This window comes from Marinimicrobium alkaliphilum (assembly GCF_003259155.1).
Lineage (GTDB): Bacteria > Pseudomonadota > Gammaproteobacteria > Pseudomonadales > Cellvibrionaceae > Marinimicrobium_A > Marinimicrobium_A alkaliphilum.
In genome coordinates this window covers 1-57,671 of sequence record NZ_QGMQ01000009.1, presented here as the reverse complement: position 1 = coordinate 57,671, position 57,671 = coordinate 1, and the positions used below count along the sequence as shown (strand labels likewise).

Below are 57,671 nucleotides of genomic sequence, written 5' to 3'. Positions count from 1 at the left end.
GTTTCTATTATTGCGACCTTCACAGTCCTGGCGGTACTCGGTTTTTCGGTAAACCTGCTGACCTTGCTGGCCCTGGTGTTGGCGATCGGGCTGGTGGTGGATGATGCCATTGTGGTGTTGGAAAACATCGTCCGGCATATAGAGGAGAAGGGCAAGCCGCCGTTGTTGGCGGCTTATCGTGGCACTCGGGAGGTGGGCTTTGCGGTGGTTACTACCACGCTGGTACTGATCTCGGTGTTTACGCCCATCGCATTCTTGACTGGCGATGTCGGACGCCTGTTCTCGGAGTTTGCCTTGACCATGGCGGCGGCAGTGGCGTTCTCGTCCCTGATCGCGTTGACCCTGTCGGCGATGTTGGCATCGAAGCTGTTGAGGCCCAAGAAGGAAAAACGCAATTGGTTGGTGACCAAAGTTGATAGTGGCATCGTCTGTCTACGTCACTACTACGCCCGCTCGTTGCATTTCTGTTTACGCCATATCACGGTTGTTGTCGGGATCTTTTTCATCCTTCTTGCAGGCACTCTCTGGTTATCACAACAGTTGCCGTCAGAGTATGCACCGCGGGAGGATCGCGGCTCATTCTTCGTTATCGTCAATGGTCCGGAAGGTGCCAGTTTCTCTTACATGGCCGACTACATGGATGAGATCGAAGACAGATTGATGAAGTACGTAGATCAGGGGGATGTGGCCCGTTTACTCGTGCGTGCTCCGCGTGCCTGGGGCGCGCTTGAGCGTTTTAACAGCGGTATAGTCATCGCCACCCTGACGCCTTGGGCGGAACGTCGCAGCGGGTTTGACATTATGGATGATGTTCGCCGCGACCTGAGTGATCTGCCCGGCGTGACAGCTTTTCCGGTGATGCGTCAGGGCTTTGCCAGTGGCACCGAGAAACCCCTGCAGTTTGTGATTGGTGGTGGCACCTATGAAGAGCTGGCCGAGTGGCGCGATGTCCTGGTGGAGAAGATGGAAGATCATCCGCAACTGTCCGGTATCGATTGGGATTACAAGGAGACCCGTCCACAGTTTGAGGTGCTGATCGACTCAATCAGTGCGGCGGATCTTGGCGTGAGTGTCAGCAATATTGGCCGAACGCTGGAGACTATGCAGGGGTCGCGGCGGGTCACCACCTTTGTGGAGCAGGGTGAGGAGTATGAAGTCATGCTCGAAGGTGAACGCGACTCTCAGCGAACTATCCGGAGTATGGAGAACATCTACGTGCGCTCGGAGCGTACCGGTGAGCTGATTCCGTTGGCAAACCTTGTGGATATTCGTGAGTTTGCCGATGCGGCCACGCTCAATCGCTATAACCGGATTCGGGCCATCACGCTCGAGGCCGAGCTGCAGGACGGCTTGACGTTGGGCGATGCGCTCGACTTTATGCACGAGATGGCGGCTGAGCATTTACCGGAAGGCGTGGTAATCGACTACAAGGGGGAGTCGCGTGACTTTATGGAGTCCGGCGGTTCTATCATGTTCATCTTTATGCTCGGTATCATGATTACCTTCCTGGTGCTTGCGGCCCAGTTTGAGAGTTATGTACATCCGTTTGTCATTATGCTGACGGTGCCATTGGCGATTGCGGGGGGAATGCTCGGTTTGTACCTGACTGGCAATTCGCTCAACCTCTACTCACAGATCGGTCTGGTGATGTTGATCGGTTTGTCGGCTAAAAACGGCATTTTGATCGTCGAGTTTGCCAACCAGCTCCGGGATAAAGGTGTAGAATTCATGGACGCCCTCGAGCAGGCTGCCTCGGCCCGCCTGCGTCCGATTTTGATGACCGGTATCACTACCGCCGCCGGGGCTATTCCTTTGGTGGTGTCCTCGGGGGCTGGCTCTGAGACGCGAGCGGTTATTGGTGTAGTGGTTATTTCGGGGGTCTTGGCGGCAACCCTGTTTACGCTCTTTGTGGTCCCCACCGCCTACGCGCTCTTGGCCCGAAAAACCGGGTCGCCCAACGATGTGAAGCGTAAGCTGGACAGAATCGCTGATGAGTACGACCAAAGCCATCCGGCAAAAGCGAAAGATATGCCGGAATAACTTATGACCTGAAAGGCAGTGGACCTATGAAAATGATAATAAATGGCACAATGGGTGCCTTGTTGGTGTTGCTTGTGTACGGCTGCATGCTCATCCCCGAGCAGGTGGAGCAGGTGGCTTGGCGTATTGATTCACTGGAGACCATTGGTGGCCACCCGGTAACGGTAATCGGCGACCCAAAAGTGGTTCAGACGCGCTACGGTAAAGCGGTGACATTTGACGGTGACGGCGACCGTATTCAGGTGCCGCACAACCCCTTGGGGGATGCTACTGAGTTTACGGTGGAAATTGTCTTCAGGGCCAATGACGTCTATCCGGATAACTGGGAGCCCCGGTTCCTGCATATCCAGGATCCCGAGAACCCTCAGCGGCGTATTACCATCGAGCTGCGCCTCACAGATAGCGGGCAGTGGTATCTCGATGCCTTCATCATGTCCGAGCTGTCAAACTACACCCTGATAGACGCTACGCTGTTGCATCCGACGGAAAAGTGGGCGCATGCAGCGATCACCTTCAAAGATCGAACATTTACCTCTTACGTCAACGGTGTGGAGGAACTCAGCGCAGAGGTTGATTACCTGCCCATTGGCGAACGTGGTATGACGTCCATCGGCGGCCGCATGAATGATGTCCATTGGTTTAATGGTGATATTCTGACGATAAGGGTGACCCATCGGGTGCTGGCCCCGGAGGAGTTTGTGGTGTTCGAGGATCTCTACTAGCCCTTGCCCCCGCTCCCAAGTCTCCATCACCTTGGGCGAATAACGGTAGCTGCCTAGCTACCGTTCTGGGAGGCCGACGGCACTCACTGCGATACTCAGCAGATCGCGCCGGATTCATGGCTGTCAGGTCTTGAGCCGGGACTTCAGGAAGTCGACGATGCCCTTTAGGGGAACGTCACTGGACTCGGCGTCGCGGCGGCCTTTGTACTCGATGGTCTGCTTTTCCAAGCCGCGGTCGCCGACGACGATCCGGTGCGGGATGCCCATCAGCTCGGTGTCAGCAAGCATGACGCCCAGACGCGCTTTGGCCTCGTCCATAAAGAGCACATCGATGCCCGCCTGGCACAGTCGATCGTAGAGGGCTTCGCATTCCTTGGCGACTGCCTCGGACTTGTGCATGTTGATCGGGATCAGCGCCACCTGGAAGGGTGCGATGGCGTTCGGCCAGATTATTCCGTTGTCGTCGTGATTTTGCTCGATAGCGGCGGCGACTACCCGGGTGACGCCAATGCCGTAGCAACCCATGATCATGGGCTGGGTCTTGCCGTTTTCGTCCAGTACTTTGGCGCCCATGGCTTCGGAGTATTTGGTGCCTAACTGAAAAATGTGGCCAACCTCAATCCCGCGCTTGATCTCAAGGGTGCCCTTTCCGTCGGGGCTGCTATCACCGGCCACCACATTGCGGATATCTTCCACTCGCGGCAGGGGCAGATCGCGTTCCCAGTTTACACCGGTAAGGTGATAGCCATCCTTGTTGGCACCGCAGGTAAAGTCGCTCAGATGCGCGGCGGTGCGATCGACAATAACATCAATCTTCAGGCCAACAGGGCCGAGTGAGCCGATGCCAACGCCCAGCTCACTTTTTATACGCTCTTCCGGGGCGAAGGTGAGAGGATTGGCGACGCCGGAGAGTTTCTCCGCCTTGATATCGTTGAGCTCGTGATCGCCGCGCACCACGAGTGCGACCAAGGGCTGTTGCTGGCCTTCCTCGGCTTCCCCGAGAACCACCAGGGTTTTGACGGTCTGGGAGGGATCAAGATTCAGGAAGGCCGCGACCTCGGCGATGGTGTGCTGACCAGGCGTGGCGACCTCAGTCAGAGCCTGCAACGGGGCAAAACGTTCTCCCGCCGGCGCCAGCGCCTCCGCTTTCTCGATGTTGGCGGCGTAATGACTGGCATTGCTGAAGACGATGGCGTCTTCGCCGCTGTCGGCCAGAACGTGAAACTCGTGCGAGTGAGCGCCGCCAATGGAGCCGGTGTCGGCCAGCACCGGACGGTAGTTGAGGCCACAGCGGCTGAAAATATTGCAGTAGGCCCGGTGCATGGCATCGTAGGTCTTTTGCAGCGACGCCTGGTCAACGTGGAATGAGTAGGCGTCTTTCATGATGAACTCCCGTGAGCGCATCACCCCAAAACGTGGACGGATTTCGTCACGGAACTTGGTCTGAATTTGGTAGAAATTGGCGGGTAGCTGTTTGTAGCTGCTGACTTCATTGCGAATCAGGTCAGTGATCACTTCTTCGTGGGTGGGGCCCAGGCAGAAGGCGCGTTCGTGCCGGTCGCTGATACGCAGCAGCTCGGGGCCGTACTGCTGCCAGCGGCCAGACTCCTGCCACAGTTCAGCGGGCTGAACCACCGGCATCAACACCTCTTGAGCGCCGGCATTGTCCATCTCTTCACGCACGATGCGCTCTACTTTGCGCAATACCCGCAGCCCCATGGGAAGCCAGGAGTACAGGCCCGAGGCGAGCTTGCGGATCATGCCCGCGCGCAGCATCAACTGGTGGCTGATAACCTCGGCGTCGGAGGGGGTCTCTTTCAAAGTGGCAATCAAAAATCGGCTGGCACGCATAGTTTTGGCTTCTTAGTCGCTATACTGTAAAAAACGCCTATTCTACGGTGGAACGCAGTGCGGGTACAGCGGTCCACCGGGATAATGTCAACCACAGGATCCACAGGAGTCGAGCTATGTTTGAGCTACATCCGCGTCTGGCCCAGGACAGCGTACTCGTGGGGCGCTTCCCGCTTTCGTTGTTGCTGTTGAGTAAGGATGCCAACTACCCTTGGTGCATCCTGGTCCCTCAGCGGGCCGAGATCTTCGAGATCCATCATCTGGGAGAGGAGGAGCAGTTGCAGCTGATCCGTGAGTCCTGTCGCCTGTCTGAGGTGATGACCAGCGTTTTCGATGCCCACAAGATGAATGTGGCCGCGTTGGGAAATGTGGTGCGTCAGCTGCATGTGCACCATATCGCCCGCTTCAGTGATGATCCGGCTTGGCCTCAGCCAATCTGGGGTGCAGTGCCACAGAAAGCCTACTCCGAGGGCGCGCTGGAGGAGCGGATGGAGCGACTCCAGGCGGCATTGGTGGGAGATGACTTTACCGTTGCCTGAGTCGCGTGCAGCGATACCACCAAAAAGGGCTGCCTGGTGGCAGCCCTTTTTGGAGATCGCGACCTGGAGTGGTTTACTCGGCCATTTCTTTCAATTTCTTCAGCGGGCGGACTTTGACCACAGTGGACGCCGGTTTCGCCTTGAACACGGTCTCTTCGCCGGTGAAAGGGTTGATGCCTTTGCGGGCCTTCTTCGCAGGCTTTTTCACGGTGTTGATTTTCATCAGGCCGGGCATTACAAACTCGCCACAGGCGCGTTTTTTGATGTGGCCTTCGATGATGTCTGACAGCTCGTCCAGTACCGATTGAACCTGTTTTTTGGTCAGCTCGGTGTTTTCGGCGATTTGGCCGACGATCTGGGTCTTGGTATAGCGCTCACGCACCGCGGTGATTTTCTTGGCGGGCTTGGCAGCGGCCGCTTTTTTCGGTGCGGCTTTCTTGGCGGGTGCCTTTTTGGCAGGTGCTTTTCGTGCAGCCATGGTAGTTTCCTTTTCGCTGGTTATTTATGTGTGATTATTGCCGCGTCTGGACGGCAACGCACCTTGTAACCCGGCTAAAAGCCCTATTTTTATAGGCTTAAACGACCCCGGCAAGGCTTGGTGCTATGTATAAAGGATAAAATCGTCAGGTGCAAGTGATTTAACACTCCAATTCGTCTTCTTCATCCACTAGAATTCCCCGTTCGATCAGGGTTTCCACCAGCGTTATCAGTGCCTCAGAACTGGCCAGTGCGGCCAGCTCCCGACCTTCGATGGGACGCATCTGGCAGAGGCGCTCGGCGAGTGCCTCGGTGCAGGCAAACCTTTCACCATCAGCATAAAGCCAGGTCTGAGTGTTCACGGTCCTGCTCGCCAGGCGCGTGGCTGGGTGGGGTTGCCAACGGTCTTCCTGCCAGTGTTCTGCGTCTACGTATTGCTCGGGCTGATCCTGGTCCGGGTATTTGCGCTCGGTCATATAGCGTCCCAGCCAGTCACCGATGCGGTCGTGGCTCAGGTAGTCGAGTAGTTGTGCGCGGATGGTATCAATGGCGCTGGCGGGAATCTCGCCGGGGTGGCGCCCCAGGGTCAGGCCCGGGTCGCCATAGCGTTGGTCTTCGGTCAGATGGCTGGCGATATCCTGAGCCAATTCGCACAAGATGTCGGCATGGCTCGGCGCTCGAAAGCCGATAGAGTAGGTCAGGCAGTCGTCGCCCTGGGCGGTGCCCCAGTGGGCAATGCCCGGGGGCAGGTAAAGCATATCGCCCGGCTCGAGGATCCAGTCGTGCTCGGGCTCGAAGTCCTTGAGGATACGCAACGCCGCGCCTTCGATGCGCGGACTTTGGCTGTCGCAGGATTGTCCCACTTGCCAGCGGCGTTTGCCCTGGCCCTGGAGCAGGAAGACGTCGTAGTAGTCGAAGTGCGGCCCGACGCTACCCTGGTCGGCGGCGTAGCTGACCATGATGTCGTCGAGACGCCAGTTGGGGATAAAGCGGAAGTCGTCGAGCAGGTCGCGCACGTCGGGTACCCATTGGTCGACGGCCTGGACGAGCAGGGTCCAGTGGCTTTTGGGAAGCTGCTGGTAGGTGTTTTCGTCGAAGGGGCCGTGGCGCAGTTCCCAGGGGGTGGTGCCGTGTTCGAGGATGAGACGGGCTTCGGCGTCTTCTTCGAGGGACAGTCCGGCGAGGTCGTTGCCGTCGATGGGGCTCTGGAAGTCGGGGTAGGCCTGGCGGATCAGCAGGGGTTGTTTCTGCCAGTAGTGGGCCAGAAAGTCTTCAACGCTAATATCACCGAGTTTGTTCAGGGGCATCTTTTTCTCGCTTTTGTTTTGAGGTTAGTGCCTGGCTCAAGGTTTCTGTGGTGCCAATGGGTGTACCGGCTCGGGAAGGGGGCGAAGGGTTCTGAAAACGCATGAATACATCCCTGTAGCTCCCTCTCTTCATCCCTGAAGAGAGGGTTTCAGAACCCTTCGCCCCCTTCCCGAGCCTCAGTGCCATCCTGAGAATGTTTGGTTCTTAAGCACATTTCCGTCTTTTTAGGTTTCGCAGCTAGCTTACAAGTAAGTGGTGATATCTGGCATATCCCTTGAAGTGGGTGGGCTTTGCCAGTTCGAGGGGTAGATGCGGATAGGTGGCACTGAGGGCAGTCCAGCCGGGGGCGGGTAGCGGTTTCCGGGACCGTCTGCCGCCTGGATGGCGGCAGTCGAGCCCCCAGGGATGGGTTCACGGCGTGTCCCGGAAACCGCTACCCGCCCCCGGCTGGACTGCCCGGTCTGCCCGATGGCCACCTTAACAGCCACCCTATAGACACCTGAACCGCCAGGCTAGATGGCTTTGGCCTGATCGACCGCGTTGCCGATGTAATTGGCGGGGGTCAGGTCGCGGATGGTCTGCTTGGCGCTCTCGGGGATATCCAGCGTCTCCACAAACTCGGCCAACACCTGTTGGGTGATGTCCTGACCGCGAGTCAGCGCCTTCAGCTTCTCGTAAGGCTCGGGCACGTTGTAGCGGCGCATGATGGTCTGGATCGGCTCGGCCAGCACTTCCCAGGCGTTGTCCAGATCCTGCTGCAGGCGTTTGCGGTTGGTCTCCAGCTTGCCGATGCCCTTGAGGGTGGAGGCGTAGGCGATCAGACTGTAGCCGAAGCCTACGCCCATGTTGCGCAGCACCGTGGAATCGGTCAGGTCGCGCTGCCAACGGGAGATCGGCAGTTTTTGCGCCAGGTGAGTAAAGATGGCATTGCCAATACCCAGGTTGCCCTCGGAGTTTTCAAAGTCGATGGGGTTGACCTTGTGGGGCATGGTGGAAGAGCCCACTTCGCCTTCGACGGTTCTCTGCTTGAAGTAACCCAGCGAGATATAGCCCCAGATGTCCCGGTCGAAGTCGATCAGGATGGTATTGAAGCGGGCGATGGCATCGAACAGCTCGGCGATGTAGTCGTGGGGTTCGATCTGGGTGGTGTAGGGGTTGAAGGTCAGCCCCAGGCTTTCGACAAAATGTTGGGCATTGATCTGCCAGTCCACGTCCGGGTAGGCGGACAGGTGGGCGTTGTAGTTGCCCACGGCGCCGTTGATTTTGCCCAACAGTTCGACGCCTTCGATCTGGCTCAGCTGGCGGCGCAGGCGCGCGACCACGTTGGCCATCTCTTTACCCACGGTGGTGGGCGAGGCGGTCTGGCCGTGGGTGCGCGAGAGCATGGGTTCGCTGGCGTTGGCGTGGGCCAGATGGGTGATGGCGTTGACGATCTCGGTGGCGTCATTGACCAGCACGTCGCGGCCGGCTTTGAGCATCAGGGCGTGGGAGAGGTTGTTGATATCCTCACTGGTGCAGGCAAAGTGCACAAACTCCAGCACGTTCTCCAGCTCCTGGTTGCCGGCAAAGCGCTTCTTCAAAAAGTATTCCACGGCTTTGACGTCGTGGTTGGTGGTGCGCTCGATGGTCTTGATCTGCTCGGCGTCCGCCTCGCTGAAGTCGTCGACAATGGCATCCAGTGCCAGGTTGGTTTCGTCGCTGAACGCCGGGACTTCGAGGATGTCGCGGTGGCGGCTCAGGTGCTGGAGCCAGCGCACTTCAACTTCCACCCGACAGCGGATCAGGCCGTATTCACTGAAAATGCCGCGCAGGGCCAGGGTTTTACTGCCGTAGCGGCCATCGACCGGAGATACGGCATTGAGTGGGGAGAGGGTGGCAAACGGGGTTTCCATGAACAGTCTCTTCTTTCGCAGTCGGGAGTGAATGGGGTATGGCAACAAGTCGCCGAAAGGCCGCTATTGTAGCGGACTTTGACGGGATTATCAGTGTTGCTCGTCGTTTTGCGCTGCCGGGTTGGCCTTTTCGGCCCTTGCCACGGCAGCGCGGGCTTCGTGCGCGAGTTCGTCGGCGGCCGCGAGCAGGGCCTTGCGGTTGACCAGCAGTTGCCAGCGATTGCCGCCTACCTGGCGCCAGAGCATGGCCGAACGGATGCCCGCCAGCAGTAATGCGCGCACCTGGTTGGCGATTCGGGCCTGACGCAGGTAGCCGGCGTCGCCGGACACCTGAATGCGGAAACGAAAAGTGCTGATGGTCTCGCTGTAGAGATCGCCCAGGTTGCCAACGACGTTTTCGTGGATGGTATCGAAGTGCTCCGCCTGACGGGCGGCCTGCTCCAACCGGGAGCCCAGCACGCCGAGCATGTCTTGGCGTTTGGCCAGCTTTTTCTGCAGATGCAGGATGCCCAGCGCGTAGCGTAGAGGTTCACCGTGCAGGCGATTGCCCTGTTGCAGCACCTCGCGCAGTGCCCGCAACCCCGGTTCAAGGTGGCGCAGATCTTCATCGCTGCCGAAAACCGCGCGCGCGTTGGGCGGATCGAAAACGAACAGGCTCTCGATACTGCAGCGGTAGTTGTCCATTGCCAGGTAGCCGGTTTTGGCAATTTGATCCACCAGGCCGGCGGCCTGAAATATCCCCGCCAGGGCTATCGCCCGGTCGTGCCATCGATTACTCACTGATTGGCTTTCCTCATTGAAACTGAAGGTGTCGCTGGGCGTTGCGCCAGGTAGTTACACCAAGGGGTTGTCGGTCGTTTCGATGACCGCGCCGCCCAAGCAGGTGTCGCCGTCGTAGAACACCACTGACTGCCCGGGTGTGACGGCCCTTTGGGGTTCGTCAAAAACCACGCGCAACTGGTCATCTTGGACTTCGACGTGACAGTTTTGATCCCCTTGGCGGTAGCGGGTTTTGGCTGCGCAGCGGAAGGTGTCTGACGCCGGGGCGCCGTTGATCCAGTGGACCTGACGGGCGATCAGTTCGTTGCTGTAGAGCAGAGGGTGTTCGATCCCCTGGACCACCACGAGAACATTGCGTGTCAGATCTTTGCCCACCACAAACCAGGGGTCCTCGCTGGCCCCTTTGACGCCGCCGATGCCCAGGCCCTGGCGCTGGCCGATGGTGTAGTACATCAGGCCGCTGTGATCGCCAATTCCGACGCCGTCGGCGGTTTCGATCTTGCCCGGCTGCGCGGGCAGGTACTGCTGCAAGAAGTCCTTGAAACGACGCTCGCCGATAAAGCAGATGCCGGTGCTGTCCTTTTTGTTGTGCGTGACCAGGCCGTGTGCCTCCGCGATACGTCGCACCTCGGCTTTCTCCAGTTCGCCCACCGGGAACAGAGTCTGAGCAAATTCGGCTTCACCCACCGCGTGAAGGAAGTAGCTTTGATCCTTGTTCGGGTCCAGGCCTTTGAGCAACCAGGTGTGAGCGTCGGTCTGCTTACGGCGCACATAATGCCCCGTGGCAATCAGATCGCCGCCCAGGATCCGGGCGTATTCCAGAAACACCTTGAACTTGATTTCCCGGTTGCAGAGGATATCCGGGTTGGGCGTGCGCCCGGCTTTGTACTCAGCCAGAAAATGCTCAAACACATTATCCCAGTACTCGGCGGCGAAGTTGGCGGTGTGCAGCTTGATGCCCAGGCGCTCGCACACCCGCTCGGCATCGGCCAGGTCTTCCTTGGCGGTGCAGTATTCGGTGCCGTCATCCTCGTCCCAGTTTTTCATAAACAGGCCTTCCACCCGGTAGCCCTGCTGTTGCAGGAGGAGGGCGGAAACAGACGAATCGACACCGCCGGACATGCCGACGATTACCCGTGGGGAATTACTCATAGGACGCTACTGCTGTTCGCGGAGTGATTTCATGGAGCGCCATTCTACCTGTCGGGGGCGATGATCTCTAGCGGGAAGCGTTGACCGGCCAGATAGTCGTCGATCACGCGCAAGGTCATAGGGCTGCGCAGCTGGTCAAAGCGCTCGGCAATCTCATCCCGGGTTAGCCACACCGTCTCGATGATGTCTTGGTCCAGGGGCAGAAGTGGGTTGTGGCGCAAGGGTTTGGCCACCACGGTGGTGCGCAGGTAAGTGACGCCATTCGCCGGTGCGGTATACAGGCGCACATTCACCAGATGAGTGGGTTCCACGTCCCAGCCGGTTTCCTCCAGGGTTTCGCGTACCGCCGCCTGAATCAGCGACTCGTCGGGCTCCAGATGACCCGCAGGCTGGTTGTAGACTTTTTTGCCGTTGGCGTGTTCGTACACCAGCAAAAAGCGCCCATGGCGCTCAACAATGGTGGCCAGGGTTACGTGGGGTGACCAGGTCATGGAGTCTCCTGCTGTTGGGTGGTCAGTGTCGGCGCCGACCACGAGTCGTTTTCGGCGCCATCTTGGGTAGGTGTAGCGTTTGACGTCGGGATTCGCCTGGCGCCAGGCCGTCGAGCGTCCAGGTCCCGATTTGGGCACGCACCAGGCGCAGGGTAGGGTGCCCCACGGCGGCGGTCATGCGCCTGACCTGGCGATTGCGCCCCTCGGTGATCGTCAGGCTCAGCCATTGGGTCGGGATGTTTGCGCGTTCGCGAATGGGCGGGTTGCGCGGCCACAGCGACGGCGGCGCTATCAGCCGGGCCTGAGCCGGCCGCGTCTTGCCATCCTTGAGGGATACCCCCTGGCGCAGGGCTGCGAGAGCCCGGACATCCGGGATACCCTCGACCTGAACCCAATAGGTTTTGGCCAGCTTGTGCATGGGGTGAGCGATTTGATGTTGAAGCTGGCCGTCGTCGGTCAGGAGCAATAAGCCTTCGGAGTCCTGATCCAGGCGTCCCGCCGGGTAAAACCCGGAATCGCGAATATAGTGCCCCAATGTGGGGCGGTTTTCGGCGTCCGTGAATTGGGAGAGTACCCCATAGGGCTTGTTAAAAAGCAGCAATTGGGCCATGTCGGGGTGAAAACCTTGTCTCCAGTAGTTTTGAGGGGTAGAGCGGTGGCCGGAACATGCGAAAAAGCTGCGGCGCTGGTATACTGCGCGGGCTTTTCTAAGGGCGCACGCACATTGCCCCGCTGTTAATCAGTGTTGACTATCGAGAGAGTCCCGGTTGGTCCGCTCCGGCTGCACAGCCTGACTTTGGCCGACTCGCATGAACCAATGGAGTTTATCTGACACATGACTACTTCCAAAATTATTTACACCGAGACCGACGAGGCCCCGGCGCTGGCGACTTACTCCCTGCTGCCGATCGTTCGCGCCTACGCCGGGCCGGCGGGTATCGCGATTGAGACCCGCGATATCTCCCTCTCGGGCCGCATTATCTCACAGTTTCCCGATTACCTGGACGAGAGTCAGCGCATTGGCGACCACCTGAGCGAACTGGGCGAGCTGGCCAAAACCCCCGAGGCCAACATCATCAAGCTGCCCAATATCAGCGCTTCTATTCCCCAGCTCAAGGCCGCCATCAAGGAGCTTCAGGCGCAGGGTTATAAGCTGCCGAACTACCCGGATGAGCCCAAAACTGACGAAGAAAAAGACATCAAGACGCGCTATGACCGCGTCAAAGGCAGTGCCGTCAACCCGGTATTGCGCGAGGGCAACTCCGATCGCCGCGCCCCACTGTCAGTGAAAAACTACGCGCGCAAAAATCCCCACCGCATGGGCAAGTGGAGCGCCGACTCCAAAGCTCACGTTGCGCACATGAGTGAAGGGGATTTTTACGGCAGTGAGCAGTCGACGCTGATTGATCAGGCCGGCAGTGTGCGGGTCGAGCTGGTGGCTGAAGATGGCAGCGTGCAGGTACTGAAAGAGAAAGTCGCGGTGCTTGCGGGAGAGGTGATCGATGCCTCAGTGTTGAGTAAAAGGGCGTTGCAGGACTTCCTGGCCGCTCAGATCGAAGACGCCAAGGCTCAAGGCGTACTCTTCTCACTGCATTTGAAAGCGACCATGATGAAGGTCTCAGACCCCATCATCTTTGGTCACGCCGTTTCCGTGTTCTACGCGCCGGTATTGAGCAAGCATGCCGATATCCTGAAAAAGCTCGGCGTTGACCTGAACAACGGGCTTGGCGATCTCTACGCCCGCCTACCCGAGTTGCCCGACGCCGAGCGTCAGGCCATTGAGGCCGACATTCAGGCGCTGTACGCCGAGCGCCCGGCGCTGGCTATGGTGAATTCCGACAAGGGCATCACCAACCTGCATGTGCCCAGCGATGTCATTATCGATGCGTCCATGCCCGCCATGATCCGCGATTCTGGCAAGATGTGGGATGCCGATGGTGGCCAGCAGGACGCCAAAGCGGTGATTCCGGATCGCTGCTACGCCGGTGTGTACCAGGCGGTCATTGAGGATTGCAAAAAGCACGGCGCCTACGATCCGACGACTATGGGTAGTGTGTCCAACGTCGGTCTGATGGCCCAAAAGGCTGAAGAGTACGGCTCGCACGATAAAACCTTTGAGATCCCCGCTTCGGGTAAGGTTCGCGTTGTCGATCAGTCCGGCAGTACGCTCATGGAGCACTCGGTCGACGCTGGAGACCTGTGGCGCATGTGTCAGGCCAAAGACGCGCCGATTCGCGACTGGGTAAAGCTGGCCGTCACCCGGGCACGGGAGAGCGGCAACCCGGCGGTTTTCTGGTTGGATAAAAACCGTGCTCACGACGCGCAATTGATTACCAAAGTCGAGAAATACCTTAAGGACCACGACACCAGCGGTCTGGATATCCACATTATGGCACCGGTCGAGGCGACCCAGTTCTCTCTTGATCGTATTCGTCAGGGTAAAGACACCATCTCGGTTACCGGTAACGTATTGCGTGACTACTTGACGGATCTGTTCCCGATCCTGGAAGTGGGCACCAGTGCCAAGATGCTGTCAATTGTGCCTTTGATGAACGGCGGCGGCCTGTTTGAGACCGGCGCCGGCGGCTCTGCGCCCAAGCATGTGCAGCAGTTCCTGGAAGAAAACCACCTGCGCTGGGACTCGCTGGGCGAATTCCTGGCCCTGGCGGCGTCGCTTGAGCATTTTGCCAAGGCGACCGGTAATGCCAAGGCGCAAGTGTTGGCTGACGCGCTCGATCGGGCCAATGGCAAGTTCCTGGACGAGAACAAGTCGCCGTCGCGTAAGGCGGGAGAGCTGGATAATCGCGGCAGCCATTTTTATCTGGCCTTCTACTGGGCCCAGGAGCTGGCGGCACAGACCGACGATGCTGAGTTGCAGAAGCAGTTTGCCAGCCTGGCTCAAGCCTTGGCCGAGAAAGAGCAGGCTATCGTGGGCGAGCTCAACGGTGCCCAAGGTAAGCCGGTGGATATCGGCGGGTACTATCGCCCGGATGCCAAGCTGACCGACGATGCCATGCGTCCCAGCAAGACCCTGAACGAGGTTCTGGCACAACTGGCCTAGGGCCTTGTAGACCTTAGGTCTAAAAAACCCCCGGGGAAGTGATTCCCCGGGGGTTTTTTATCGTATCTCAACCAGGAGCAGTGATTGCAGCTTGTCAGTTGTCCGCTGAAGCGGCCGCCATCGGCAGGGCACTGTCGGCATGGCCTTCGTGTCCAGAGGTGTCGTGCACCCCTTGTTTCGGCGTATCATGGGTTGTGATGTGTGTGGCGTGGTACCCCTTATCGCCTTTGATGACGTCAAACTCAACTGTCTGGCCGGCTTTGAGGGTTTTGTAGCCTTCCATCTGGATGGCGGAATAGTGGGCAAAGAGGTCTTCACCGCCCTCATCGGGCAAAATGAAGCCATAACCTTTGGCGTTGTTGAACCATTTTACGGTACCGGTAGGCATAGCCTAAATCCTTCTTTACAGCAGGAACACGAGCGTGCCCGGTTCCCTGTTCATCTTTATTAGTTATAACGGCCTGGGTTTTTAAAAAGACTCTGTAGCCAGGAGCCCGTCAGTAGCTGACGAAATTTTAACCAGACGTCTCCCGTTTTAGCCAATATCGCGCCGAATGTCAAGCGGGCTCAGCGGGCTGTGGCTCGGAGGCGGGGTCGGGTACAATGGCGGTTGTACACGCAGGGCCGGATTGGCCGGTAAAAAATTGGATGATCTATGGGAAAGTTGACTGACTATACACTACCATTAAATCAGGGTAATGACGGCGCCGGTGAATTCGATGGCGACCTCGCTGTCAAAGAGCAGGCACCGAAGTTGCGTCCCCCCGCCCGGTATCAGGTTGTCATGCTGAATGATGACTTCACCCCGATGGATTTTGTGGTTGAAACCCTGGAGATATTTTTTTCAATGCCTCGAGAAAAAGCCGTGTCGGTTATGCAAACCGTCCATTATCGAGGCAAAGCCGTTTGTGGCGTCTATACTCGGGATATAGCGGAAACCAAAGCGGCGCAAGTTAACCAATATGCCAGGGATCATCATCATCCGCTGCTGTGTGAAGTGGAGGCGGTTGACGATGGCGAAGAGCGCTGAGTTCATGTTGTCTCAGCGGTGTGAGGTCAGCCAAAGAGGTCCTTAAGATGTTAAGCAAAGACTTGGAAATTACGTTGAATCTGGCCTTTAAAGGTGCCCGGTCCAAGCGCCATGAGTTTATGACCGTAGAACACCTGTTGCTGGCTTTACTCGACAACGAATCCGCAGCCATCGTCCTGCGTGCCTGTGGCGCGGACTTGGCGGTGCTGCGCAAGGAGCTGAATGAATTTGTAGACTCTACCACCCCGCTGATCCCCGACGACGACGGCGAGCGCGAGACCCAGCCGACGCTCGGCTTCCAGCGAGTCCTGCAGCGGGCGGTGTTCCACGTCCAGTCCTCCGGTAAGCAAGAGGTGACTGGGGCCAATGTGCTGGTCGCGATCTTCAGCGAGCAGGAAAGTCAGGCGGTGTACTACCTGAAACAGCAGGACGTTGCGCGTATCGACGTGGTCAACTATATTTCTCACGGCATCCAGAAGGTGGCGGGTAACTCCGAGCACGGCAATGACGGCCAGGCTCAGGAGCATCAGGAAGACGACACCTTGAGCGGTGGTGACACATCTGCCAGCCCCCTGGAGAACTTCGCCTCCAACCTGAACGAACAGGCCATGCACGGACGCATCGACCCACTGGTTGGGCGTGAGCACGAGGTTGAACGGGTTTGCCAGATCCTTTCGCGCCGGCGCAAAAATAACCCGCTTCTGGTGGGCGAGTCCGGTGTGGGAAAAACAGCGATTGCCGAGGGCCTGGCCAAGCGTATTGTTGACGGCGACGTGCCCGACATTCTGGCGGACAGCGTGGTTTACTCCCTCGATATGGGTGCGCTGCTGGCCGGGACCAAGTACCGGGGCGACTTCGAGAAGCGCTTCAAAGGGCTGTTGGGCGAGCTGAAAAAGCAGAAGAACGCCGTACTCTTTATTGATGAAATCCATACCATTATCGGCGCCGGAGCGGCGTCCGGTGGTGTCATGGATGCGTCCAACCTCCTCAAGCCTATGCTGTCCTCCGGCGAGTTGCGCTGCATGGGTTCAACTACCTATCAGGAGTACCGGGGCATCTTCGAGAAGGATCGGGCACTGTCGCGTCGGTTTCAGAAGGTCGACGTCACCGAGCCCAGCGTCGATGAGACCTACAAGATTTTGCGCGGCCTCAAGGGCCGGTTCGAGCAGCACCACGGCCTGCGCTATACCGACCCTGCCCTTAAAGCGGCGGCAGAGTTGGCCGAGCGCTATATCAACGACCGTTTCTTGCCGGACAAGGCCATTGATGTGATTGATGAGGCGGGTGCCTACCAGAAGCTGCTGGCGCCGAGTAAGCGCAAGAAAACCATTGGTGTTGGCGATATCGAGGCTGTGGTGGCCAAGATTGCGCGTATTCCGCCCAAGAGTGTGTCCTCCTCGGATAAGGAGCAGCTGCGCAACCTGGATAAAAACCTGAAAATGACCGTTTTTGGTCAGGACGAGGCGATCGATACCCTGGCGACCGCGATCAAGCTCTCGCGCGCCGGCCTGAACTCCAGCGAGAAGCCCATTGGCTCTTTCCTGTTCGCGGGGCCGACGGGCGTCGGCAAAACCGAGGTGTGCCGTCAGTTGGCCAGCTGCATGGGCGTCGAGCTGCTGCGCTTTGACATGTCCGAATACATGGAGCGTCATACGGTATCGCGTCTGATCGGCGCGCCTCCCGGCTATGTCGGCTTCGATCAGGGCGGGCTGCTGACCGACGCGGTCACCAAAACGCCGCATGCTGTGCTGTTACTGGATGAGATCGAAAAAGCGCATCCGGAAGTGTTCAACCTGCTGTTGCAGGTCATGGATCACGGCACGCTGACCGATAATAACGGCCGCAAGGCGGACTTCCGCAATGTGATCCTGATTATGACCACCAATGCCGGGGCTGATCTCATGAGCCGGCCCTCCATCGGCTTTACTCTTCAGGATCACAGTACCGATGGGATGGAGAGCATCAAAAAGATGTTCACACCGGAGTTCCGCAACCGTCTCGATGCTGTGGTGCAGTTCAGTGCCCTGACCATTGAGGTTACCAAAACCGTGGTGGATAAATTCCTGGTCGAGCTCCAGGCCCAGTTGGACGACAAGCAGGTCATGCTGCATGTGGACGAACAGGCGCGCGAGTGGCTGGCTGTGCATGGCTACGATGAGAAAATGGGTGCCCGGCCGATGGCCCGGATCATCCAGGAGAAGCTTAAGAAACCCCTGGCGGAAGAGGTGCTCTTTGGCTCGCTCGCCGATGGTGGCGGCACTGTCGAGGTCAGTGTGGACGAAGAGCGTGACGAGCTTTGTCTCAGTGTCAGGGCCAAGCGCGAACCGGAGCCGGCCTAAAAGCCGGTGCTACAGAAACACAAAAGCCGCAGTGATGCGGCTTTTGTGTTTCTGGGCGCTGTGGCGCGTGTCGCCAGGCAATTACCGGTTGCGGAAGGTAATGCGGCCTTTGCTCAGGTCGTAAGGGGTCATTTCCACCTTGACCTTGTCGCCCGTGAGGATGCGGATGTAGTTTTTACGCATCTTCCCGGAAATATGGGCAGTCACGACGTGTCCGTTCTCCAGTTTCACGCGGAAGGTGGTGTTCGGCAGGGTGTCGATGACTTCCCCTTCAAATTCAATATGGTCTTCTTTTGCCATTCGGCAGTTTCCTCGGTTTTGATTCAACGCAGAGGCCCAGGTGCATCTCGCACAGGCTGCCCCTCGGGGCTCGATCAGCCAGGGTGAAATTTAAGGCGTGAATTGTGCACTAATTGGACGCCTACGCCAAGGGGAAGGCGCTATTTTGAGGGGAAAATCCTACAAAAGTCGTGTCCAGCGGCGATTGATCAGCAGTTCCAAGGGGCGGTAGCGGGTTTTGTAGTTCATTTTATCGCAGGCTTTGATCCAGTAACCCAGGTAGACATAATCGAGACCCATGTTCCGCGCCAGCTCAATCTGGGCCAGAATCCCATAAACACCCAAGCCGCGTCCGGGGTGGTGATTGTCAAAGAAGGTATATACGGCGGAAATGCCATCGTTGAGCTGATCAAATACCGCGACCCCCAGCAGGCGCCCGTCGAGCCGAAACTCCAGGTAACCGGTGGTGCCCCATTCGCTGCTCAGAAACGCCTCGTACTGGGATTGGGAGGGCGGGTACATATCGCCGTCGCGGTGGCGCTCAGCAATATATTCGGCGTACAGGCTGTAGTGCTCGTCGGTCTGAATATCGCTGACCGGGCGTATCTCGATATCGGTATTGCGCCGCCAGCAGCGCCGCTGACTGCGGCTCGGGACAAAGGCCGAGACCGGTACTCGACAGGAAATACAGGCTCGGCATTGAGCGCAGTGGGGGCGGTACAGGTGGCCACCGCTGCGGCGAAAGCCGATCTGTGACAATTGGCTGTAAAGCATCTTGTCCATCGGTGCCTGGGGGTCTACAAAAATCGTGGTCGCCTCCTCATCCTCCAGATAACTGCAGGGGTGAGGCTGCGTGGCATAGAGTTTGAGATTGGACAGGTCGGACATCTCGCCTCCTCCCTCTCGGTGGACCCCGGTGCTTACCAGGCAAACGTTTGAGTGAGCTGCCAGGGTTTAACCGACGGCTCGTTGCACCAGTTTAGCAGTATTTTGCAGAACTCGGCACGGGGTATTTCCTCGGCGCCGAGGGTGAACAAATGCTCGCTCGCCACCTGGCAGTCGATAAGCGCAAAGCCCCAGCTCTGCAGCTGGCGCGCCAGGTGCGCAAAGCCAATCTTGGAGGCGTTGCTGGCATGGCTAAACATGGATTCGCCAAAAAATACTTTGCCGATGGCTATGCCGTAGAGCCCCCCGATCAGCTCACCCTCACGCCAGACCTCAACGGAGTGGGCATGACCCAGGTCGTGCAGATGGTTGTAGGCTACGAACATCTCCGGCGTGATCCAGGTACCGTGCGCTCCGTTGCGAGGCGCGGCGCAGGCGCGCATCACCGCTGCGAAATCCCGATCGAAAGTCACGTCGTAATCCCGGCGGCGCAAAGCTTTACGCAGGCTGCGGGCAATGTGCAGGTGCTCGGGGCGGATCACCGTGCGCGGGTCGGGGCTCCACCAGAGAATCGGCTGGTCCGCTTCGTACCAGGGGAATATTCCCCTGCGGTAGGCCTGCAGCAGCCGCTCGGGCGAGAGGTCGCCACCGGCAGCGAGCAGGCCGTCGGGGTCACGCAGGGCTGTGTCCACCGGAGGGAAGGCGAGAGAGTCTGAGTTGAGCCAGGGGATCATCGAGAGCCTGCGCCAGGATGTTGAGTGTCAAAAGCCGCTCGAAAGCGGCTTGGCATCAGTTTACTGATCGTCCAGGAACTTCTCGGCGTCAAGCGCGGCCATGCAGCCCGAGCCCGCCGAGGTGACGGCCTGGCGGTAGATATGATCGGCGACATCGCCAGCGGCAAAGACGCCGGGCACACTGGTGGCCGTGGCGTTACCGGCCAAGCCGCTGTTGACGATGATATAGCCGTCTTTCATGGTCAGTTGGTCGGCAAAAATGTCGGTATTGGGTTTGTGGCCGATGGCGATAAACACGCCTTGGGCGTCCAGTTCCTGTGGGGCGCCGTCTTTGGTGCTCTTGATGCGCAAGCCCGTGACGCCCTGTTCATCGCCCAGGACTTCGTCCAGAGTGTGATCCCAGATAATGCGAATGTTGCCGTCTTTCTCCTTGGCAAAGAGCTTGTCTTGCAGGATTTTCTCTGCTCGCAAGCTGTCTCGACGGTGAACCAGGGTCACCTCACTGGCAATGTTGGACAGGTACAGGGCTTCCTCGACTGCCGTGTTGCCCCCGCCGATGACAGCGACCTTCTGATCGCGATAGAAGAAGCCGTCGCAGGTGGCGCAGGCGCTGACGCCCTTGCCCATAAACGCCTCTTCCGAGGGTAGACCCAAGTACTGAGCCGAGGCGCCGGTGGCGATGATCAGGGCGTCGCAGGTATAGGTGTCGGTGCCGGTCAGGCGGAAGGGGCGCTGATTGAGGTCGACCTCGTGGATGTGATCGAACAGCACCTGGGTATCAAAGCGTTCTGCGTGTTGTTGCATTTGCACCATCAGGTCGGGACCCTGCAAGTCAGAGACGCCGCCGGGCCAGTTCTCCACCTCGGTGGTGGTGGTCAGCTGACCACCTTGCTGCATACCGGTGATCACTACCGGCTTGAGGTTGGCGCGCGCCGCATAGATGGCGGCGGTGTAACCGGCGGGGCCTGAACCGAGAATAATCAGGCGGTGGTGCTTGGCATCACTCATGTGCGGGGTCCTTGCGGCAAAGTAGGAATCAAAACAAAATTTTAGCGTCCGGAATGATAAGTGATCCGCCCGCCGGGCGCAAAATAGTCTGCCTAAATACCTGCCATTGTTACCCTCTATGAGGTAGGCGGGAAATATAGCATACTGCTAAATTACTGGATTTGAGCTGCCAGCCCGTGAAAACCTGGCCAGCCTTGTTACAATGGCGACCGCCAGACACAGGCGCAAACGATAATGTGGGAATTGGGCTTTTGACTCGAAAAAATACCAAACAGACAGCCGCGGGTGGTACTCGGGCTGAGAGTATGATTGGGCGCGTTGTCCGCGAGGGCGCGTTAATCGCGCTCTTGGCGGTGTGCGCTTTGCTGCTGCTCGCACTCCTGACCTACGATACGGGCGACCCGGGCTGGTCCCGCACGGGCGATAATATGCGGGTGGAGAATGCCGGTGGGCCGGCGGGTGCCTGGTTATCCGATATCTTCTTTTCCCTGTTCGGCTATCTGGCCTTTTTGTTTCCTCTGATGCTGGCCTACCGGGCCTGGCGCCTGTTCCGGGAGCGCGCCCACCCGGAATTCGAAGGTTTGATGTTTGCGCTGCGCGCCATCGGGCTGATTCTGGTGATGGTCGCGGGCACCGGCTTGGCCTCCATGCATTACCCCGACGGCAGCGGTTTGCCGTTTTCCAATGGCGGCCTGCTTGGCGCCGCCGTCGCCGAGGGGGTGGAGTCGGCCTTCAGTTACACCGGAGGCACGCTGCTGTTGCTGGCGGTATTCCTGTTTGGCTTGACGATTTTTACCGATTTGTCCTGGCTCGGTTTAATGGACGAAATAGGGCGCCTGACCCTGCTGGGTTACGACAAGCTGCGTGATGTCTTTGCCCAGTGGCAGCGCCGGCGGGACGAGGCGCGCCAGGCCAAGGCAGCTCAGCAAAAGCGGCGGGACGTGGTGCAGAAACATACCGAGGAGAAGGCCAAGCGCATTCCACCGGTGATTTCGGAGCCGCCCAAGCGCGAACCCCCCAAGCCCCGGCCCAAGGTGCAGCAGACCTCGCTCTTTGCCGCTAAGAGCAGTGGCGGCGAAGCGATTGGCGACCTGCCTGCGATCGACTTGCTCGATCCGGCCGACCCCCATAGCGACAAGGCCTATTCCAAAGAATCCCTTGAAGCCATGTCCCGGCTGCTGGAACTGAAGCTCAAGGACTTCGGTATCGAGATCGAAGTGGTTTCGGTCCAACCGGGCCCGGTGGTGACGCGTTTTGAAATTCAGCCCGCGCCGGGTATCAAGGCCAGCCGTATTACCAACCTGGCGAAGGACCTGGCGCGGTCACTGGCCGTAATCAGCGTGCGGGTGGTGGAAGTGATTCCCGGTAAATCGGTGATGGGGATCGAGGTCCCCAATGAACACCGGGAAATGGTGCGCCTGAGCGAAGTGTTGGCCTCGGACGTTTACGATCACGCCAAGTCCCGATTGACCATGGCGCTGGGGCACGATATTTCCGGCGAGCCGATCGTGGCGGACCTGGCCAAGATGCCCCATCTGCTGGTCGCGGGCACCACCGGCTCAGGTAAATCCGTGGGCGTCAATGTGATGTTGCTGAGTCTGCTGTACAAAGCGTCGCCTCAGGAAGTGCGCCTGATGCTGGTCGACCCCAAAATGCTTGAACTGTCGGTCTATGAGGGCATTCCGCATCTGCTCACACCGGTGGTTACCGATATGAATGACGCCGCCAACGGCTTGCGCTGGTGTGTCGGGGAGATGGAGCGGCGCTACAAACTGATGGCCGCCATGGGCGTGCGCAACCTGGCCGGCTTCAATCGCAAAGTGGAAGATGCCCTGAAGGCGGGCAAGCCTATTGTCGACCCGCTGTTCAAGCCCGATGAACACTACGAAGCGGGTGAAGCGGAAGCCCAGGCGCCACACCTGGAGCCCTTGCCCGCCATTGTTGTGGTGATCGATGAATTTGCCGACATGATGATGATTGTGGGCAAGAAAGTGGAGCAACTGATTGCCCGCATTGCACAAAAAGCCCGCGCGGCGGGAATTCATTTGATTTTGGCGACTCAAAGGCCCTCAGTGGATGTCATTACCGGCTTGATCAAAGCCAATATTCCTACCCGGATCGCGTTTCAGGTGTCATCGAAGATTGATTCGCGCACCATTCTCGATCAGGGGGGCGCCGAGCAGCTGCTGGGCCACGGTGATATGTTGTACCTGCCTCCGGGGACCAGCGTACCGGTGCGTGTTCATGGGGCCTTTGTGGACGACCATGAGGTGCACAGTGTCGTTGCGGATTGGAAAAGGCGCGGCGAGCCGGATTATATTGATGGCATTACCGAAGACAACTCCAGTATTCCCGTACCCGGCATGGCCGGGGGCGAGGGCAGCGGTGACGACAACCCGGAGGGCGATGCGCTTTACGACGAGGCCGTGGCTTTTGTCATCGACTCGCGCAAGGCCTCAATTTCGGCGGTACAGCGTAAATTGCGTATCGGCTATAACCGCGCCGCGCGCCTGATCGACGCCATGGAGGCGGCCGGTGTGGTCTCCGAGGCGGGACACAACGGCACCCGGGAAGTACTGGCACCGAAACACTAAGACAACGGATACATCACGCTATGGGAAACACGTTCAAGTTTGCAGTGGCAACTCTCGGGTTGTTGTTGACCTTACCGGCTTTGGCTCAGAGCGCGGCCGAACAGTTGCGCGATCGCCTGGCGGCTACCGACAGCATGCGCGGCGATTTCGAGCAGACCCTGATGGACAGCGACGGGACCCTGCTCGATGACAGCAGCGGCGAGTTTGCGGTGCAGCGCCCTGGGCAGTTCTATTGGCACACCCGTGAGCCCTATGAACAATTGCTGGTGTCCAACCACGAAGTGGTGTGGCTGTACGATCCTGATCTGGAGCAGGCGACCCTGCGTCAGTTTACCGAGGATGTGCAGCGCACGCCGGCATTGCTGCTCAGTGGTGATCTGGAAAAGCTGCAGGACAATTTTGTGATTGAGCGCTTGCCGGACGAGAACGACCGATCGGCGTACTTGCTTTCACCGACTGAGCGCGAAGGTCTGTTTCAGGAACTGACGCTGGTATTCAACGCCGATGTGCTGACGGAAATTCGATTGGAGGACAGCCTGGGACAAATCTCGGTATTTGCCTTGAGTCCTGCCCAACGCAACCAACCCATCGATGCCGCGCTGTTCGAGTTTGAGCCGCCAGAAGGCGTCGATATCATGACCGAGTAATGGCCGACCTCTTTAACGACGCGCCCGTCTACCAACCCCTGGCCGCCCGCATGCGGCCCCGCAACCTGGCTGACTACATTGGCCAGGAGCATATTCTCGCACCGGGCAAACCCTTGCATGAGGCGGTTGCAGGGGGGCACCTGCATTCCATGATCTTGTGGGGTCCGCCCGGGGTCGGTAAGACGACCCTGGCGCGGCTCTTTGCCGAGCAGGCCAATGCCCGTTTTGAAACCCTTTCTGCCGTACTTTCAGGCGTCAAGGATATTCGCGCGGCGGTCTCGGTGGCCCAGCAGGAGCGTCATGCCAGCGGCCGTAAAACCATCCTGTTCGTGGATGAAGTGCACCGCTTCAACAAGTCCCAGCAAGACGCTTTTTTGCCCTATGTAGAAGATGGCACGCTGATTTTTATCGGTGCCACTACCGAGAACCCCTCCTTTGAGTTGAACAACGCTTTGCTCTCGCGCTGCCGGGTGTACCTGCTGCGCAGTCTGACGCCCGAGCACCTGGAGCAGGTCATTCAGCAGGCCCTCACCGATCCGGAGCGGGGGCTGGCGGCCAGTGTTCGTATTGACGAGGATCTGCTGAAGACCCTGGCACAGGCCGCCGATGGCGATGCCCGCAAGGCGCTCAACCTGCTCGAAATCGCCACCGACCTGGCGGAAGAGCGGGGGGGCGAGCGGGTCGTCACCGAGGCGGTGCTGAAAGAGGTGATGGCCAGTGACGTGCGTCGCTTCGACAAGGGCGGCGATGTCTTTTACGAGCAGATTTCCGCCCTGCATAAAGCCGTGCGCGGTTCGTCACCGGACGGGGCGCTCTATTGGTTTGCGCGCATGGTCGACGGCGGTTGTGACCCTCTGTACATTGCCCGGCGGGTGGTGCGCATGGCGAGTGAGGACATTGGCAATGCCGACCCGCGCGGCCTGAGTCTGGCGCTCAATGCCTGGGATGTACAGGAGCGCCTGGGCAGCCCCGAGGGTGAGTTGGCCATCGCCCAGGCGGTGCTCTATCTGGCGTCGGCACCCAAAAGCAATGCCGTGTATAATGCCTTCAACCAGGCCATGGCCGAGGTGCGTCAGGCCCCCACCTACGAGGTGCCGGTACACCTGCGCAACGCGCCCACCAAGCTGATGAAATCCCTCGATTACGGGGCCGAGTACCGCTACGCCCACAACGAACCGGGCGGCTATGCGGCGGGGGAGAATTACCTCCCGGAGGCACTCGCCGAGCGCCAGTACTACCACCCGGTTGACCGGGGCCTGGAACTGAAAATACGCGAAAAACTGGCACACTTGCGGACCCTCGACGCGCAGAGTCCGTTCAAGCGCTATGACACCGATCACGACCAAGACGGATAACGGATATCACACTATGTTGGACCCGAAATTTGTGCGCACCCAGCCCGAGGACGTTGCCGCCGCTTTGAAAAAACGCGGCTTCGATCTGGACGTGGCCCGGATCAAGGATCTGGAAGCCCGTCGCCGGGACATTCAGATGACCACGGAAAATCTGCAGAAAGAGCGCAATGCCCGCGCCAAGTCCATTGGCCAGGCCAAGAGCCGGGGTGAAGATATCGCGCCCCTGTTGGCTCAGGTTGAGCAGATGAAAACCGACCTGAGCACCGCATCGGCAGAGCTGGATACTGTCCAGGCAGAGCTGGATGACCTCATCAGCGGCATTCCCAATATTCCCGCCGAGGAAGTCCCCGAGGGTAAAACCGAAGACGACAACGTCGAAGTGCGCCGCTGGGGAACCCCCGCGACCTTTGACTTTGAACCCAAGGATCACGTCGATCTGGGTGCGGCTCTGGGCGGTCTGGATTTTGACACCGCGAGCAAAATCACCGGCGCGCGCTTTGCCGTGATGCGCTCGGGGATCGCCCGTCTGCACCGGGCGCTGATTCAGTTTATGCTCGATACCCATGTTGCCGAACACGGCTATGAAGAAGTCAACGTACCTTACATCGTCAATCAGGAATCCCTGTTTGGCACCGGTCAGTTGCCCAAGTTTGAAGAAGACCTGTTCAAGCTCGACGACGAACGCGGCTTTTACCTGATCCCCACCGCCGAGGTGCCGGTCACCAATATACTGCGCAACGAGCTGCTCGACAGCGCTGCGGCACTGCCGCTCAAGTTGGTCTGCCACACTCCCTGCTTTCGCAGTGAGGCGGGCAGCCACGGTAAGGACACCCGCGGCATGATCCGTCAGCATCAGTTTGAAAAAGTCGAGCTGGTGCAGTTTGTGCGCCCGGAGCAGTCCGACGAAGCGCTGGAAACCTTGACCGGTCATGCGGAAACGATTCTGCAAAAGTTGGGGCTGCCCTACCGCACGGTGATTCTGTGTGGCGGCGACATCGGCTTTTCGGCAGCGAAGACTTATGATATTGAGGTCTGGATTCCGTCTCAGGCGCGCTATCGGGAGATCTCCTCCTGCAGCAGCTTCCGCGATTTCCAGGCCCGGCGGATGAAGGCGCGGTTCCGCAACCCGGAGACGGGGAAGCCGGAGTTGTTGCATACGCTGAACGGTTCAGGGTTGGCGATAGGTCGGACGTTGTTGGCGGTGTTGGAAAACTATCAGCAGGCGGATGGTTCGGTAGTGGTGCCGGAGGTGCTGAAGCCTTATATGGCTGGCACCGAGGTGCTCACCAAAGCTTAAGGACCGAGGCCACCGATGTTGATGGCGGTGCTCGGGTAGAGGGGGCTGGGGCCGTAGGAGGCATGGATGCCGACTTCGAGCGTACAGGGATGTATTTACAGCGTGTCCCAGCCCCCTCTACCCGAGCGCCTTACCTCTGAGCCGGTTTAGAGCTGAGGCAGTGCGAGCCACTCGCTTCGTAGATCCTTCCGGCGACTGAGGGGGTGAGTACTTCTGAAAACGCGATGAATACATCCCTGTAGCTCCCTCTCTTCATCCCTGAAGAGAGGGTTTCAGAAGTACTCACCCCCTCAGTCGCCTCAGTGCTACATTCACCGTCTCTAGCCCTTATCCGATTGCCCTCAGGGCGCAAGAGACAAGCAAAGAGGGCTGGAAAGCTGACGTTATGGATTATTTCCCCGTATTTCTCGATCTGAAACAGCGCACCTGCCTGATTGTGGGCGGAGGCGACATCGCCACCCGCAAGGGGCGGTTGCTGGCTCGGGCCGGTGCGCGCTTGCGCATTGTGGCGCCGAGTGTCTCCGACGAGCTGGTGCAACTCGCTGAACAGAATGGCGGGCAGGTGCATTGGCGTGAGTACGCCACCGCTGATCTCGACGGCTGCGTGCTCGCCATTGCGGCAACGGATATTGAAACCCTCAACCAGCAGGTTTCGGACGAGGCGCAGGCGCGCTACCTGCCGGTCAACGTCGTCGACAGTCCCGCCCTGTGCACCTATATCACGCCGGCCATCGTCGATCGCTCACCTCTGGTGATTGCCATCTCCAGTGGCGGCGAGGCACCGGTGTTGGCGCGTATGGTGCGGGCCAAGTTGGAAACATTGATACCCGCCACTTACGGGCGCCTGGCGCAGCTGGCCAGCCGTTGGCGCGAACGCGTCAAGAGCGCGTTTGTGGAAGCGGATCGGCGCCGGTTTTGGGAGCGTATTTTTCAGGGCCCGGTGGCGGAGTTGATGTTCAGTGGTCGGGAGCAGGAGGCCGAGCAGTTGCTTGGCGATACCCTGGCGGCACCGGATGCGGTTGACCGACGCGGCGAGGTGGCCCTGATTGGCGGGGGGCCGGGGGACCCGGAGTTGCTGACGCTCAAGGCATTGCGCCTGATGCAGCAGGCCGACGTGGTGCTCTACGACCGTCTGGTGTCCCCGGAGGTTATGGAGTTGGTGCGCCGGGATGCGGATAGAATTTATGTGGGCAAGCGGCGCAGTGATCACGCCATGCCTCAGCAGAATATCAACGAGCTGCTGGTCGAGTTGGCCCAGGAGGGCAAGCGGGTGGTGCGCCTCAAGGGCGGCGACCCGTTTATTTTTGGCCGGGGTGGCGAAGAAATCGAGTTGCTTGCCAGCCACCGGATCCCCTTTCAGGTGGTGCCGGGCATTACCGCAGCGTCCGGTTGTGCCGCTTACGCGGGGATCCCGCTCACTCATCGAGATCACGCGCAATCGGTGCGTTTTATTACTGGTCACCTGAAAGACGGCCAGCCCAATGTCAGCTGGCCCGAGTTGGCGATGCCAGGCCAGACATTGGTGTTCTATATGGGCCTGGTGGGCCTGAGTGAGATCTGCCAGGCGTTGGTGGAGCACGGGCGGGCACCGGGCACGCCCGTGGCCTTGGTAGAGAAGGGCACTACCCGGGATCAGCGGGTATTGATCGGCGACTTGGCGACCATATCCGATCTGGTCGCAGCCAATGATGTGCACGGCCCGACACTGCTGATTGTGGGGGAGGTGGTCACCCTGCATGGCCAGCTGAACTGGTTTGTATCGGATCGCAAGCATGCCCAGATCGTGGCCGGCGAGGAGTGATTACAGGGAAGGGGCGTCAAAAATGTGACGAAATCGTGGTTTTCACTGATCGTTTATAAAGTTTTACGGTCCAATGTCGACAAGTAACATATAACCCTTGTAAATCGGCGTTGGCCGGGAGGTGATCATGGTCTATCTGGGCCCTGTCTCCACGATTCGACCTACTATCAAGACCAAGGCGGTGACCGGCAAGTCGCAAGAACACGACATGGCGGTGAGCGAGGTCGTCGACCGGCTCGGCGAGCTTGAGGCGTCGCCGAAAGTCGAACGCCGGCGTAACGACCGTCGCCGGGAGGACCGTGATGTCCTGGTCGATACCCGGGCCAATGACCGGCGAGGTCGACTCAAAATCGATATCGAAGTCTGACCGCGCCGACCTCTTGCCCCCCCAATCGCCAGCCTGCTTGGTGTATCCTTGTCACATATTGGAATTTTTCTGTGACGAGGTGAAGTGTGAGCCAATACGACTATGATCTGCTGGTAATCGGCGCCGGTTCCGGAGGCGTGCGCGCCAGTCGCATGGCCGCGCAGATGGGGCAGCGGGTGGCGGTGGCGGAGGATCGCTACCTGGGAGGAACCTGCGTCAATGTGGGTTGTGTGCCCAAAAAGCTATTGGTCTACGGTGCTCACTTCAGTGAAACCCTCCATATGGCTCCTGGTTACGGCTGGCATCCCGGGGCCGTGCGCTTTAATTGGCGCGAGTTGCGCGACAATAAAGACCGTGAGATCGAACGCCTGAATGGCATCTATGCCAAGCTTCTGGATAACGCCGGGGTCACGTTGTTGAACGGACGGGCCAGTTTGGTGGACGCCCACACCGTTTCGATCGCAGGCAAGCGCTATACCGCCGAGCGGATTCTGCTTGCGGTTGGCGGTTGGCCCTGGGTGCCAGAGTTTCCCGGCCGTGAACATGTGATTACCTCCAATGAAGCGTTTTATCTGGATGAGCTGCCCAAGCGCATCGTCGTGGTGGGAGGCGGCTACATTGCGCTTGAGTTCGCCGGTATCTTCAACGGCCTGGGTGTCGAGACTCACCTGGTCTACCGAGGCCCGATGTTTCTGCGCGGTTTTGACCAGGATGTGCGCGAGGCGGTGCTTGAAGAAATGCGCGAGAAGGGCATTCACCTTCACTTCAATACCGATATCGCGCAAGTGATCAAACACGACAAAGGCTTGCGTGCAAGCACGCAGGATGGCCGTGAGTTTGAGGTGGGGCAAGTGATGTATGCCACCGGTCGACGGCCAAAACTCGACGGGCTGGGGCTCGAGAACACCCGGGTGCAAGTGAATGATCGGGGCGCGGTGGTGGTGGATGAGCGCTTTCAGACGGCCGAACCGTCCATTTACGCCTTGGGGGACATGGTTGGCCATGCCGAGTTGACCCCAGTGGCTCTGGCGCAAGCCATGAGCCTTGTGCGCAACCTCTACGGCGAAGGTGAAGCGCCTCCCCTGGACTATCAGCGCATCCCGACGGCGGTCTTCACTCAGCCGCCGATCGCCACTATCGGTCTGACCGAAGCGGAAGCGCGTGAGCAATGTGAGGCTGTTGAGGTTTACAAAACCCGCTTTCGGCCCATGCAGTACAGTCTGACGGATATTCCGGAAAGGACCCTGATGAAACTGGTCGTGGACAAAGCCACCGACAAAGTGGTGGGGTGCCATATGGTGGGGCCGGAGGCCGGAGAAATCATTCAGGGCCTGGCCGTTGCCATGACTGCCGGTGCCACCAAGGCGGACTTTGATCGAACCCTGGGTATCCATCCCACTGCCGCCGAGGAGTTCGTCACCTTGCGTGAACCCGTCCCCGAGTAGGTCTGATTAGGCGCAGCCGTAATCCGACAACCATGCACCCAACCCCAAAAAAAGGGGCGGTGCAGCGCGCCAGCGTTCGAGTAGGTCGGATTAGTCCGCAGGGGGTAATCCGACACCTGAGGCACCCACTCTCACTAATCGGTCAAACACGCCGGATCAAACGCATACTCGCCATTAAGCCACGCCACCACCTCTCGGGCCATCGGATCATCGGCCCATTGTTGGTAGCGTTGCCGGAGGCGGGTCTGTTCCGCCTGCGTCAGCGCCCCGAGCCCCCGGTCCTGAAACAGCGGCGTATCTTCAATCAAGGCGGTCGCCAGCGGTTCTTCGGCAAGTGCTCGACAGGCAGATTCAAAGGCGTGTTCAGGCGAGTAGGCGTCCCCCAGGCGGTAGGCTTCAGAGGCGCTGAGCAGGGGGATGCGCGACAAGTACGGCTGGTTCATCGGGTTGATGGCGTGCCCCCCTACCAGTGCAGGAAGATGGCCGTGGCTTCGATCGACCCCGCGCAGCTGAAGCAGCTGCGACTTGACACTGCTGTCATTAACCGGATAATTGTCCCACAAAATTGGCTGGCGCTTAAGTCGGGCGCCCACCTCCAGGAGGTGTTCAGCCGGGTACCGGTCCGAACAAACAGTCGGGCCCGTCCAAAAGATCCCTATGTGTGAATCCAGTCGTTCGCCCAGCGTCTCCCAGTAGTGGGCGGGCCGGGTGCCGAAGACCTTTTCCAATACCGGATCATCACTGTAATACGTTGGGCACAGAATTAACTGCTCGGCGACGCTGTGTTCTGCGGCACAATGCGCCAAATCGATCTGGTTGGTGGCGAGTGCGGGCAGATCACCGCGCATATCGTCGAACAGCAGGCACAGACAGTCGGGCTCCAGGCGGTTGAGGTAGCGGACTTTTTCGGCCAGCGCGCGACAGGCGTCGGCGCCCGGTTCGCGGTAGAGCTCCAGCGGGCTGAGCCCTACCCCGAAGGCCAGGCCCAGGCTCTGGCACTCGCGGCGCAGCTCAAGCAGGGCGCGTAAGTCGGCGTCATTCCAGGGTTGACGCCACAGCCGGCGCAAGCGGCTGTCGCTTTTGGGGGCGTAGAGGTAAAAGCCGAGCCCGGAGTGAGCGCTGAAGCGGGCCATGTCCCGGCGTTCGTTCCAGCTCCAGCAACGCCCAAAAAAACCCTCTATAATGCCCAGGCTGCCGGGCCGTATCGGTGGTTTTGCGGTCACATTAAAGCCCCTTAGAGTGGCGTCTTAAAACAACAGAGCATACTGAGTTGGCCGTATGAAGGGAACCACTGCGCAGCAGCGGCAACCCGCCTGGAGAGAGACAGAGTAGCGAGTATGCGATAATGCAAGCTACTTCGACTAGAAGTATTAAGATATAATAATACAAATAGTGGCGATTCCTGTGAGGCTTTGAGGCTTCAGGGGTTGTTGTGTGTGTAGTGTTGTCAGGCTCTGCGGAGCGGGCATCTCACTCTCTGGTGAAGGAAAAGACGTATATGACTAAAGCGACAGCAAGCCGTACCCAGCTGCCGGAGTGGCAAGCTCTGGAAGCACACGCTCAAACACTGAGTGGTACCCATCTGCGCGACCTGTTTGATCGAGACGACCAGCGATTTGATAAATTCTCTCTGGCGTTGCCGCACTTTCTGTTCGACTACTCGAAGAACCGCATCACCGAAGAAACCCGGGACAAGCTGTTCGCGCTGGCAAAGGCGGTGGACGTCGAGGGCTGGCGGGACAAGATGTTTGCCGGCGAAAAAATCAATCGCACCGAGGACCGGGCGGTACTGCATGTGGCGCTGCGTGATCCCTCCGACGAACCACTGGTGATTGATGGCACCGATGTGCGCCCGGAAGTGCAGCGCGAGCTGGGGCGGATGCGCGACCTGGTAGAGCGGGTGCGGGGCGGCCAGTGGCGCGGCTACTCGGATAAAGCCATTACGGATGTGGTCAGCATTGGTATCGGCGGCTCCAATTTGGGGCCTCTCATGGTTACTGAGGCCCTCAGTGCCCATGCTGATGGAAGCCTGAATGTCCACTATGTTTCCAACATCGACGGCTCGCAAATTGCCGATACCCTCAAGCGCCTCAATGCTGAAACCACCCTGTTTGTGGTGTCCTCTAAAACCTTTACCACCCTGGAAACCATGACCAATGCCAAGACGGCACGTCAGTGGTTTATGGACAACGGTGGCAGTGAAAGCACCACCAATCGTCATTTTATCGCGGTATCCTCCAACATCGAGAAAGCCGTAGAATTTGGCGTCGACGAAGACAATATCTTTGCTATGTGGGATTGGGTCGGCGGCCGCTTCTCGCTCTGGTCAGCCATTGGTCTGCCTATTGCGCTCAACCTCGGTTTTGAGGCATTCGAAGATCTGCTTGCCGGTGCCAACGAAATGGATCGCCATTTCGTCGAGGCACCGCTGGCGGAAAATGCGCCGATGTTGCTGGCACTGCTCGGGGTCTGGAATCGCAACTTTCTGGGTTATCGTGCTCACGCGTTGCTGCCCTATGACCAGTCCATGCACCGCTTCCCCGCCTACATGCAGCAGGCGGAGATGGAGAGCAATGGCAAATCGGTGAACTGGGCCGGCGAGCGCCTGAGCTATGGCAGTTGCCCGCTGATCTGGGGAGAGGTCGGTATCAATGGCCAGCACGCCTTCTATCAGATGCTGCACCAGGGCACGGATATTATCCCGGCGGACTTTATCGGCTCGATCACCAGCAGCAACACCATGCCGGGCCATCACGACGCCCTGATGGCCAACTTCTTTGCCCAGACCGAAGCCATGATGCGCGGTATTGATGCCGATCAGGTGCGTGCTGAGCTCAAATCCAAAGGCATGGATGATGCGCATATTGAAGCCATCGTGGAGCACAAGGTACATCCGGGCAATCGTCCCACCAACACTCTGCTGTTGCACAAGCTTGATGCCCGGACCCTGGGTGCATTGATCGCTCTCTATGAGCACAAAATCTTCGTCCAGGGCATCATCTGGCAAGTGCACTCGTTCGATCAGTGGGGTGTGGAGCTGGGCAAAGTGCTGGCAGCCGGTATTATTCCTGAGCTGGAGGAGGGTAAATCCAACCCCGGACATGATGCCTCTACCCGCAATCTGATAAACTACTATTGTCAAAACAAATAGATTGACTAAAAAAGCAGCAAAGACTGCACATAAAACGGCCCCAGGGACGGGGCCGTTCGGGATAAGGTGAGAGAGAATTGCGACGGCCCGCGGGCTGTCGTCGACCGTATTAGCCGCCGGGCGAGACCAACCACTCGCGCACACAACATCGCCACGGCTGCCTTATCACAAAGAATGGTATTGAGATGACTGATAGCAAGCTCCAACAGATTACGGCGCGAATCGCCGAGCGGAGCCGTGACAGCCGCGCGGCCTACCTGGAAAAGGTCAACACAATGCGCAACGACGGGCCGACCCGTCAGCGCCTGTCCTGCGGTAACTTGGCACACGCCTTCGCCGCCAGTCCCCAGGAGGACAAGGAGCGCCTGGCCAGAACCGATGCCCCCAATCTCGGGGTGATTTCGGCCTACAATGAGATGCTGTCGGCGCACCAGCCCTATGGCACCTACCTGGAGCCGATCCGGGAAGCGGCCCATAAAGAAGGCATGACGGCCCAGTTCGCCGGCGGTGTGCCCGCCATGTGTGACGGTGTGACCCAGGGTCGCGACGGTATGGAGCTGTCGCTGTTCAGCCGTGATGTGATTGCCATGTCAACGGCGGTTGCGTTGTCGCACGACATGTTTGACGGTTTTATGTGCCTGGGGGTCTGCGACAAGATCGTCCCCGGGCTGTTTATGGGTAGCTTGTCGTTTGGGCACCTGCCGGCGATCTTTATTCCCGCCGGGCCCATGACCCCAGGCCTGCCGAATTCTGAGAAGGTGCGCGTCCGTCAGCTGTTTGCCGAGGGCAAGGTAGGCCGCGAGGAACTGCTGAAAGCGGAAAGCGACTCCTATCACAGCCCCGGCACCTGCACCTTCTACGGCACCGCCAACAGCAACCAGATGCTGATGGAAATTATGGGCCTGCACCTGCCGGGCAGCTCTTTTGTCAATCCCGGCACGGATATGCGCGAGGCGCTTACTCAGGCTGCGGTCAAGCAGTTGGCGGCGATTACCCGTGAGGATAATCGTGTGTCGATGAGCGACATCGTCAACGAAAAGACCGTTGTAAATGCGATCGTAGGGCTGATGGCGACCGGTGGCTCCACCAACCACGCCATCCACCTGGTAGCCATGGCACGGGCAGCGGGTATCCAGATCAATTGGCAGGATATGTCGGATATTTCCGATATCACGCCGCTGCTTTGTCGTATCTACCCCAACGGCATGGCCGATGTGAACCGCTTCCAGGCGGTGGGTGGTATGGGCTTCCTGATGCGCGAACTGCGCTCGGTCGGGCTTTTGCATGACGACGTCAAAACCGTTATGGGTGAGGGCGGACTCGAGCCCTACACTCAGGAGCCGTTTGTTGAAAATGGTGAGGTGGTCTGGCGTCCCGCACCCGAGCAGAGCCTGGACGACGATGTGCTGCGTCCGGCCAGCAACCCGTTCAACACCAACGGCGGGCTGCGTCTGCTCAAGGGCAATCTCGGTCGCTCGGTGATCAAGGTGTCGGCGGTCAAGCCCGAGAAGCGCAAGGTCAAAGCGCCGGCGATCGTTTTCCACACGCAGGAAGACATGCTCGATGCTTTTAAGAATGGTGAGCTGGAAAAAGACTTTGTGGCGGTGGTGCGTTTCCAGGGCCCCAAGTCCAACGGTATGCCTGAGCTGCACAAACTGACCCCGTCGTTGGGGGTGCTTCAGGATCGTGGCTTTAAGGTAGCACTGGTCACCGATGGGCGTATGTCTGGTGCATCGGGTAAGGTACCGGCCGCGATCCATCTGACGCCAGAAGCGCTGGATGAAGGCCCGATCGGCCTGGTACAAGCCGGTGACATGATTGAGTTGGACCCGGATGCCGGGGTCCTTGAACTGCTGGTGGACGAGGCCGAACTGGCCAAGCGCGAGCACGCGCGTGAAGACCTGAGATTCCGTCACCACGGTATGGGCCGTGAGCTGTTCGCGCCCTTGCGCGCAGCCGTGGGGATGGCGGAAGAAGGCGCTACCGTCTTCGAATGGGAATAACAGGCCGACACCGGGGAGCGATGCTCCCCGGTTGCATTGAGCGCGACTTAACCGATGGGTAACAGGAAAACACTATGCTAGAGGCGTTTGACTTTGTAATTTTTGGCGGTGCCGGTGATTTGGCGCAGCGTAAATTGATTCCCGCGATGTACCGGGCGCACGTAAATAATGAACTGGGTAAAGGCACCCGGATTGTACCGACGTTGCGCAAGGCCAAAGCGGTTGAAGAGTATCAGGATTTTATTCGCGAGGCGGCGGAAAAGTATTTGCGCGAAGGTGAGTTCAACAGAAAGCAGTGGGACAGCTTTGCCAAAATGATTCACCCCAAACTGGTGGATATCGCCAGCAAGGATGAAAAGTGGGACGACCTTGCCCAGTTTCTGAAAAAAGGCAGCAAAGAGCGGGTGTTCTACCTGGCCACGCCTCCGGGGGTGTTCGGCACTTGCTGTAAAAACCTGTCCCAGTGTGGCCTGATTACCGATACCGCGCGGGTCGTGGTCGAGAAACCGCTGGGCTATGACCTGGAGTCAGCCGAAGCGATCAACAGTGAAATTGGCTTGTATTTCAATGAACGCCAGATTTTCCGTATCGACCATTACTTGGGCAAGGAAACGGTTCAAAACCTCCTGGCACTGCGTTTTACCAACGGTATTTTTGAGCACCTTTGGGATGCCAAGACCATCGACAATGTGCAGATCAGTATCTCGGAAACTGTGGGCCTGGAAGGGCGCGCCGGTTTCTACGACGGCGCGGGTGCATTGCGCGATATGGTTCAAAACCATCTGCTGCAACTCTTGTGTCTGGTCGCCATGGAATCGCCCAACAAATTGGACGCCGATGACATTCGCGCAGAGAAGATCAAAGTGCTCAAGGCTTTGCGCCCGCTCAAGTGGGATGCGGTCAAAGAGCACACCGTACGTGGCCAATACGTGACCGGTAAAATGAATGGCAAAGATGTACCGGGTTACCTGGATGAACTGGGTGAAGACAGTACCACGGAGACCTTTGTCGCCATTCGCGCGCACATCGACAACTGGCGCTGGGCAAAAGTGCCTTTCTATTTGCGCACCGGTAAGCGCATGAAAAAGCGTTGTGCCGAAATCATTATTCAATACAAAGATGTGTCGCACCGGGTGTATCCCGAGGAGGCAGGTCAACTGCACCCGAACCGCCTGGTGATTCGTCTGCAGCCCGAAGAGTTGATGCAGGTGATTATTACCTCCAAGGATCTGGAAAGCACTGATATTCGTCTGGAGCCGGTGGTGCTCAACCTCAACTTCGCTGACACCTACAAGAAAATTGTCAGCGATGCCTATAAGCGGTTGATCATGGATGCGGCGGCCAATGACCCGAGCCTGTTTATTCACCGCGCCGAGGTCAATGCTGCCTGGCGCTGGATCGATCCCATCATTGAAGCCTGGCAACGCCCCGAGAATAAACCGCATGCCTATGAGGCTGGCAGTTGGGGGCCAGAGGCCGCTGAGGAGATGCTTGAGCAGGACGGCCGCAGCTGGTTCAACGTTGAGGAATTCACCAGCCCGGAGGCGAATTGATGGTTACCGAACGCCTGTTTGATACGCGAGAAGCCCTGGTCGCTGCGCTGACTGACGACTGTGCTGCCCAGCTCAGGCGGGCACTTGATGCCGGTGAGGAGGCCAGTTTCCTGGCCTCAGGCGGCAGCACGCCGGCCCAGTTGTACGAAGCACTGAGCAAGGTCGATAGCCTGGATTGGTCCAAAGTGACTGTGGCGTTGGTGGATGAGCGCTGGGTTGACTTTGATCATGACAAAAGCAACGAAGCTTTTGTAGCACGTACCTTCCGTCAGAATGCGGCAGCAGATATTCGCCTATTGGGCATGAAAAACGCCGAATTCGACCCGAAAACAGGGCTGAATGCCTGTGAAATGCAATATCAGCAGCTAAAAACGCCATTTGATGTTACTATTCTCGGCTTGGGCAAAGACGGCCATACGGCGTCATTGTTCCCCCATGCCGAGGGCCTGAGCGACGCTCTGGACCCGGATGCGGAGCGGCTGTGCGCTGCCATTAAGGCCACACCAAGCGAGGTAACCGGGGATTATGTCGAGCGCATGACCCTGAACCTGAACGGCTTGCTAAAAGCACGCGAGCTGGTGCTATTGATTACGGGTGACGACAAGCTGGAGACCCTGCGCGCCGCGCAGGCGGGCGATGATGTCGAAGCCATGCCCATTCGGGCGATACTGCGCCAAACCCAGGTCCCGGTAACAGTCTATTGGGCACCATGATTTTCTGCGAGTAAACAAGCGAGTAAAACAACAATCACAGCTGCAGGCGCAAGTGCTGTGCGGGCTCGTAATCAACCATTCAACGTATACCAGATGAGGAAACGATAGTGGGATTGACTATTGACCAGATTTTGAAGGTGGCACCGGTGGTGCCGGTCATCGTAATTGATGATCTCGAAGACGCCGTACCCCTGGCGCAAGCTCTTTACAACGGTGGTCTGAAGGTTCTGGAAATCACCTTGCGCACGCCAGTAGCTCTGGATGCTATCAGCGCCATGAAAGACGCGCTGCCGCCGGATGCCGTAATCGGCGCTGGTACCATCGTTACCCCGGAAGATCTGGACAATGCCATTAAGGCCGGTTCCACCTTTCTGGTAAGCCCGGGTACCACACCCGTACTGATTGAAGCCGCCAAGAACAGCAGCGTGCCGCTTCTGCCGGGCATTGCCTCGCCGAGTGAGGCAATGAATTTGCTGGCTCACGGCTTCAAGCACCTGAAGTTTTTCCCGGCGGAAGCCGCCGGTGGCGTGCCGATGCTCAAGTCCATCGGTGGTCCCCTTCCTCAGATTACCTTCTGCCCCACCGGCGGGATCAACCTGGACAAGGCGCCCGAATACCTGAAGCTTCCCAACGTCGCCTGCGTCGGCGGCTCCTGGATGGTGCCCAAGGATCTGGTGTCGGGCAAGCGCTGGGATGAGATTGAAAAGCGCGCCCGTGAAGCGGCAAGCCTGGCTCGTTAACCCCGAATACCGTATTGAGAATGCCCGCTTATGAGCGGGCATGAACTTTTTTAAGAGGAGAAACCTATGACCATCAAAGTAGCAATTAACGGCTATGGCCGTATTGGCCGTAATGTCTTGCGCGCACTGTACGAGTCTGGCTACCGCGATCGGATTCAGATCGTTGGCATCAACGACCTGGGCGACGCAGAGCTTAACGCGCACCTGACCAAGTACGACTCGGTTCACGGTCGTTTCCCGGGAGAAGTATCAGTAGCCGGTGACAAGATGGTCGTCAATGGCGACGAAATCCAGATTACTTCCGAGCGTAACCCGGCCGAGCTGCCGTGGGGCAAGCTGGGTGTTGACGTTGTGTATGAGTGCACTGGCATTTTCACCAGCCGTGACAAAGCCAAGGCGCATCTGGATGCCGGCGCCAAAAAAGTGATCATCTCAGCGCCGGGCACCGACGTTGATCGTACTGTGGTCTACGGTGTCAATGACAACGAGCTCAAAGCCTCGGATCAGATTATCTCCAATGCTTCCTGCACCACCAATTGCTTGGCACCGGTGGCCAAGGTGCTGGACGATAAATTCGGCATTGAAATGGGCTCCATGACCACCATTCACGCTTATACCAACGATCAGAACCTGAGTGACGTCTTCCACAAGGACGTTTACCGTGCACGTTCTGCCACCCAGTCCATGATCCCGACGTCTACCGGTGCGGCTCGCGCTGTTGCGTTGGTGCTGCCGCAGCTGAAAGGCAAACTCGACGGTATGGCGGTTCGTGTGCCGACCATCAACGTTTCTGTGGTGGATCTGAATGTGCTGGTCAAAAAGGAAACCACCGCTGAAGAAGTCAACGCGGCGATGAAGGAAGCGGCTGAGAAAGAGATGCCGGGCGTGCTTAAGTACAACGATGAGCCTCTGGTTTCTATCGACTTTAATCATGATCCAGCGTCGTCCAATTTTGACTCGCGCCAGACTAAAGTGGTTGGCCGTTGGGTCAAAATCATGTCCTGGTATGACAACGAGTGGGGCTTCTCCAACCGCATGTTGGACAATACCATCGCCCTGATGAACGCCAAGTAAGACAACTGAGAGACACAGATTATTATGTTGAGACGAACCAAAATCGTCAGTACTCTGGGGCCGGCTTCCGAGTCACCGGAAGTTCTGGAACAGCTGGTCCTGGCCGGTGTTGATGTCGTGCGCCTGAACTTCTCCCACGGCTCCCCGGACGATCACCGTCGCCGGGCAGTCATGGTCCGTGAGTTGGCCAAGAAGCACAATCGTTACGTGGCTGTTCTGGGCGACCTGCAAGGCCCCAAGATTCGCATCGCGCGTTTTGCAGAAGGCAAGATTCACTTGGCCATCGGCGACAAATTCATTCTGGATGCCTCCCTGGAGCGTGATGCCGGCACCAAAGAGCGTGTGGGCATTGACTACAAAGAGCTGCCCAATGATTGTCAGACCGGCGATATGCTTTTGCTGGATGATGGCCGCGTGGTCCTTGAAGTTGAGCGTATTGAAGGGCCTGCAGTTTACTGCGTGACCCGCGTCGCTGGCCCGCTGTCCAACAACAAGGGCATCAATCGGCAGGGCGGTGGTTTGACGGCGCCGGCGTTGACCGAAAAAGACTTCGCCGACATCAAAACCGCTGCCGACATCGACGTCGATTACCTGGCGGTCTCTTTCCCGCGCAGCGCCGACGACATGAACACGGCGCGTAAGCTTCTGGTCGAGGCGGGTGGCAAAGCCGGTTTGGTGGCCAAAATTGAGCGTGCGGAAGCGGTTGCCGACAACGAAACACTGGATGCCATCATTGGTGCCAGTGATGCTGTTATGGTCGCCCGTGGTGATCTGGGGGTCGAGATTGGTGATGCAGCCTTGATCGGTACTCAAAAGCGCATCATCGAGCGCTCGCGCGCACAGAACAAGGTAGTGATTACCGCGACCCAGATGATGGAGTCGATGATCAACAGCCCACTGCCGACTCGCGCTGAAGTGTTCGATGTGGCGAATGCGGTACTCGACGGCACTGACGCGGTGATGCTGTCGGCGGAGACGGCCGCCGGTGACTTCCCGGTGCAAACCGTTGAAGCCATGGTGCGTATTATCCTGGGCGCCGAGGAGCAGCCGGAAGCGAGTTCCAGCACTTACCGGGTCAACGAAGAGTTTCAGGCCATTGACGAGTCGATCGCGTTGGCAGTTATGTACAGCGCCAACCACCTCAGCGGGGTCAAGGCCATTGTGGCACTGACAGAGTCCGGCTCTACGCCGCGCCTGATGTCCCGAATCGGTTCTCAGTTGCCGATTTTCGCTTTCTCGCGTGATACTCATACTCAGCGCCGCGTTGCCCTTTACCGCGGTGTTTATCCCGTCGCGTTTGATTCTACCAAAGCGCCAGGTCCGCAGGACTTTATTCGGGCGGTGGATCACCTGAAATCAGCCAGCTACCTGGCTGATGATGATCTGGTGATCATCTCGCACGGCGACAGCAATGCCCTGGGCGGCACCAATACCCTGAAAATCCTCAAAGTCGGTGAAAAAATCAGCGAGTAATCGTTGAGCTTTTTCAGGGTGTATGGAAACGGCAGCTTCGGCTGCCGTTTTTCTTTCCAGACTGTATGGACTATTTAACAATGTGTGATTAAGATGTAGAATTATGATCACTAGGTGCGATTGGGCAAGCTGGGGGCAACCATGAGTCAAGGCAGTAACGCGAGCGGTCTTCGCCGTTATAACGAACGGGTTATACTGACATTTCTGAGAAAATACCGGGTAGCATCCAAATCTGATTTGGCAAGGGCGACCAATCTTACACCGCAGGCGGTCACGCGCATTGTCGACGACCTGGAAAGCGCAGAGTTGGTTATTCGAGAAGGTCGTCGCTTGGGAGGACTGGGTCAGCCGTCGATACTCTATACCTTAAATCCTGCGGGCGCCTACTCGATTGGAATTAAAGTTGGGCGTAGAGATCTCGAGCTGATTCTTATGGATTTTACCGGTAAAACGTTGCAATCGTTTACCCGTCAGTTTGAAGAGCCCGACCCCGATTACATCCTAGGCCAGATCGAAATCCTTGTACCGGAACTTCAAGAGCCTCTGTCCAAGTCGGCACGCAGCCGAATTCGCGGCGTAGGCGTAGCTATGCCCTGGTTTATGGGGGTTTGGCCGAGCGGTTTGGAAATGGGGCAGGACTTGTCCGGAAAGTGGCAGCGTCTCAATATGAGTGAAGAGGTCGCGCGCCGTGTTGAGTTGCCTGTTTACTTTGAGAACGATGGCGCTGCGGCAGCTGTCGCTGAGCTGCAACTCGGTGTTGGCAAAGATATATCCGATTTTCTCTACGTCAACATTGGAGCGTTTATCGGCGGTGGGCTGGTGTTGCAGGGCAATCTGGAGCCGGGGGTTCACGGTAACGCTGCAGAGCTCGCCTCAATGCCTGTGCCCCATTCTCGCTTAAAAAGTATCACGCCGCCGGAGGGCTACTTTGAGCTGCTCACCCGACGTGCGTCATTGCTCTCATTGCGTAAGCATTTGAATTCTTGTGGAATAGAGATTAGCCATATCGGTGAGCTGCCCAATTATATTGATGCAGCTCGGGTTCAGATTCAGGAGTGGATGGACGATTGCGCCGATGCGCTCGTACATGCTTTTCTGTCGGTGATCAGTATTCTCGACTTGAAGGCTATCGTCATTGATGCGAGTCTGCCGCGCTTTATTGTCGAGGAGTTGGTTGCAATCGTCGAGCGCCGTATTAAAAAGTTGGCCTCCAAGGACATTTTTATTCCGGAAATATTGGTAGGCGATCTCGGTTATCAGGCGGTTGTTGTCGGTGGCGGGATTCTCCCGTTTTATTCATCGTTCGGTGCCGACAAGACAGTACTTTTGAAGGGTAGCGTGCCTGACCGTATCACGCGCTGAAGGCGAATGTGAGCGCGAAGAGCTTTCGAAAAACCGCCACTTTTGTGGCGGTTTTTTTATAAAAAAAGGGCCACATATTGTGGCCCAAAGTGTCAGATCGACGGAGTAGAGTACCCTATTGCCAGATTGACTTGAGCGGCCAAGCCTGGATATCGCTTATGCGTGTCGTGCCTCCCCGTGAGAAGACTTCGACGCCTTTGCTCTCATGGTGTGGAAAAACTTTGTTACTGAAGACCACGGCGCCGCGGTGGGCAAACACCTCGACGGATGACCAGTCTACAAAGATATGAAGTTCAACTTTTCCGTCGTCAAGCGGCATGGGGGCGACATGAACGCCGGAGAACTTCTCATGAAAATCAACATCACCCGACTGTGAGCGGTCAAAGCTGATCTCTTCGCTGTGAACATTGTAGCTGATGGTTGTTTTCTCACCGTCACCCACCAGGACGTCTATCCCAAACTCATCGGCATCTTCGGGCTCAAAAGTAACCTTGAGTTCAAGGGTCTGGCCATAGATGCCGGCGCTGTCAGTGAGAGATACACGATTATTACTCAACGATTGATTCTCAGCCGTGATTTCCCGGGTCCTCAGTGCCTTGAGCTCTTCCACTGGTTGCTGGGCCATTGCCAGGCCGCCGTTGAACTCGGTTAAGCCTACAGAGCGGGGGATACTCTGAGAGCTGCGCCAGGGGTGAGTGGGGATATAGTTGGCGTAGTCCCAGTTGTTCATCCAGCCGACCCAAAGGGCTCGACCATCGTCTTCCGGAACATTGGACCAAGAGACAGCAGCGTAGTAGTCAGCACCAAAGTCAACGAACTGGTGGGGGCCCTCCGCTGAATCGGGCAGTATGGAAGTATCGGTGGTGAAGGTTTCACCGTCAAAGTCACCGATAAAGTACATGCCGCCTGAGCCGCCCGCGATGGAGCCATCTCCGAGGTCGACTTCGAGCACCCAGCGCTTGTTGTTGGGGTCGCCGTCAATGGGCAGGTACCACATGTCAGGGCATTCCCAGTTTTTGTCGACCGGCGCGCCTTCGGCGGTAAACTGGCTTAGCAGCGTCCAGTCTTTCAGGTTAGGAGACCCGTAAAAATTCACCGCAAAATCTTCAGACAGTGTAATGATCATAAGCCACTGCTCGGACTCTTCGTGCCAAACCACTTTCGGGTCACGAAAGTGCTCCATATTCTCGTCAAGTACCGGGTTGCCTTCATACTTGGTCCAGGTACGACCGTTGTCTGTACTGTAGGCGAGTTGCTGGTTCTGATCGCCGCCGGGTACTTGGCTATGGCCCGTATAAATGGCGACCATAGCGGGATTTTCGTCGGTGCCGAAGCCGGTGGTATTACCGTGGTCTACTACCGCACTACCGGAAAAGATCATGTAGTCCTCGTCTTCCAGTATGGCAACGCCTTGCTCCTCCCAGTGCACCAGGTCAGTACTGATGGCGTGCCCCCAACTCATATGGCCCCAGCGGTCGCCGTAAGGGTTGTATTGGTAGAACATATGGTATTCGCCATCGTGATAAACGAGACCGTTGGGGTCGTTCATCCAGTTCTTTTTTGGTGTGTAGTGAAACTGCGGACGGTACTGCTCCCGGTAGGGTTTGTACACGGGAACCGCATCATCGCTGGCTTGTTTCTCAACGTTTGGCCCGGTGCCGTTACAGCCGCCCAAAAGGGCGGCGACTGACAGTGACAGGGCGGCTTTAGTAAAATTTTTCATCGTGTTACTCCAACTGTAGTTTGCGTAGACGGTGTTAGTTGTACTTCATGTCTTCCAGGGGAACGCCCTTGGTTTCAGGCATGATTTTCAGTACAAAGAAGAATTGCAAAACCATCATCAAGCCAAAGAAGTAGAATATCGCGCCGCCGCTGACGTCGGCGATAATCGGGAAGGTCCAGGAGATGACGGCGGCCATAAACCAATGGGTAAAGCTACCGAAGGCCTGACCCTTGGCGCGCACGGTATTGGGGAATATTTCTGATATGAACACCCAAATAACGGCCCCTTGAGAGATGGCAAACGCCGCGATAAAGCCCAGTAGCCCGATCAGAACCAGATTGCCGTTGGTGTCCTCAGACATAAACTGGAAGCCGACCAGAAAGAGTGCGGCGGCGGTGCCGGCAGAACCGATGAAGAGCAACGGCCGGCGGCCAAACTTATCGATCATGAATAGGGCAATGACGGTGAAGAGAAAGTTGGTGCCACCGACCATTACCGCCTGAAGTAACGACGCTTCGGCGCTAAACCCGGCCATCTGAAAAATGCGCGGTGCGTAGTACATCAACGCATTAATGCCGGATAGCTGGTTGAACATGGCAACCGCCCAGGCGCAGAAGAGCGGAAACATATACCGTTTTTGAAAGAGCTTGTCGGCTTTTTCGCTGCCTTGGGTGATCAGGGATTCCTGAATTTCAGCGACTTTCGTATCGATGTGCGGACCATGATCTCCCAGGCGGGCGAGCACTTGCTTCGCGTCGTTGAGGCGGCCAACTTTTACCAGCCAGCGCGGACTGTCCGGGATGAAGAACAGCAGCGCGATAAAAATGATGGCGGGAATCGTTTCTATGCCCAGCATATAGCGCCAGGCGATCATGGCTTCGAGGTGGTAGCCAATAATGAAGTTGGATAGGAAGGCCAGCAGAATGCCACCCACAACGTTAAGCTGATTCAGTGCTACCAGGCGACCCCGCATATGGGAGGGTGAAATCTCCGCGATGTACATCGGCGCCACGACCGAGGCCGCGCCCACGGCCAGGCCACCGATAAAGCGCATAAACAGAAAAAGCGTCCAGTCGGTTGCGAGTGCACTGCCGAGGGCCGAGATCAGGTAAAAGACGCCAATCAGCATCAGCATGCGCTTGCGACCGATCAGGTCAGCCGGTTTACCGACACCGATGGCGCCGATAACCGTACCGATCAAGGCAATCGCAACCGTAAACCCGAGGGCATTGTTGCTCAGGGCAAACTCGGTCTGGAGCGATTCGGTTGCGCCAGATATGACGGCGGTATCAAACCCGAAGAGTAGACCGCCCAAGGCGGCTACAATGGTCGCGAATATGACCGGCAGCCTTGACTGCACCGGCATATCCGTTTGAGTGGGAGCGTGAGTACTCATGGTTTTACCTCTTTTAGGGTTATTGTGAGTGGGTCGCTGGCCTCTTGAAGGTCCTGGACCGACGTCTATTGCTGAACTCGGTTGATAGTGGAGGTCATGTCGCCGGGCGGTTGCTCCAGACGTTCTGCGGTGCGCTGGGCCATCAATAGTGCACCTGTTTCACCGGCGGCGTTGCCGAGCCCGGGCGGTACGATGAAGTTCTCCAGGTTGCCGGCGGCGGGGCCCTGTTCGTAGCCGTTCATCAGTTTCTTGAAATGGGCACGAATTTTGGGGAATAGATGGCCCTGCTGCATCACGCCGCCGCCGAGAATGATTCTTTCGGGAGAGTAGCAGACGGTCAGGTTGATACACATGATTGCCAAGTACCGTGCCTGAATGTCCCATGCCTGGTGGTCCACGGGTAATTGATCGGCCTTGCAGCCCCAGCGTTGTTCGAGTGCGGGGCCGGCTACCAAACCTTCAAGGCAGTCGCCGTGATAGGGGCAGGCGCCAGGAAAATCAGTATCTTGAGGGTCCCGCGGGATGAAAATATGCCCCACTTCCGGGTGAATGGCGCCATTGACCGGGCGTCCATTGGCCATGATACCCGCGCCGACGCCGGTGCCGATGGTCACATAGACGTAGTTTTCGAGCCCTTTCGCCGCCCCTAGAACACCTTCTCCCAAGGCCGCGCCATTGACATCGGTATCAAATTCAGCGGGAACCCGGAGTGCATTCGCGATCTGCCCTAATAAGTCTGTGTCCACCCATTTGAGCTTGGGTGTCGCGGTGATGTAACCATAAGTTTCAGACCCGGTCGAGCGGTCGACGGGCCCGAAACTGGCGATGCCCAGGGCGCTCAGGGGGCCGCGCTCGCGGCTGGCGGACTGGAAAAAATCGATAACGTGCCCGATGGTTTCTTCCGGAGTGGTCGTAGGGAAGCTGGCCCGAGCCAGGATCTTCGACGGGGTGTGTGCCAGTACGCAGTTGAATTTGGTACCGCCGGCTTCTAGACCGCCATACAGTTTCGGAGTGATCACGGAACCCTCTCTTATCGCTTATTCAGTGTGTAAGAGCGCCTATTGTGAGGCAGTCGCCCCAACCAGTCATGCATAGACAAACTCAATTTTTAATAGTAAATCACGGTGAATTAGTTGTGTCAATGTGAAATTTAATCTTAGTTGTACTATAAATACGCGGCCTTTAGGTCATTTGTGATAGTTCTTTAAAAAGTTAGACTGATTCCCCTTGAAATTAAATCACACTCTGTGTAAGTATATTAACTGAAGATGAAAAAGTGCTGTGAAAGGCTCGCTTTCGCTTGGTTCAGGCGGCCCGACGTTCGCAGTTAGGTGTGTTAGTGCAGTGATTCGGTGACACACAAGGGTATGACGCGGCTGAGTCTATGTTCAGTCATTGGCCGCTCTGAAGCGGGGGGTTGGGGATTCTCGGCTCGTTCGTAATCGACCATCAATAATAATTGGAGATAAACATATGAAAAAGTCTGTCTTTCTGATGAGTGCACTGGCGTGCGCTATCAGCTCGGTTCATGCGCAGGCGCCGGACGAGCTTCAAGAAGAGGCCGTAAGCGGTGGCCAGGCGACGGCTTCTGGCGACACGGCTGAGCCGCGTCTGCTCGAAGATATCCTCGTTACCGGTTATTCGGTGGTAGAAGCCCGGAATATTACCGGTGCGGCAAGCAGGGTTGATATGTCAGAGATTGAAGACATCCCCTCTGCCAACGTGATGGAAAGTCTGCAGGGGCGCATTCCCGGTGTATTCATTACGACCGATGGCAACCCGAACAGCACCGCCACCGTTCGCATCCGCGGACAGGGTCTGGGGCCTCTGGGTAATAACGATCCCCTGTATGTGATCGACGGTGTTCCAACGACCGCAGGCATGCATGAGCTTAACCCGAATGACATCGAATCTGTTCAGGTGCTTCGGGACGCCTCGACGGCCAGTATCTACGGTGCGCGTGCGGCTAACGGGGTTATTGTTATCACGACGAAACGTGGCACACGGGATCGGGTTACCTTTAATCTCAGCGCCGATCAGTCCTTCGATTCATTTAGCTACGACGTCAACCCCCTCAACTCTCAGCAGCGAGCCCGTGCTATTTGGCAGGCTTCAGTGAATGATCGCATAGACCCGAATACGGTGAGCTCTCTTTATACCTATGATTGGAACCGCGATTTTGATAATCCGGAGCTGAGTGGCGTTCGGCTGGGTGACGAAGACGGGTACATTGACGGTGCTCGCACTATGCGTGCAGCGAATACTGACTGGTTCAGTCTCGTAACCCAGCCGGCCAAAGTCACCAATGTTAACGCTTCAGTGACTGGGGGGGGAGAGAATTCCAGAGTCTATACCTCCATTGGCTACACCGACAGGGAAGGTGTCGTTGAAGGGTCTCGTTTTGATCGCTTGTCGTTTACCGTCAACTCGGACTATGACTTCATGGACGGGCGCCTAACGGTAGGCGAAAACTTTACCATTACCAATCAACGTCAGAATATTGTCAATGATCGTGCCAGCGAAATCGTTGGCCTCAGCTTGGAGCAGCAATCCATTGTCCCGGTGCGAACGGTAGATGGACAAGGCTGGGGTGGCCCCACAGGTGGTATCACTGACAGGGACAACCCTGTCCGCATTATTGAAATGACCAGGGACAACAACCTTCAATATAATCGCGCCATAGGCTCTGTCTACGTTGAGTATCAGCCCATCGATAACCTGACGTTGCGCTCTAATTACGGTGTGAATTACTCCAACTTCTATCTTCGCAACTATCGCCGTGCGTTTCAGGCGGGGAGCTTGCGGGGGGATGACCTCCTGACGACAGAGAATGCCTGGAATAGAACGCTGGTTTGGTCTAACACCGCAGAATATCAATTTGGGCTTGGTGATAATCACAACTTCACGGTTCTGGGCGGTACTGAAACCGTTGAATTCAAAGCAGAAAACTTCGTGGGTATTGGCCAGGAGTTTGCGTCGGATGACAGGGATTTCGCGTTTCTCTCCCAGGCGACGTCTGGTCGTCAGGTCGGTGGCGGCGGCGATGAGTGGTCGATGCAGTCCTATTTCACCAAGCTTGACTATGACTACGATGACCGCTACTTGGGCTCTGTGACATTGCGCCGTGACGGATCCTCTCGTTTTGGTGAAAACAACCGTTGGGGTAACTTCCCCGCAGTATCCGCTGGTTGGCGTCTGGGGCAAGAAGAGTTCTTCAATGTTGATTTTGTCGATGAGCTTATGTTCCGTGCGAGTTGGGGGCAAACCGGTAACCAAGAGATCAATACCCGTGCGACATCGACGGTTTTTGAGCCTCGATATGCTACTCAGACGCTTTTCACGGCTGAGCAGGATGAAGGGACCGCATACGATTTAAACGGTTCGGGGAGCGGAAACTTGCCGTCAGGGTTTGCGCGAGTCTCAACCGGTAACCCGGATCTGAAGTGGGAGACATCGGTGCAGACCAACGTGGGTGTGGATTTCACGCTGTTCGATTATCGTCTGTACGGCTCTTTTGACTGGTTTACCAAAGAAACTAAAGACATTCTCACGACTACCCAGCCGCTCGCCGTAGAAGGTGAAGGCGCGCAAATGGTTGTCAATGGTGGCACCATCGAGAACGAAGGTTTTGAGGTTGTATTGGGCTACTCCAATGACTTCGAGATCGAGCGTTGGGGCATATTTACCTACGATATTTCTGCAAATTTGTCGCGAGCCACTAACACAGTTGTCGACCTTCCCGACGAGGTGGTTAACTCCTTTCCGGGCGATGGCAGAGACAATACGATTCTGGGTCGGTCGGTCAACTCGTTCTATGGCTATGTGGCTGACGGTCTCTTTCAAAGCCAAGAGGAAGTCGATGATCATGCCAGCCAGTCTGGCGCAGGCCCGGGCCGAATCCGCTATCGCGACGTTAACGGGGACGGCGTGATTGATGAAGCCGACCAGGTGTTCTTCGGCGTACCAGAGCCGGACTACATTTACGGTGTGAACTTTACCTTGAATTATAACGAGTGGGATTTCGGTATGTTCTGGCAAGGTGTTCAAGGCGGGATGGTCAATACAGGATTTCAGCATCTGACAGATTTTGTATCACTGAATGCCGGCTCTAACTATGGCGATCGCGTGCTGGATTCCTGGAGTCCTGAGAATGCCAACTCAACCATTCCTGCGCTGACATTAGCGGACAACAACAACGAAGGTCGAGCGTCTACCTACTTCTATGAGGATGCGAGCTATCTGAAGTTGCGCAACCTTTCCCTGGGGTATACACCGGGGCCTGACTTCTGGAGTCGCTTGGGCGCCCAAGGTGGACGTTTCTATATTCAAGGTTCGAACCTGTTGACGATTACACCCAGCAGCACGATCAGTAAGGATCCGGAGGCGCCCGGAGCGGCATTCCCGATTCCACGTCGTCTGACCATTGGTCTCAATGTCAACTTCTAAGTTCGCTGTTAGCTAAAGTTTTTGAGGATACTGTTATGCAAAATAAATACAAAGTCATGTTATCGGGTTTTATTCTGTCCTTGTCGGCTTGTGATACATCACTGGATGTTTCACCCAAGGCGGCATTGAGCGAGGAGCAGGTGACCAGCGAAGAGAACCTGGATCGACTGGTGACCGCAGCCTACTCATACCTGGGCAATGATCACTACACCGCCCCGCACGAATTCTGGGCAACGGGCAATTTGCGCGCAGGTGATGCGCATAAAGGGGGGAATGGCCCCAGTGATATTTTTGCCTATCACGCCCTATCAGTCTACGAGCCCCTCGTCTCTGACGGGGAATCGTTTCCGCCGGATATGATTGACCTTAACAACAAGATGTGGGTCAGGAACTACACGGGGATATCCCGCGCGAATACCGCAATTCGGACAATATCCGCTGTCGATGAGGAGGTTTATCCCCTCAAGCAAGCGCGTATTGCGGAACTTCGGTTTATTCGTGGGTTCTTCTACTCGAACCTGAAAGTACATTACAAACATATCCCTTATGTGACCGAAGAGATGACCAATGAAGAGGTTATTGGGCTCTCCAATCGGGATCTTTCTGATCAGCAGCTATGGGATCGCATCGCGGAAGACTTTCAGTTTGCAGCGGATAATTTACCTGAGCAGCAATCGCAAATAGGTCGTGTGAATCGCTACGCCGCGATGGCCTATCTGGCGAAAACGCGTCTGTCTCAAGCCTATGTGCAAGATGACGAGCACCGGGTCGTCGAGATACGCACGGAGCTGCTGGAAGAGGTTGTTGACCTGGTGGAACAAATAGAAGAGTCAGGCCAATATGCCTTGGTTGAGGACTTTGCTGAGAACTTCCTCTATGAGCATGAGAACAATGAAGAAGTGGTGTTCCAGATCATGCGTTCACGTGATGATGGCAGCCCCGATGGCCGGGCAGCCTGGCCTTGGGCTTTGAGCCCGCCGCAATCGCCTGAGTTTGGTTGCTGCGGTTTTCATGTTCCGACTGATAACTTTGTTAACGCGTTCAAAACCGATGGCGATGGTTTGCCCATGTTTGATAGCTTTAACGCTACCAACTACGACCCCGCGCAGGACGCTGTTGACCCGAGGTTGGATCATACGGTCTCAATGGAGGGCAAGCCCTTCAAATATGACGAGGACCTGATCCATCAGGGCAATTCTTGGGCCCGGACTCCCGGCACCTATGGCAATTTTGTGTCCATGAAGGAGCTGCAGCATCCCGACTGCGACTGCTTATTGCAGAACGGTCCCTTTATTGTGTTCTCTAAGAACAGTGTGCTGGTGCGCTATGCCGACGTGTTGCTCTGGAAAGCAGAAGCATTGATCGAGCTTGAGCGGCAAGACGATGCGCTGCCGATTATCAACCGCATCCGTGAGCGCGCAGCGGGCAGCACTGGTCGGTTGGCCGACGGTTATAGCACCTACAATGTCGGGACCTATGACAGCTTCGCCAATCAGGAGCAGGCCCGTGAAGCCCTGCGCTGGGAGCGTCGGCTGGAGCTTGGCCTCGAGGGTCACCGCTTTTTCGACCTGATTCGCTGGGGTGTTGCCAAAGACTGGATCGATGATTACCTGGAAGTTGAGCAGACGCGCCGCTCCTACTTGAGTGGTGCCAATTTCCAGGCCGGTAAGCACGAGTACATGCCCATTCCACAACAGCAGATTAACCTGAGTGGCGGCCTGTATGTGCAGAACCCGGGGTATGTACCCTCCGACCCCGATGCTGAGGAACTCTGATCGATAGTGTTGGCCACCCGGCGCGGGTGGCCGCGAGAATCAATTTCTGGGTGGTCTCTCTCCCAATGTTGGTGCCAAGTTTCTTTGGTACGGGGGCGTCAATTGACGCCCCTTTTTTTTGTCCCTACCTTTTGCGGCCCGATACGCCTTCTCAAAGCTGAATTTTCGCATCTTCTGTGGTACAACGAGGGTGTGTCTATGAGTGAGTGATTAAATTATGATCAATGCTTGGCGTTTTGGTGCGCTTCGAGTGCTGTTTAGGGGCGCCTGTAGCGTTCTGCTGACGGTGTTGTCTGTAAGCGCTGTCAGTGAGACGGTTGAGTCGCCCTTTAAGAGCCTCGACGGCGAATGGGCGCAGGGCACCATTGTCCGGGGGCAGGTCCGTCCCGGCACTGAAATCCAATTTCTGGATAGGCAGGTCAGGGTCAGCGATTCAGGCCATTTCGTGATTGGCTTGGGGCGGGACTTTGAGCCCGAAGCGCGCTTGTTGACCCGTGCGCCCGACGGTGAGGAGCGCGAGCATCTTTTTGAGGTGCGCCAGCGGGAGTACCGTATCCAGCGGGTTGATGGCGTGCCGCAGCAGACGGTGACCCCGGATCCGGAGCAAGTCAAACGCTCGCGCGAGGAGGCGGCCCAGGCCTGGCGCGCACGCCAGGTAGAAACGGACCTGCTCGACTTTACTGAGACCTTTGTGTGGCCTCTGCGCGGTCGCATTACGGGGGTGTACGGCAGCCAGCGGATCTTCAATGGCGAGCCGCGCGCGCCGCATTTCGGCGTCGATATTGCGGCGCCAACCGGAACACCCGTGCGGGCGCCGGCGGCGGGCGTGGTGACCCTGACTCACCCGGACATGTTTTTCTCCGGTGGCACCCTGATTGTCGATCATGGCCACGGCCTGTCTTCGACATTTATCCACCTGCATAAGATTCTGGTGGAGGAGGGCGAACGGGTAGCGCAGGGTGACATTATCGCCGAGGTGGGGGCCACCGGGCGGGCCACAGGGCCGCACCTGGATTGGCGTATGAACTGGTTTGACCAGCGCGTTGATCCGACGTTTCTGGTGGGCCCCATGGATGACGATGATTGATGCAATTTAGCGCCGCGATAGCGGCGATCATAGAGACAGAGCGGCAAAGGGCAGTGTAAGATACTGCCCTTTGCCTTTTCTGGGTTATCACGCCCAACAGGCGGAACCAATGGCGGGGAGAACGGCCGTGATTGACAAAAAATTGCTGAGTATCCTGGTGTGTCCGGTGAGCAAGGGTGAGCTGGTGTATGACGAGCAGAATCAGGAGCTGATCTGTCGGGCCAGCGGCCTTGCCTACCCGATTCGCGATGGCATCCCGGTGATGCTCGAAAGCGAGGCGAGGCCCCTGAGCCAGGATGAGAAAGAGCGGGCCAAGCACTGACTGCAGTGGGCGTTAGCGACGCCCGATCAACCCGGATAGACGACGAAACCAGACGATACGGACGGACTATGAAGAGCGCACAGATACGCGACGCCTTTCTGACCTTTTTTGAAAGCAAGGGGCACACCGTTGTGCCCAGTAGCTCCCTGATTCCCGGGAATGACCCGACCCTGCTGTTCACCAACGCAGGCATGGTGCAGTTCAAGGACGTGTTTTTGGGCAGTGATCCACGCCCCTACACCCGCGCTGCCAGCTCACAACGTTGTGTGCGTGCCGGTGGCAAGCATAACGACCTCGAAAACGTCGGCTACACCGCGCGTCACCACACCTTTTTTGAAATGCTGGGCAACTTCAGTTTTGGCGACTACTTCAAGCGCGATGCGATCCATTACGCGTGGGAGTTTCTGACCAAGACCCTGGGCTTGCCGGAAGAGCGCCTGTGGGTGACCGTGCATGTGAGCGACGACGAGGCTGCCGACATCTGGCTGAAGGAGGTGGGTGTCAGCGCCGAGCGCTTCTCGCGCCTGGATGAAGACAACTTCTGGCAGATGGGCGACACAGGTCCCTGTGGCCCCAGCTCCGAGATTTTCTATGACCACGGCGCCGATGTGCCCGGCGGCCCGCCAGGCAGCGAAAATGATGACCTGGATCGCTATATCGAGATCTGGAATCTGGTATTTATGCAGTACGAGCGCCAGGGCGACGGCGAGCTCAAACCGTTGCCCAACCCCTCCATTGATACCGGGATGGGACTGGAACGTATTGCTGCCGTGATGCAGGGCGTGCACACCAACTACGAGATCGACCTGTTTCAGCACCTGCTCAAAGCCGCCGCCAAGGCGACCGGCAGCGACGACCTGGAGCATAAGTCGTTGCGCGTGATTGCCGACCACATCCGTTCTTGCGCCTTTCTGGTCAGTGACGGGGTCATGCCCTCCAATGAGGGGCGCGGCTATGTCCTGCGCCGGATTATCCGTCGCGCCATTCGCCACGGCCATAAACTGGGCCAGCAGCAGGCCTTTTTCCACACGCTGGTGGATGCTCTGGCCGAGGTGATGGGCGATGCCTACCCAGAGTTGCTTGAACGCAAAGCGCAGATTGCCAAGGTGTTGCTGCAGGAAGAAGAGCAGTTTGAAAAGACCCTGGATAAGGGGATGGCCGTGCTCGAAGAGGCACTGGCCGAGGTCAGGGGCTCCGAGATTCCCGGTGAGGTGGTGTTTACGCTCTATGACACCTACGGCTTTCCGGTGGATCTGACCAACGATATCGCGCGTGAGCGCGATCTGAGTATCGATATGGCAGGCTACGAGGAGGCCATGGAAGCCCAGCGCGCCCGCGCCCGCGCCGCCGGCAGCTTCAAAGTGGACTACACGGCCGCCGGTCTGGAGTTACCGAAAACTGAATTTTTGGGCTACACCCAGCTCGCCGAGCAGGGCACTGTCCTGGCTCTGCTCAAGGGCGGCGCCGAGGTTGAGCGCTTGATAGAGGGGGAAGAAGGCGCGATTTTACTCGACCGTACCCCCTTCTATGCCGAGTCCGGCGGCCAGGTGGGCGATTGCGGGTATCTGCAACTGGGGGATGTGCGCTTTGAAGTGCGCGACTGCGTCAAGCAGGGCGACGCTCATTTGCATGTTGGCGTGCTGCTGCACGGCAGCATTGCCGAGGGCGACAGGCTCGAGGCCCAAGTTGATGGCGGCGTGCGTCAGGCGACAGCGCTGAACCACTCTGCAACTCACCTCTTGCACGCCGCCTTGCGCCAGGTGCTGGGCGAACACGTCACCCAGAAGGGCTCTCTGGTGGACTCCGAGCGTCTGCGTTTTGACTTCTCCCACTTTGAAGCGGTCAAGCCGGCTGAGTTGAAAGCGATCGAAACCCTGGTCAACGACCAGGTTCGTCTGAATAGCGATGTCCAGATCGAAGTCTGTGACATGGAGGAAGCCAAGGCCAAGGGCGCCATGGCGCTGTTTGGGGAAAAGTACGGCAACGAGGTGCGAGTGCTTACCATGGGCGACGGCTTCTCGGTGGAGCTCTGTGGCGGCACCCACGTGCGCCGCACCGGTGATATCGGCCTGCTGCGCATTACTTCGGAGTCCGGTATTGCCTCCGGGGTCCGCCGGATCGAGGCGGTCACCGGTGCTCGGGCGCTGGCGGCCTTTGATCGCGCCGAAGCACTGGTGGACAAGGCGGCCAAAACCTTGAAGACCAAGCCCGATAACCTGGCCGATAAACTCGAACAGCTTCTGGCTCAGAATCGGAAGCTCGAAAAGGACTTGGCGGCACTCAAAACCAAATTGGCCGCCTCGGGCAGCAGCGACATCGCCAGTCAGGCGCAGGACGTAAAAGGTGTCAAGGTATTGGCCGTGAACCTGGAAGGTGCGGATGCCAAATCCCTGCGCGACAGTGCCGACCAGCTCAAGAACAAGCTCGGCAGCGCGGTGGTTTTGTTGGCTGCGGTCGAGGGCGACAAGATTGCACTGGTTGCGGGCGTTACCAAAGACCTGACCGACCGCTTCAAGGCGGGTGATCTGATGCGTCACGTGGCTGAACAGGTAGGTGGTAAAGGCGGCGGTCGACCGGATATGGCCCAGGGCGGGGGCACCGATGTGGCTGCGCTCGATCAGGCACTGGCCTCGGTGATTTCCTGGGTGGAGGCCAAGGCCTGAATTTTTATCAGCAGGGATACCTTTTTCCTGAAAACTGGTGTTTAATTGCGCGCCTTTTAATCAGCGGATGTGATTTCGCAGGGCGCTAAAACGATTGAATGACAGGCTGTGCGTGGCACGGCCTTGGCAGAAGGGGAACAGCGGGCATGAGCTTGTTTGTGCAGAAATACGGCGGTACCTCAGTGGGTACCGTTGAGCGCATTGAAGCGGTCGCCGATCGGATCGCCGGGTTTCGCGCCCAGGGGCACGATATGGTGATCGCGGTATCCGCCATGAGCGGCGAAACCAATCGGCTGATCGCCCTGGCGCAGGCCATTCAGAGCACCCCGGACCCGCGCGAGCTGGATGTCCTGGTGTCTACCGGTGAGCAAGTCACGATCGCCCTGCTGTGTATGGCGCTTAAAAAGCGCGGCTGGGACGCCCGCTCTTACACCGGCGGCCAGGTGCGGATCCTGACCGACAACGCGCACACCAAGGCCCGCATTCAGTCGATTGATGAAGCCAATATGCGCACTGATCTGAGCGCCGGGCGCGTGGTCGTGGTGGCGGGCTTTCAGGGTGTTGACGAGCAGGGTAACATCACCACGCTGGGGCGCGGCGGATCGGACACCACCGGTGTGGCTCTTGCAGCGGCACTGAAAGCCGACGAGTGTCAGATCTATACGGACGTTGATGGCGTATACACTACCGATCCGAGAGTGGTGGAAAAGGCGCGTCGGCTCGACAAAATTACCTTTGAAGAGATGCTGGAAATGGCCAGCCAGGGTTCCAAAGTGCTGCAGATTCGCTCGGTCGAATTTGCGGGCAAGTACAAGGTGCCTCTGCGTGTCCTGTCCAGCTTTAAAGAAGGCCCTGGAACTCTGATCACCCTCGACGAGGAAGAAAATACCATGGAGCAGCCTGTTGTTTCCGGCATCGCATTCAACCGCGATGAAGCCAAAGTCACTGTCGCCGGCGTTCCTGATACGCCCGGCGTCGCATCGCGTATCCTGGCGCCCATTGGCGCTGCGAATATTGAAGTTGACGTCATCGTTCAGAACGTCTCGGCAGATAACACGACCGACCTGACGTTTACGGTGAACAAGAACGATATGCAAAAAGCGGTGTCGGTATTGGAAGGTGTTGCCAAGGCGATTGGCGCCCGGGAAGTGCTCAGTGACGACCAGGTGGCGAAAGTGTCAATTGTTGGCGTCGGCATGCGGTCTCATGCCGGCGTGGCGTCGCGCATGTTCACCGCGTTGGCCGAGGACAATATCAATATTCAGATGATCACCACCTCAGAAATCAAGATTTCGGTGATTATCGAAGAGAAGTATCTGGAGTTGGCGGTGCGCTGTTTACATACAGCCTTTGGCTTGGACGCAGAGCCCGCCGAAAGCAGTACTCGGGGTTAGCGGTTACTCGTCAATTCTGGTAAAGTGGACTATGTTAGATCGAAAGTGGATAACAAGGCTGTAGGGTAATAACAAAACAGCTGATTTTGGGGGTACGGCCCTTTTTCGCCTACACTATTAACGCGGCCTATTGGCAGTGACTGATGGTAGGCGGCAGGGGGTTAGTCGGGCATGACAGCCGACAATGGAGTCCAAGTCATGTTCTTACAGGATGAGTGAAGGAGATAAACAATGTTGATATTAACCCGCCGTATTGGCGAAACCTTGATGGTTGGCGACGAAGTCACTGTAACTGTACTGGGTGTGAAAGGTAACCAGGTACGTATCGGTGTCAACGCACCCAAAGATATCGCTGTTCACCGCGAAGAAATCTACCAGCGGATCCAGCGTGAAAAACAGCAGCAAGGTCAGCAAGACGACCCGGTAAGCTAAGCAGCACGAGTTACTGAGAACGCGGCGCAGCCAGTGAGGGTGTGCCGCGTTTTTATTTGAGACTATGGGTGAGCATGTGTTCAATGTTCGCGCTTAAGAGCAAACATTTTTTTTCATAAGGCTTTGATTTTTCGTCAGGTATTGGTATCATGCCGCACCTGTTGACGAGGGCAACCAGTCAACCAGAAACACGGAGAGGTGGCCGAGTGGCTGAAGGCGCTCCCCTGCTAAGGGAGTATACCCTAATCCGGTATCGAGGGTTCGAATCCC

Annotated in this window: 45 protein-coding genes (1 of these 45 running past the window's edge); 28 read left to right on the top strand and 17 right to left on the bottom strand. The window is 57.5% G+C overall.

Features of this window, described 5'->3' with window-relative positions; all coding sequences use genetic code 11:
* On the top strand, nt 1–2,040 hold the 3' portion of the coding sequence (locus tag DKW72_RS14165) for an efflux RND transporter permease subunit (RefSeq protein WP_111643042.1). It extends 1,101 nt beyond the left edge of the window; 2,040 of the gene's 3,141 nt are visible here — the last part of the coding sequence; its start codon lies beyond the left edge, outside the window; the stop codon is at nt 2,038–2,040.
* Nucleotides 2,041–2,066: 26 nt separating this feature from the next.
* A complete protein-coding gene (locus DKW72_RS14160; protein ID WP_111643041.1) occupies nt 2,067–2,762 on the top strand; it encodes a LamG domain-containing protein in 696 nt (231 codons plus the stop codon).
* A gap of 123 nt (nt 2,763–2,885) precedes the next feature.
* On the opposite strand, the gene DKW72_RS14155 is transcribed toward DKW72_RS14160, so the two are convergent.
* Complete coding sequence (locus DKW72_RS14155) at nt 2,886–4,613, bottom strand: proline--tRNA ligase (RefSeq protein ID WP_111643040.1); 1,728 nt, start codon at nt 4,611–4,613, stop codon at nt 2,886–2,888.
* 116 nt (nt 4,614–4,729) lie between these two features.
* On the opposite strand from DKW72_RS14155, the gene DKW72_RS14150 reads away from it, so the two are divergent.
* On the top strand, nt 4,730–5,152 hold the full coding sequence (locus DKW72_RS14150) for an HIT domain-containing protein (RefSeq protein WP_111643039.1): 423 nt from the start codon (nt 4,730–4,732) through the stop codon (nt 5,150–5,152).
* 73 nt (nt 5,153–5,225) lie between these two features.
* Here the strand turns inward: DKW72_RS14150 and DKW72_RS14145 are convergent, their stop codons facing one another.
* The 7 genes from DKW72_RS14145 to DKW72_RS14115 form a co-directional block, all read right to left on the bottom strand.
* On the bottom strand, nt 5,226–5,630 hold the full coding sequence (locus DKW72_RS14145; RefSeq protein ID WP_111643038.1) for an HU family DNA-binding protein: 405 nt from the start codon (nt 5,628–5,630) through the stop codon (nt 5,226–5,228).
* A 160-nt stretch (nt 5,631–5,790) separates the two neighbouring features.
* Nucleotides 5,791–6,936, bottom strand: coding sequence for a cupin domain-containing protein (locus DKW72_RS14140; RefSeq protein WP_111643037.1), 1,146 nt, complete (start codon nt 6,934–6,936; stop codon nt 5,791–5,793).
* 513 nt (nt 6,937–7,449) lie between these two features.
* Nucleotides 7,450–8,829 (bottom strand): adenylosuccinate lyase, encoded by a 1,380-nt coding sequence (gene purB / locus DKW72_RS14135; protein ID WP_111643036.1) that lies wholly within the window; start codon nt 8,827–8,829, stop codon nt 7,450–7,452.
* 90 nt (nt 8,830–8,919) lie between these two features.
* Nucleotides 8,920–9,609, bottom strand: a complete 690-nt coding sequence (hflD, locus tag DKW72_RS14130; protein WP_111643035.1) for a high frequency lysogenization protein HflD — start codon at nt 9,607–9,609, stop codon at nt 8,920–8,922.
* A 54-nt stretch (nt 9,610–9,663) separates the two neighbouring features.
* Complete coding sequence (gene mnmA / locus DKW72_RS14125; RefSeq protein WP_111643034.1) at nt 9,664–10,761, bottom strand: tRNA 2-thiouridine(34) synthase MnmA; 1,098 nt, start codon at nt 10,759–10,761, stop codon at nt 9,664–9,666.
* Between the two features lie 44 nt (nt 10,762–10,805).
* The gene (locus DKW72_RS14120; RefSeq protein ID WP_111643033.1) at nt 10,806–11,252 is read right to left on the bottom strand and encodes an NUDIX hydrolase; all 447 of its coding nucleotides are present in this window, start codon (nt 11,250–11,252) and stop codon (nt 10,806–10,808) included.
* A 22-nt stretch (nt 11,253–11,274) separates the two neighbouring features.
* The gene (locus DKW72_RS14115; RefSeq protein ID WP_111643032.1) at nt 11,275–11,862 is read right to left on the bottom strand and encodes a pseudouridine synthase; all 588 of its coding nucleotides are present in this window, start codon (nt 11,860–11,862) and stop codon (nt 11,275–11,277) included.
* Between the two features lie 225 nt (nt 11,863–12,087).
* Between DKW72_RS14115 and DKW72_RS14110 the strand changes: the two genes are divergently transcribed.
* The gene (locus DKW72_RS14110; protein ID WP_111643031.1) at nt 12,088–14,313 is read left to right on the top strand and encodes an NADP-dependent isocitrate dehydrogenase; all 2,226 of its coding nucleotides are present in this window, start codon (nt 12,088–12,090) and stop codon (nt 14,311–14,313) included.
* Nucleotides 14,314–14,407: 94 nt separating this feature from the next.
* Here DKW72_RS14110 and cspD read toward each other — a convergent pair whose 3' ends face one another.
* A complete protein-coding gene (gene cspD, locus DKW72_RS14105; protein ID WP_111643030.1) occupies nt 14,408–14,701 on the bottom strand; it encodes a cold shock domain-containing protein CspD in 294 nt (97 codons plus the stop codon).
* Nucleotides 14,702–14,968: 267 nt separating this feature from the next.
* Here cspD and clpS point away from each other — a divergent pair, with 267 nt between their 5' ends.
* Entirely contained in the window at nt 14,969–15,343 is a 375-nt protein-coding gene (gene clpS, locus DKW72_RS14100) for an ATP-dependent Clp protease adapter ClpS (protein WP_111643029.1), read from the top strand.
* A gap of 47 nt (nt 15,344–15,390) precedes the next feature.
* The gene (clpA, locus tag DKW72_RS14095; protein WP_111643028.1) at nt 15,391–17,682 is read left to right on the top strand and encodes an ATP-dependent Clp protease ATP-binding subunit ClpA; all 2,292 of its coding nucleotides are present in this window, start codon (nt 15,391–15,393) and stop codon (nt 17,680–17,682) included.
* 81 nt (nt 17,683–17,763) lie between these two features.
* On the opposite strand, the gene infA is transcribed toward clpA, so the two are convergent.
* The 4 genes from infA to trxB form a co-directional block, all read right to left on the bottom strand.
* Nucleotides 17,764–17,982, bottom strand: coding sequence for a translation initiation factor IF-1 (gene infA / locus DKW72_RS14090; protein WP_111643027.1), 219 nt, complete (start codon nt 17,980–17,982; stop codon nt 17,764–17,766).
* 159 nt (nt 17,983–18,141) lie between these two features.
* On the bottom strand, nt 18,142–18,849 hold the full coding sequence (locus DKW72_RS14085; protein ID WP_111643026.1) for an arginyltransferase: 708 nt from the start codon (nt 18,847–18,849) through the stop codon (nt 18,142–18,144).
* Nucleotides 18,850–18,881: 32 nt separating this feature from the next.
* Entirely contained in the window at nt 18,882–19,580 is a 699-nt protein-coding gene (gene aat, locus DKW72_RS14080) for a leucyl/phenylalanyl-tRNA--protein transferase (protein ID WP_111643025.1), read from the bottom strand.
* A gap of 60 nt (nt 19,581–19,640) precedes the next feature.
* Nucleotides 19,641–20,588: a thioredoxin-disulfide reductase gene (trxB, locus tag DKW72_RS14075; protein WP_111643024.1), complete on the bottom strand. Its 948-nt coding sequence runs from the start codon at nt 20,586–20,588 to the stop codon at nt 19,641–19,643.
* Nucleotides 20,589–20,893: 305 nt separating this feature from the next.
* On the opposite strand from trxB, the gene DKW72_RS14070 reads away from it, so the two are divergent.
* The 7 genes from DKW72_RS14070 (at nt 20,894) to gorA (ending at nt 30,094) form a co-directional block, all read left to right on the top strand.
* On the top strand, nt 20,894–23,182 hold the full coding sequence (locus DKW72_RS14070) for a DNA translocase FtsK (RefSeq protein ID WP_111643023.1): 2,289 nt from the start codon (nt 20,894–20,896) through the stop codon (nt 23,180–23,182).
* 20 nt (nt 23,183–23,202) lie between these two features.
* Entirely contained in the window at nt 23,203–23,829 is a 627-nt protein-coding gene (lolA, locus tag DKW72_RS14065; protein WP_111643022.1) for an outer membrane lipoprotein chaperone LolA, read from the top strand.
* Nucleotides 23,829–25,184: a replication-associated recombination protein A gene (locus DKW72_RS14060; protein ID WP_111643021.1), complete on the top strand. Its 1,356-nt coding sequence runs from the start codon at nt 23,829–23,831 to the stop codon at nt 25,182–25,184. The genes lolA and DKW72_RS14060 overlap by 1 nt, the downstream gene beginning before the upstream one ends.
* Before the next feature lie 13 nt (nt 25,185–25,197).
* Nucleotides 25,198–26,481 carry a serine--tRNA ligase gene (gene serS, locus DKW72_RS14055; protein WP_111643020.1) on the top strand — a complete coding sequence of 428 codons (1,284 nt, stop codon included), beginning with the start codon at nt 25,198–25,200 and terminating at the stop codon, nt 26,479–26,481.
* 385 nt (nt 26,482–26,866) lie between these two features.
* Nucleotides 26,867–28,282 (top strand): siroheme synthase CysG, encoded by a 1,416-nt coding sequence (gene cysG, locus DKW72_RS14050; RefSeq protein ID WP_111643019.1) that lies wholly within the window; start codon nt 26,867–26,869, stop codon nt 28,280–28,282.
* Nucleotides 28,283–28,409: 127 nt separating this feature from the next.
* Complete coding sequence (locus tag DKW72_RS14045; RefSeq protein WP_111643018.1) at nt 28,410–28,649, top strand: hypothetical protein; 240 nt, start codon at nt 28,410–28,412, stop codon at nt 28,647–28,649.
* An 86-nt stretch (nt 28,650–28,735) separates the two neighbouring features.
* Nucleotides 28,736–30,094, top strand: coding sequence for a glutathione-disulfide reductase (gene gorA / locus DKW72_RS14040; RefSeq protein WP_111643017.1), 1,359 nt, complete (start codon nt 28,736–28,738; stop codon nt 30,092–30,094).
* 134 nt (nt 30,095–30,228) lie between these two features.
* Here the strand turns inward: gorA and DKW72_RS14035 are convergent, their stop codons facing one another.
* A complete protein-coding gene (locus tag DKW72_RS14035) occupies nt 30,229–31,317 on the bottom strand; it encodes a beta-N-acetylglucosaminidase domain-containing protein (RefSeq protein WP_111643016.1) in 1,089 nt (362 codons plus the stop codon).
* A 275-nt stretch (nt 31,318–31,592) separates the two neighbouring features.
* Between DKW72_RS14035 and pgi the strand changes: the two genes are divergently transcribed.
* The 8 genes from pgi (at nt 31,593) to DKW72_RS13995 (ending at nt 42,163) form a co-directional block, all read left to right on the top strand.
* The gene (gene pgi / locus DKW72_RS14030) at nt 31,593–33,245 is read left to right on the top strand and encodes a glucose-6-phosphate isomerase (RefSeq protein WP_111643015.1); all 1,653 of its coding nucleotides are present in this window, start codon (nt 31,593–31,595) and stop codon (nt 33,243–33,245) included.
* Nucleotides 33,246–33,430: 185 nt separating this feature from the next.
* On the top strand, nt 33,431–35,248 hold the full coding sequence (gene edd, locus DKW72_RS14025; protein WP_111643014.1) for a phosphogluconate dehydratase: 1,818 nt from the start codon (nt 33,431–33,433) through the stop codon (nt 35,246–35,248).
* Between the two features lie 74 nt (nt 35,249–35,322).
* The gene (zwf, locus tag DKW72_RS14020) at nt 35,323–36,801 is read left to right on the top strand and encodes a glucose-6-phosphate dehydrogenase (protein WP_111643013.1); all 1,479 of its coding nucleotides are present in this window, start codon (nt 35,323–35,325) and stop codon (nt 36,799–36,801) included.
* The gene (gene pgl, locus DKW72_RS14015) at nt 36,801–37,514 is read left to right on the top strand and encodes a 6-phosphogluconolactonase (RefSeq protein ID WP_111643012.1); all 714 of its coding nucleotides are present in this window, start codon (nt 36,801–36,803) and stop codon (nt 37,512–37,514) included. Before zwf ends, pgl begins: the two co-directional genes overlap by 1 nt.
* A 107-nt stretch (nt 37,515–37,621) precedes the next feature.
* Nucleotides 37,622–38,254 carry a bifunctional 4-hydroxy-2-oxoglutarate aldolase/2-dehydro-3-deoxy-phosphogluconate aldolase gene (locus DKW72_RS14010; protein ID WP_111643011.1) on the top strand — a complete coding sequence of 211 codons (633 nt, stop codon included), beginning with the start codon at nt 37,622–37,624 and terminating at the stop codon, nt 38,252–38,254.
* 66 nt (nt 38,255–38,320) lie between these two features.
* Nucleotides 38,321–39,328 (top strand): type I glyceraldehyde-3-phosphate dehydrogenase, encoded by a 1,008-nt coding sequence (gene gap / locus DKW72_RS14005; RefSeq protein ID WP_111643010.1) that lies wholly within the window; start codon nt 38,321–38,323, stop codon nt 39,326–39,328.
* Between the two features lie 24 nt (nt 39,329–39,352).
* Nucleotides 39,353–40,801: a pyruvate kinase gene (pyk, locus tag DKW72_RS14000; protein ID WP_111643009.1), complete on the top strand. Its 1,449-nt coding sequence runs from the start codon at nt 39,353–39,355 to the stop codon at nt 40,799–40,801.
* A 141-nt stretch (nt 40,802–40,942) separates the two neighbouring features.
* Entirely contained in the window at nt 40,943–42,163 is a 1,221-nt protein-coding gene (locus tag DKW72_RS13995; RefSeq protein WP_111643008.1) for an ROK family transcriptional regulator, read from the top strand.
* 115 nt (nt 42,164–42,278) lie between these two features.
* On the opposite strand, the gene DKW72_RS13990 is transcribed toward DKW72_RS13995, so the two are convergent.
* The 3 genes from DKW72_RS13990 to DKW72_RS13980 form a co-directional block, all read right to left on the bottom strand.
* Nucleotides 42,279–43,886: a glycoside hydrolase family 32 protein gene (locus DKW72_RS13990; protein ID WP_111643007.1), complete on the bottom strand. Its 1,608-nt coding sequence runs from the start codon at nt 43,884–43,886 to the stop codon at nt 42,279–42,281.
* Nucleotides 43,887–43,920: 34 nt separating this feature from the next.
* Nucleotides 43,921–45,282 (bottom strand): sugar porter family MFS transporter, encoded by a 1,362-nt coding sequence (locus tag DKW72_RS13985; RefSeq protein WP_232522412.1) that lies wholly within the window; start codon nt 45,280–45,282, stop codon nt 43,921–43,923.
* Between the two features lie 65 nt (nt 45,283–45,347).
* A complete protein-coding gene (locus DKW72_RS13980) occupies nt 45,348–46,301 on the bottom strand; it encodes an ROK family protein (RefSeq protein ID WP_232522411.1) in 954 nt (317 codons plus the stop codon).
* Nucleotides 46,302–46,755: 454 nt separating this feature from the next.
* Here DKW72_RS13980 and DKW72_RS13975 point away from each other — a divergent pair, with 454 nt between their 5' ends.
* The 7 genes from DKW72_RS13975 to csrA all read left to right on the top strand — a co-directional run bounded on the left by DKW72_RS13975 (nt 46,756) and on the right by csrA (nt 57,401).
* Nucleotides 46,756–49,728 carry a SusC/RagA family TonB-linked outer membrane protein gene (locus DKW72_RS13975; protein ID WP_198411367.1) on the top strand — a complete coding sequence of 991 codons (2,973 nt, stop codon included), beginning with the start codon at nt 46,756–46,758 and terminating at the stop codon, nt 49,726–49,728.
* 35 nt (nt 49,729–49,763) lie between these two features.
* A complete protein-coding gene (locus tag DKW72_RS13970; RefSeq protein ID WP_111643006.1) occupies nt 49,764–51,503 on the top strand; it encodes a RagB/SusD family nutrient uptake outer membrane protein in 1,740 nt (579 codons plus the stop codon).
* A gap of 217 nt (nt 51,504–51,720) precedes the next feature.
* Nucleotides 51,721–52,590, top strand: coding sequence for a M23 family metallopeptidase (locus tag DKW72_RS13965; protein WP_111643005.1), 870 nt, complete (start codon nt 51,721–51,723; stop codon nt 52,588–52,590).
* A 127-nt stretch (nt 52,591–52,717) separates the two neighbouring features.
* Complete coding sequence (locus tag DKW72_RS13960; protein WP_111643130.1) at nt 52,718–52,912, top strand: Trm112 family protein; 195 nt, start codon at nt 52,718–52,720, stop codon at nt 52,910–52,912.
* Nucleotides 52,913–52,980: 68 nt separating this feature from the next.
* Complete coding sequence (gene alaS / locus DKW72_RS13955; RefSeq protein ID WP_111643004.1) at nt 52,981–55,575, top strand: alanine--tRNA ligase; 2,595 nt, start codon at nt 52,981–52,983, stop codon at nt 55,573–55,575.
* A 146-nt stretch (nt 55,576–55,721) separates the two neighbouring features.
* Nucleotides 55,722–56,969, top strand: a complete 1,248-nt coding sequence (locus tag DKW72_RS13950) for an aspartate kinase (RefSeq protein WP_111643003.1) — start codon at nt 55,722–55,724, stop codon at nt 56,967–56,969.
* Nucleotides 56,970–57,200: 231 nt separating this feature from the next.
* Nucleotides 57,201–57,401, top strand: a complete 201-nt coding sequence (gene csrA / locus DKW72_RS13945; RefSeq protein WP_111643002.1) for a carbon storage regulator CsrA — start codon at nt 57,201–57,203, stop codon at nt 57,399–57,401.
* Nucleotides 57,402–57,671: the final 270 nt, after the last annotated feature.

What these genes read in the sequence shown, in the direction of transcription:
- DKW72_RS14140 (WP_111643037.1), bottom strand. Translation starts at nt 6,936, where the DNA reads ATGCCCCTGAACAAACTCGGTGATATTAGCGTTGAAGACTTTCTGGCC.
- DKW72_RS14115 (WP_111643032.1), bottom strand. Translation starts at nt 11,862, where the DNA reads ATGGCCCAATTGCTGCTTTTTAACAAGCCCTATGGGGTACTCTCCCAA.
- mnmA (WP_111643034.1), bottom strand. Translation starts at nt 10,761, where the DNA reads ATGAGTAATTCCCCACGGGTAATCGTCGGCATGTCCGGCGGTGTCGAT.
- pgi (WP_111643015.1), top strand. Translation starts at nt 31,593, where the DNA reads ATGACTAAAGCGACAGCAAGCCGTACCCAGCTGCCGGAGTGGCAAGCT.
- edd (WP_111643014.1), top strand. Translation starts at nt 33,431, where the DNA reads ATGACTGATAGCAAGCTCCAACAGATTACGGCGCGAATCGCCGAGCGG.
- pyk (WP_111643009.1), top strand. Translation starts at nt 39,353, where the DNA reads ATGTTGAGACGAACCAAAATCGTCAGTACTCTGGGGCCGGCTTCCGAG.
- zwf (WP_111643013.1), top strand. Translation starts at nt 35,323, where the DNA reads ATGCTAGAGGCGTTTGACTTTGTAATTTTTGGCGGTGCCGGTGATTTG.
- DKW72_RS14150 (WP_111643039.1), top strand. Translation starts at nt 4,730, where the DNA reads ATGTTTGAGCTACATCCGCGTCTGGCCCAGGACAGCGTACTCGTGGGG.
- DKW72_RS13995 (WP_111643008.1), top strand. Translation starts at nt 40,943, where the DNA reads ATGAGTCAAGGCAGTAACGCGAGCGGTCTTCGCCGTTATAACGAACGG.
- DKW72_RS14160 (WP_111643041.1), top strand. Translation starts at nt 2,067, where the DNA reads ATGAAAATGATAATAAATGGCACAATGGGTGCCTTGTTGGTGTTGCTT.
- aat (WP_111643025.1), bottom strand. Translation starts at nt 19,580, where the DNA reads ATGATCCCCTGGCTCAACTCAGACTCTCTCGCCTTCCCTCCGGTGGAC.
- gap (WP_111643010.1), top strand. Translation starts at nt 38,321, where the DNA reads ATGACCATCAAAGTAGCAATTAACGGCTATGGCCGTATTGGCCGTAAT.
- DKW72_RS14120 (WP_111643033.1), bottom strand. Translation starts at nt 11,252, where the DNA reads ATGACCTGGTCACCCCACGTAACCCTGGCCACCATTGTTGAGCGCCAT.
- DKW72_RS14045 (WP_111643018.1), top strand. Translation starts at nt 28,410, where the DNA reads ATGGTCTATCTGGGCCCTGTCTCCACGATTCGACCTACTATCAAGACC.
- trxB (WP_111643024.1), bottom strand. Translation starts at nt 20,588, where the DNA reads ATGAGTGATGCCAAGCACCACCGCCTGATTATTCTCGGTTCAGGCCCC.
- DKW72_RS13950 (WP_111643003.1), top strand. Translation starts at nt 55,722, where the DNA reads ATGAGCTTGTTTGTGCAGAAATACGGCGGTACCTCAGTGGGTACCGTT.
- clpS (WP_111643029.1), top strand. Translation starts at nt 14,969, where the DNA reads ATGGGAAAGTTGACTGACTATACACTACCATTAAATCAGGGTAATGAC.
- pgl (WP_111643012.1), top strand. Translation starts at nt 36,801, where the DNA reads ATGGTTACCGAACGCCTGTTTGATACGCGAGAAGCCCTGGTCGCTGCG.
- cysG (WP_111643019.1), top strand. Translation starts at nt 26,867, where the DNA reads ATGGATTATTTCCCCGTATTTCTCGATCTGAAACAGCGCACCTGCCTG.
- purB (WP_111643036.1), bottom strand. Translation starts at nt 8,829, where the DNA reads ATGGAAACCCCGTTTGCCACCCTCTCCCCACTCAATGCCGTATCTCCG.
- cspD (WP_111643030.1), bottom strand. Translation starts at nt 14,701, where the DNA reads ATGCCTACCGGTACCGTAAAATGGTTCAACAACGCCAAAGGTTATGGC.
- alaS (WP_111643004.1), top strand. Translation starts at nt 52,981, where the DNA reads ATGAAGAGCGCACAGATACGCGACGCCTTTCTGACCTTTTTTGAAAGC.
- DKW72_RS13965 (WP_111643005.1), top strand. Translation starts at nt 51,721, where the DNA reads ATGATCAATGCTTGGCGTTTTGGTGCGCTTCGAGTGCTGTTTAGGGGC.
- clpA (WP_111643028.1), top strand. Translation starts at nt 15,391, where the DNA reads ATGTTAAGCAAAGACTTGGAAATTACGTTGAATCTGGCCTTTAAAGGT.
- DKW72_RS13970 (WP_111643006.1), top strand. Translation starts at nt 49,764, where the DNA reads ATGCAAAATAAATACAAAGTCATGTTATCGGGTTTTATTCTGTCCTTG.
- DKW72_RS14145 (WP_111643038.1), bottom strand. Translation starts at nt 5,630, where the DNA reads ATGGCTGCACGAAAAGCACCTGCCAAAAAGGCACCCGCCAAGAAAGCC.
- DKW72_RS14070 (WP_111643023.1), top strand. Translation starts at nt 20,894, where the DNA reads ATGATTGGGCGCGTTGTCCGCGAGGGCGCGTTAATCGCGCTCTTGGCG.
- DKW72_RS13990 (WP_111643007.1), bottom strand. Translation starts at nt 43,886, where the DNA reads ATGAAAAATTTTACTAAAGCCGCCCTGTCACTGTCAGTCGCCGCCCTT.
- DKW72_RS14060 (WP_111643021.1), top strand. Translation starts at nt 23,829, where the DNA reads ATGGCCGACCTCTTTAACGACGCGCCCGTCTACCAACCCCTGGCCGCC.
- DKW72_RS14085 (WP_111643026.1), bottom strand. Translation starts at nt 18,849, where the DNA reads ATGTCCGACCTGTCCAATCTCAAACTCTATGCCACGCAGCCTCACCCC.
- DKW72_RS14110 (WP_111643031.1), top strand. Translation starts at nt 12,088, where the DNA reads ATGACTACTTCCAAAATTATTTACACCGAGACCGACGAGGCCCCGGCG.
- csrA (WP_111643002.1), top strand. Translation starts at nt 57,201, where the DNA reads ATGTTGATATTAACCCGCCGTATTGGCGAAACCTTGATGGTTGGCGAC.
- lolA (WP_111643022.1), top strand. Translation starts at nt 23,203, where the DNA reads ATGGGAAACACGTTCAAGTTTGCAGTGGCAACTCTCGGGTTGTTGTTG.
- DKW72_RS13985 (WP_232522412.1), bottom strand. Translation starts at nt 45,282, where the DNA reads ATGAGTACTCACGCTCCCACTCAAACGGATATGCCGGTGCAGTCAAGG.
- DKW72_RS13975 (WP_198411367.1), top strand. Translation starts at nt 46,756, where the DNA reads ATGAAAAAGTCTGTCTTTCTGATGAGTGCACTGGCGTGCGCTATCAGC.
- serS (WP_111643020.1), top strand. Translation starts at nt 25,198, where the DNA reads ATGTTGGACCCGAAATTTGTGCGCACCCAGCCCGAGGACGTTGCCGCC.
- infA (WP_111643027.1), bottom strand. Translation starts at nt 17,982, where the DNA reads ATGGCAAAAGAAGACCATATTGAATTTGAAGGGGAAGTCATCGACACC.
- DKW72_RS14155 (WP_111643040.1), bottom strand. Translation starts at nt 4,613, where the DNA reads ATGCGTGCCAGCCGATTTTTGATTGCCACTTTGAAAGAGACCCCCTCC.